We start from the raw sequence: 57671 nt of genomic DNA on the forward strand, positions 1-57671 counted from the left end.
CATGCCAACACTAAGCTACCACCGACTCTCACTGATAGGGTAGCCAGGCAACTCACGCCCGCCTTCTTAGCTATTGCACCCTCAATCGGTAATGAATGCGCTAGGAGCATCATGCTGCCTAAAACCGAGGCTTGAGCAACCGTTAAGGGAGCATCGGAATTAATAAGAATAATCAGTCCCGCATAGATGTTAGTGAGTATGGTCGCCGCCCATACCAAACCCATTTCTTTCGGTAATCCGACGCTTTGCATTATTGGGCTAAGCCATTCGCTAAGAATCACGATGCCGCCAAGCTCTTCAACGACCTTTATCACGATGATGATTGGAATCATGATTCGAAAAAGAGTCGAGGTGACATCGAAAATCTCTCTGAGGAGTTCGTTAAAAAATTGATAGATTGATTTCATAGTTACGACCATGGTTCGATTGTTTGGAATGAGAAGATCTTACCTTTATTATTGTGATGGTTATTTCAAAATCTACATCTATATTCGTATCAAATTTTTTATTTGTCATAGTATTTGAAATTATCATTCACAAAATTTGAGCTTTGAGAAATTATGGAAATTGATCGTATAGATAGAAATATTCTCGTTGAACTGCAGAAGAACAACCGAATCCCAAACCTAGCATTGGCTGAGAAAGTTGGTTTATCGCCTCCGGCTTGCTTAAAGCGAGTGAAACGATTGAGAGAGGAAGGCGTGATTGTGAGTGATGTGTCTATCATCAATCCAGAACTTACAGGCAGTAAGATGACTTTGGTTGTGTCCGTAGAAATGGAACGAGACCGAGGGGATATTTATCAGATTTTTCGCCATTCTATTTCTAAGGCGTCAGAGGTCACGCAGTGTTATCAGATATCGGGCAGCTTTGACTTCATGCTGATTGTGACGGTCAAAGACATTCAAGCTTACGAAGATTTTGTTGAACGAGTACTGCGCAAAGATTTAAACATCCGCAAGTTCCATACCTCTGTTTCAATGAGAACCGTGAAATTTACTACTGCGGTTAACTTAGATGAGTCATAACCGTGAATTTGAGAAGAGAAGAGGCGTGAATCTCTGAGCTTAGTGAGGTGTCGTGTGTGTTTTTGTATAAATAGCAAGCATTTACACAAAATGTGATGTTCACATTTTGTCATAACTTTAATAATTGTATATATTCCTCGGCTAAAACAATAATTAACAAAAGTTAGTATCAATGACTGTCAGCTCATCATTTCAATCACGTGAAACGCTTGTAAGCGAAAACGAACAACTTGTCTCAACTACCGATCTTAAAGGTGTGATTACTTACGGTAATGATGCTTTTTGTCGTATAGCAGAATACAGCCAACAAGAGTTGCTTGGGCAACACCACAATGTTGTCAGGCATGGTGATATGCCTAAAGCCGCTTTTGCCGATATGTGGCTAAGCCTGAAGCAAGGTAAAGCATGGCGCGGTATCGTAAAAAACAAAACTAAATCTGGTGGATATTACTGGGTCGATGCGTACGTCACTCCAATCTATGAGAGCGGCAAGGTGAATGGTTATCAATCTGTTCGCGTCAAACCTAAGAATGAATGGGTTCAAATTGCCGACAAAGCATATCAAGGCTTATTGAAAGCTGAAAAATCCGGTCGTCAATGGTCGTTGCAGATCAGTGATAGCGTTCGTTATGCCGTGTTGTTGGGCTCTCTCGCGGCTCCTGTAGTCTCAAATCTAATGGAAGTCGGGCAGGTATCACAATGGCTCTTAAGCCTGCTTCCGGTATCAGCGTTAGCTCTGCTTTTCCGACAAGAACTGATCGAGACACCGTTACAGTTGAAGAAGCTTCAATCGAAGTTTGATAGTGTCAGCCGACTTGTTTACTCAGGCAATAGTAAGTTCTCAGTCGCTGATTTCCATTTGAAGTTGCTGTCTGCTCGAATTCGTACAGTATTAGGTCGTATGACCGATTCTGCAAAGCCACTACAAGACTTAGCCGATAACCTCAACACCACGTCATTTGAAGTGTCAGAAGCCTTAGACCAACAAACAAAAGACATTCTTCAAGTGCGTGAGGCAACTGAAGAGGTTGAAGTAACCGCGAATGAGGTCTCTTCTCGTACAGAAGAAGCGCACCAGATTGTTGATGTTACTTTGCAAACCTGTGCGGGTGCGAAAGAGAGCATTAATCAAACGCATCGAAATTTAGAAAGCTTAGCTTCACAGGCTGAAAAGGCGACTCTAACGACTTACCAATTGAGCGACCAAGCGCAAAGCGTGAGCAAGATAATGGAAGAGATTGGCGGTATCGCCGAGCAAACCAATTTGTTGGCACTAAACGCTGCAATTGAAGCGGCTAGAGCGGGCGAACAAGGACGAGGCTTTGCCGTTGTTGCCGACGAAGTACGTGCACTATCGGGTCGAACGTCAAAGGCCACAGTTCAGATCAAAGAGAGCATCGATACCATGCTAGCGACGATTGAAGGCTGGCAAAAGGATATTCTGGCTAATCGAGAGCAAACTGATGCGTGTGGTGATGTTGCGAAGGTGAGTGCAGAGCGTTTATCGGAAGTCGAAAACCTCATGCAATCAATGAATGGGTTGATGCAGTCTGTTGAAAGTTCTGCAAATCAACAACGTCAGTTATCGAGTGATGTAAACCTTCATATGCAGTCTATCGCGTCTACTGCAGAGCAAAATTTAGTTGCAACGCATTCCGTGAAAGACCACTCCACTGAGCTAAAAGAGCAAGTTAACGAGTTCTATCACTTGGCGAAGCGCTTCGAAGAGAAGTAGACGTTAAATTTAAACTGAATGAGAAATAAGAAACAGCCTTGCCAAATTAGCAGGGCTTTTTTGTGAGCTAAAAGAACAGATAACAGACAACAGATACAAAGAAGCCCCGCATTTTCATGCGGGGCTTTCAGTATGCATCAACCCATTTAAGGGCGAGACAATTTAATCAAGACTAAGCAAGAATCTCTTTTGCTGTGTTTACTACGTTTTCAGTAGTGAAACCAAACATCTTGAATAGTTCGCCTGCTGGTGCAGATTCGCCGAACGTTGTCATACCGATGATCTTGCCACCGAAGCCAACGTACTTGTACCAGAAGTCAGCGATGCCAGCTTCTACTGCGATACGTGCTGTAACGTCTGACGGAAGTACAGACTCACGGTATTCAGCGTCTTGCTTGTCGAATGCATCAGTTGCAGGCATAGATACTACGCGTACCGCTTTACCTTCAGCTGTTAGTTCAGCAGCAGCGCTAACCGCTAGCTCAACTTCAGAACCCGTTGCAATGATGATTAGCTCTGGCTTGCCAGCACAATCTTTCAGGATGTAACCACCCTTAGCGATGTTTGCTACTTGCTCAGCGTCACGATCTTGTTGTGCAAGATTTTGACGAGAGAAGATAAGTGCAGAAGGACCATCTTTACGCTCGATTGCCAGTTTCCAAGCAACAGCAGACTCAACTTGGTCACATGGACGCCATGTGCTCATGTTTGGAGTCAGACGTAGAGAAGCGATCTGCTCAACCGGTTGGTGAGTTGGGCCATCTTCGCCAAGACCGATAGAGTCATGTGTGTAAACTTGGATGTTCTGAGTTTTCATCAGAGCAGCCATACGCATTGCGTTACGCGCGTATTCCATGAACATTAGGAACGTTGCGCCGTATGGTACGAAACCACCGTGCAGAGCGATACCGTTCATGATAGCCGTCATACCGAATTCACGTACACCGTAGTGGATGTAGTTACCAGAGAAATCATTTGCTTCAAGAGACTTAGAACCAGACCACATAGTCAGGTTAGAAGGCGCAAGGTCAGCAGAACCGCCCATGAATTCAGGTAGCATAGCACCGAACGCTTCTAGTGCATTTTGAGATGCTTTACGTGATGCGATGTTTGCTGGGTTAGCTTGAAGGTCAGCGATGATTGCCGATGCTTTCTCTTCCCATTCAGCAGGAAGATCACCGTTTACGCGGCGTTTGAACTCAGCTGCCAGCTCAGGGTATGCTGCTTCATAAGCTGCAAGTTTCTCGTTCCACGCTGCTTCCTTAGCTGCGCCTGCTTCTTTCGCATCCCACTCTGAGTAAACTTCCGACGGAATTTCAAAAGGACCGTGCTCCCAACCTAGTTGCTTACGAGTTGCTGCGATTTCGTCAGCGCCTAATGGTGCACCATGACAGTCGTGCGTACCTGCTTTGTTTGGAGAACCAAAGCCGATTACAGTTTTAGTACAGATTAGAGTCGGACGAGGATCCGCTTTAGCTGCTTCGATAGCCGCGTTGATAGCGTCAGAGTCGTGACCATTAACTGCTGGGATTACGTGCCAGCCGTAAGCTTCAAAACGCTTAGGTGTATCGTCAGAGAACCAACCTTCAACTTCACCATCGATAGAGATGCCGTTGTCATCCCAGAAAGCAACCAACTTACCAAGACCTAGCGTACCCGCTAGAGAACATGCTTCGTGAGAGATACCTTCCATCAGACAGCCATCACCCATGAATGCATAAGTGTAGTGGTCTACGATGTCGTGGCCTTCTTTGTTGAACTGTGCCGCAAGCGCTTTCTCAGCCATCGCCATACCAACAGCGTTGGTGATGCCTTGACCTAGAGGACCTGTAGTCGTCTCGATACCTGGTGCGTAGCCGTACTCTGGGTGACCTGGAGTCTTAGAGTGCAGTTGACGGAAGTTCTTAAGATCTTCAATTGAAAGCTCGTAACCTGCTAGGTGAAGCAGAGAGTAGATCAGCATTGAGCCGTGGCCGTTAGACAGGATAAAACGGTCGCGGTCAGCCCACTCTGGGTTAGATGGGTTGTGGTTCAGGTGAGAACGCCAAAGTACTTCAGCGATGTCAGCCATACCCATAGGTGCGCCTGGGTGACCAGAGTTTGCTTGTTGTACGCCGTCCATACTTAGAGCACGAATTGCGTTAGCTAGATGTTTGCGGTTCATAGAAACTTCCGAATAAAAATTAAGATAAACAAATTGATAAAAGTAGGGGAACTGAACGTTCCCCTATTTGAAATTGGTAAGAGTGATTACAGCTTAGCTGCGATCATGTCTTCTAGTTTGCCTTGGTCAACTGCGAAGTTGCGGATGCCTTCAGCTAGCTTCTCTACAGCCATTGGGTCTTGGTTGTGATCCCATAGGAACTCAGCGTGAGTCATTGCAGCAGGACGCTCTTTAGTACCGTTAGAGTCGATTAGCTTCTCAACTACTTCGCCTTCAGCTGCTTCTAGGTCTGCTAGAAGTTGAGGAGCGATAGTTAGACGGTCACAGCCAGCAAGTTCAAGGATCTCGCCGATGTTACGGAAGCTTGCGCCCATAACAACAGTCTTGTAGCCGTGCTCTTTGTAGTAGTTGTAGATGTCTGAAACTGAGATTACGCCTGGATCTTCTGAAGCTTCGAAATCGCGACCTTCTTTCGCTTTGTACCAATCCATGATGCGACCAACGAAAGGAGAGATTAGGAATACGCCTGCTTCAGCACAAGCACGAGCTTGAGCGAAAGAGAATAGAAGCGTTAGGTTACAGTTGATGCCTTCTTTTTCTAGGATTTCAGCAGCACGGATGCCTTCCCAAGTAGAAGCCAGTTTGATAAGGATGCGGTCGTTAGTGATGCCAGCGTCGTTGTACATTTTGATAAGTTGACGAGCTTTAGCTACGCTGCCTTCCATGTCGTAAGAAAGACGAGCATCTACTTCAGTAGAGATGCGGCCTGGTACAACGTTAAGGATTTCTTTACCGATGTTCACGTTAAGCATGTCACAAGTATCTTGAACTTGTTGTGCTTTATCAGCGCTTTGCGCTTTAGCGTATTCGATAGAAGCATCGATTAGAGGTGCGTACTCAGCAATTTGAGCGGCTTTAAGAATTAGAGATGGGTTAGTTGTTGCATCTTCCGGAGTGTACTTGCTGATAGCTTCGATATCACCAGTGTCAGCTACAACAGTTGTTAGTTTACGAAGTTGCTCTAATTTATTGCTCATTTTGATCATCCTATGTATCGCAGAACACCCCTTTAATGGGAGAGGTGTGGGCATTTGCAAGCTAACTAATGAAGTTCCTCATGGTTGTACCAGTGAGCCTAACTTACATTAATTTAAATTTTTCTCCGAACGAACATTTGCACAGAACATTTGATCGCTCGATGAGTAAATGATGTAGCCATACTTATCCGATCTAGCACCAAAGTCAACGGTAAATAGTGCTGTATGGTGACTTCAGTCAAATATATTTCGCTCTAGTAATCATGGGGTATGCAAGCAAACGTTTAACGAACAAAGTGAGGTGAATTAATCAACAAAAAAACGATGGTTATGATACTGAGCAAATGTTCCTTGTTGTTACATATGTTCAGGGTGTAAGCTTGTGTATCACTTACTGAGCTCTCCTATATTAGGAAGTACAGCAGGTAAAATAATTGTTAAATATTGGTTGAGTGGTATATGAGTAAGAATATCCAAGATGTTTCCGAAGAAAACACTGATCTCCTCACTGAAGTAGCCGTTGCTTACTATCAAGATGGCGCTACACAAGAAGAGATCTCTAAAAAGTTCTCTATCTCTCGTGCAAAGGTTGGTCGAATGCTCAAGCAAGCCCGCGATGAAGGGATTGTCGAGATCACCGTGAAATACCACCCAGTATTCAGCGCGAAGATCGAACAACGTTTGATCGAACGATTTGGTGTGAAGCGTGCACTGGTTGCATTAGACCAACCGAATGAAGAGAAGCAACGACTGCAAGTGGCTGGTTTAGTCTCTAACTATCTTACGAGCACCTTAAAAAACGGCATGGTAGTCACGGTTGGCCAAGGTCGAAACGTATCGTCTGTTGCTCACCACACTGGCGTAATTACCCCACGTGACTGTAAATTCGTATGTGGTATCGGCGGCATTCACCCAAGAGGCGGTATGTTTAACGCCGACCATATATGCAGACAGTTGGCGAAAAAGTACGGCGGGTCTTCTGAGACTTTATACGCCCCTGCTTATGCTGAAAACAAGGCACAAAAAACTGCATTCATGGAAAACAGTACTGTTAAGCAGACTCTCGATCTCGCCCGCAAGGCAGATGTCGCATTAGTGGGTATCGGTGATATGAGTGAAAACAGCTATATGGTCGACTTAGGTTGGTTTACAGCAGGAGAGGTAGTGCAATCAAGGTTGCTACAAGGTGTAGTAGGTGATTTTGCCGGTTATGATTTTTTTGATGTACACGGTAAAGCGGCCAACACTGTAATGAGCGACCGAGTCATTGGTTTGGCCCTGGAAGAGTTCCGTCCTATCGCTGATGTAATCGCCATCGCTGCCGAGAACAGTAAGCCATTAGCTTTATTAGGTGCACTAAGAACAGGGGTGGTTGATGTAATTGCGACCAGTGTAAGTAATGCTTTGACGGTACTTAACTTAGATGAGCAGATGAAACATGCTGAATCAGAGGGAAACCGTTAGGATATGTAAGCTCTATAAGCTACAGAAAAGGGAGCCTGTTTGGGCTCCCTTTTTTGATTCATCGCGTTATTTGATAACTAGAGAAGATAACCAACCACCTACCCCGTTGGTTCAGGTAGCTCTTTTGTCTCAACCTGAGTCGGTGTCAGATACTCACAAAGATCATCGTAAGGAATGGGACGAGAGAAATAGTAGCCTTGCATTAAGTCACATCTACATGCCTTTAGAATAGAGAAGTGCTCGTTCGATTCTACGCCTTCTGCCAATACCACCATGCCGAAGTTCTTACCTATCGCAATAATGTTTTGAACCATGGTAAGAGATTGTTGATCGACTGCAATGTTCTCAATAAAGCTCTTATCAATTTTAAGCTCATCAATAGGGAGTGCTTTCAACATGCTTAGTGATGAATAGCCTGTACCAAAGTCATCTAAAGATATTTTAATGTTCTTTTCATGTAATGCTTCGAAAATAGGTTTTACTATTTCTACGTCTTCAATGAACAGGCTTTCGGTAATCTCTAATGTTAGACAACTTGCAGAGAGCTGATACTTTTCCAGCGTTGTGAATAAATGCTCAGAGAAAGATCGGTGAGAAAACTGGCGAACAGATATGTTGATCGAAAGTCCGATCGTTTGTTCCGTCGTTCGGTGTAAATGGGCGATCTGCATAATGCTGGACTCGATAATAAAAGTGCCGAGCTTTTGCATCAAACCTGTGCTTTCAGCTACCGGTATAAAGACATCTGGCGGAACGAAACCTAATTCGTCATCAATCCAGCGAACAAGTGCTTCTACACCGTGAATACTCTCATTGGCTCGAACCAATGGTTGAAAAACCATGAACAGAGTTTGTTTCTCGATCGCGATACGTAGCCTTTGTTCTACTCTCATTCTGTAGAGGTGAGCGTCTTGCATTTCCGTTGTAAAAATGCTGTACGAGTTTTGCTGTTGTTTTGCTTTGTACATTGAAATATCAGCAGAGCGAAGCAAGCCATCTAGGTTTTTACCATGCTCCGGGAACTTGGCAATGCCAATGCTGCAGCCCAATAAAAATTGGGATTCATCTATGTCGTAAGGTTTTGATAAAACTTCGATCATTCGTTCAGCGATACGGCTTAGTTCGTTTTCATCAACAGTGGGAATTAAGAATAAAAATTCGTCACTAGAATCACGAACAATTAAGCTAGCTTTCGATTGGAAGCGTATTAGGCGTCGAGATATTTGCTTTAAGACTTTGTCACCAAATTCATGACCGTAAGTATCATTAACACACTTAAAGTTATCGATATCGATAAACAACAGCGAAAAGGGAGCTGTGTCATCTGCCAACCAACCCGCGATGTTTTGGCGTAGATAGGAGCGGTTTGGTAGCGCTGTCAAAGCATCGTGATTTGCTTGATAGATCAAGAGCGTCCGACTTTTGGTTTCGCTTTTGGATATGGACTCTACCAGTATGTAAAAGCAAAGATGCAGTATGAGAAATACCAAAATATAAATACTGAATTCTTTATAAAAAGCATTGTCGACATATTCAAGATCGGTCGCACCGACGACCCATAGGTGGTAGTTCTTTAGATATGTGATTGTGACAATAGAGTTTAAGCTTGGCTTTTTTATGATGGCGGAGTATATCTTGCCGCTGTTTTTTGCTTGCTTGATGTCGATGTTATAGGTGACTTCAAAAATATCGAGAAAGTGTTTAACAAGATCTGAATTTACGGGTGTTGTATAAGTATCTAAGGACGTTAGATCATTGGAGGAGAACTGACGATACAAGTCTTCTCTAACAATGCTAAGGCTGTTGTGATCACTCGTATTTACATTTTCTTTGAACAAAATAGAGTTATTGAGGTTCAATCCTGCTGTCATAACAGCGTCAACTTTTCCGCCATTGATTGAAATAGCTTTCCGAATTGGAATGATCAAGCTGCCGATAGAAGAATGGAAGTATGTACGTCCCAGCACCATTTCTTTGCTGACCATTGCTTCTTTAAATGAATCTCTGGTCAAAGGAGAATGAAGTAAGTTCATTTGCTCACTTAGCATGAGATTCGAACTAACCGCTAGGTATTCGCCCTGAGGGTTAAGTAAGCCAAATGCAGCGATAGCTGGATGCGTGTCTAAAAGCTTGTCTAAAATGGGTCTAATTTGAATAGCGGCCGTTCGTGTGAAATCTGATTGCAGGACCAGTTGGTAGCCAACTATTTCGAGTAGAGCTTCCTGACTGGTTAACAGTGAATTGACTGAATTCGAGAATAATTCGATCTGCATGTGTTGTTGATGAATGGAATCGCTACGGTTGCTCTGCCATTTGACTGACCCAAATGCAGAGAAAAGTATCGTAGTTAAAAGCACAATGAGTGCGTATAACGTCCAGATATTTTTCTTAAATACAGCCATAATTTGCCTTTGGGTTTTAATATCTACTCTGTAACGACTTATTGTTCAAAATCTTGAGTAATAATAGAAGAATGCATTTTGATAATTTGGCCGTATGGTAACAAAATGCATTTAGAGTCAAAATCCTATTGGGTCATTTAAATGACAACTGCTGTGTACAATAGCACCAATATTCTCATTTTTAAGAATAGAGACCAGAACAAAAGCATGGATACTTCTATATTTTTGCAGATGTTCTAGAGATAGGAAGGTTTTCATTTGCTCCCCATTCAGTCCATGATCCATCGTAAACGCCCATTTGATCTGAATATCCGGCCAGTTTAGCGGCCAATAAAATGATGCAAGCCGTCACACCAGAGCCACAGCTAAAGAATATAGGTTGAGAGGGGCTTAAGTTTAGCATCGAGAAAATGTCGACTAACTCTTCTTGAGATTTCAATTTACCTGCATTTAGAACTTGTGCAAATGGTAGGCAAATCGAGTTCGGAATATGGCCGCTGCGTAAGCCTTCACGTGGTTCAGGTACTTCTGAATCGAAACGAGCTTGTGAACGTGCATCTATAATGTTTGCACTGTTGTCAGTTGAGTAACCTTCAACCTGTTGAGCATTTACAAAATAGTTATCTTGAATACTCCCTTCAAAATTTCCGGCTTGGGCTTCTGTTCCATAGTCAGTGTCTGTCACGTAACCAGCTTCTATCCATGCTGGTAAACCGCCGTCTAAGATGTATACGTTGTTGTGTCCCATTGCCATAAACATCCACCACGCACGAGGGGAAGCGAAGGTTCCTGAGTTGTCGTAAACCACTATCGTACTGTCTTGATTGATGCCGATTTTTTGTGCACGTGTGTTGAAGTGTTTTTCGGTCGGGAACATGTGAGGGAGTAGAGTGTGCTTGTTACAAAAGTCTTTATCGTAGTCAAAACGAATAGCGCCAGGAATCATTTGTCCTTCGATTTTTTCTGATTCACTTGGAATTTGAAACTCGATACTGGCGTCGAGGATGATGATGTTTTCTTCTTCTAGCAAACGTTGTTGAAGTTGTTCTGGTGAGATGAGTGGCTGATTCATTATTGTTATATCCATTCTTGTTGTTTTAGCGATTCTTGTTGTTATAGCAAATACAGTGTTATGGCGATTACTGCTGTTTTAGCGAATACAGTTGTTGTATTGATGGTTACTGTGCGGCCCGACAGTGGATGAACTGATAACTGCTTTGTCCGGTTATTTGATTGTTTAATGTATCAAGCGTGACCACAGAATCAATAGGGCATTCTGTGGTTGGAGCAATAGAGATGCGAAATACGTCATTATCTTTTGTCTGAACGGTGAGGTAGCGTCTGTGTCCATCTAAGGACTGAGTGAGCGTGTTCGAAATCACTTTGGCTTGAATGCGTTGCCCTGTCTCAGATGTTAGCGGGAAATAGGTGAGAGCCAAAAGGACACCCAAACCACACATTAAGATAAATAGACCTATTTTTAACTGTTTCATGAGAGTAAGTCTTTGAAGGTTATCTTGAAAAGATAAGTCAGATTGGCAGCAAAGTGAATGTAATCAATCAGAAAGTTTGAGTGGTTCCCTATTCTAATGCGATCAAAAAGCGAGCATTACTGCTCGCTTTGTATTGATACATAATCCGTTTTGTATCAGTTAACCAACAAATTGTATCCGTCGACTACCAAACGATCTGGGAGTCACCGCTAGAAACGACTTGTTGCAATGGAGGTTGACCATCGTAAAACCAAATCTCTATCAAGAGTGCTTCATGGTTTACCGGTGCTGCAAAGTTCGAGGCGAAAACACCATTATCTAAAGAGCCTGCAATCACTTTGCTGGAGTAATCTGGCTTCAAGGTTGCGTCATCTCTTGTGCTAAAACGACTATAAACGGTTACAAAAGAACGATCTGTCGAAATATTGCTGATGTCGATGTCGAGATCAAACTGTTCAACAGAGCTGTAGTCAAACTCGTCAGGTACCACTAAATCACTCATCGTATAGCTTTGCGCTGCTATCGCACTTGTCGCGGGAGACGGCGATGGTGTTGCTGTTACTGGAGTCGACGGTGTTGCAGGTGCAGATGTAGATGGAGTCGATGCACTACTGCCACCACCACCTCCACCACCGCCTCCACAACCTACTAATACCAGTGGAGTGACAGCTAAAATAACGGCTAGTGACTTCTTCATGTTCCAAATGCTTTGTACAGACATACATTTTTCCTCAGAGAGATTGCGACTTGAACCAATGCCATGATTGTCTCGATATTGTTTAGTGTGATTAGTCATAACGTCTCTCCTTATGGTTCGTAGCGTTGGTTGTCTACAGGTGATTGGTACCACGTCTGGTTCGTGTCACCACCGGATTCTGCGTATTGTTTAAACTCAGGGTACGCGGTAACAATATCGACGTACTCTAGAGGCCACTCCCATTCGTCATCTGAAGTCACTATTAGAGCCCAAGGGTGGTTTTCTGCAGTTTTGAAGTATTTACCTGTTGATGGATTACTGTCATCGACGCCTAATCCAGCTTCAAATAGATTAGCGCTATCAAATGCCTCAGTTGGAGCCTGGTCTGGCAGGTGAACTTCCCAGCTTCTCCCTGGATGTAGAGGTAGGTTTTCACCGTGATAATACCCAGGCGTTGCAAAGATGAACGGGTCGTAAGGCATGTCTGTCCAACTGTTTGTACTCACACCGTCCCCCGCTAAGGTAATACCTATTTGGAATGAGAACTGCTCATCCTCTTTACACCCATTACTGGTCCGGTAAAAGGTACAATCGGTACTAATTTTCTCTGTCAGGTCATTGGCGATTACAAATATTGCTTCGCTACGTCCATCTTCTAAGTCGAGGTCAGTGAATACGCCGTTGTGTTTCATGTAAGAGTTACCACTACTTACTAAGCTCGGGTCTAAATTAGGAAGTCGAACAGCAAAGCCATTTCTGTACGATGCCCCGACAGCAGCTAAACGTCCGTCGATAGTGGATTTAACGACTTTTCCATCTTTAAGGATCTCGGTAATACGATACATAAGAACAGCATCGTTCATGTCGTAATCTGCTTTATATGGCCAGTTATCTTCGTACGCGAGCGTTGCGTAGCCAGAAGCACTCGGGAAGTAACGAGCGGTGGCACCATCGTTAAGAACATCGACTTGAATATCGACCACCTCACCAGAGGTTGAACCGCCAAAGTAATTTAGGTTGGTTTGTTGGCTGAACCTAAATCTAGCCCACGTAGTACCGGTCAGTGCGTTGATATCAACATTAAGGAACAGATCGTTTTCACCAGCATCGAGCGCGTAATCTGTAAACACCTGCTCGTTGGCGCCATCGAAGCTGCCATCTTGGTTCCAGTCTATCCAAGCTGAAAGGTAACCGGTTGTTGAAGCTTCAATTACTACTTTTGAATCAAGCCCGGCTTCAAGTGCGGTTACAAAACCGATACCACCGTTGGCCCATTCATCGTCCACTCCAACGGTTTCGTCTGATTGTGGTGTGACATAACCATCCAAATCCGCATCTGGAGGAGTTGTACCTAACCATGTGATGCCATCCAGTTCATGTCGAGGACCATTACTTGCGAGAAGAGTCAGGTAGCTATCTGGCGCGTCACCGAAGTCGATGTTGGAATCTTCGTCAACAACTGGGGCATTAGCACAGCGAGCACCATCGTTTTGGCCAGAAGCAGGACCATTTGATACAAATTCAACGGCAGGAACAATCCCAGCAGCGATATTAGTCGCGTTGTCAGGAGATAAGTTGATGCGGTAGATTTTTCCGTCTTGGTTTCTTGATACGTAGTAGTAACCGTTCACGTCAAAGTACCCCGCACCAAACGTTCCGAGCTCTCCGGTATCACCAATGTAGGTTTCTGAACCTGTGGTTGGGTTGAATTGATATAAACCACCTGATGCATTGTCGATACCATACAGGGAGCCATCACTTGGGTGAAACGCAAAGTCAGTTAGATTAACGGACGCAGGGCTACCCACAATTTTATTGACGATTACCGTTGCGTTTGGATTGTTGTCTAAAGGCGAAAGATCAACTGTGAATAAACCTTTGCTTTTACGATATAGGTAGTAAACGTGTTCATAGACGTCACCAACATAGAAAGTGTGATCGGTTGGTAAGCCACTAGTATTGATGACTTCTGCTTGGAAGTCTTGGCCTAGGCGCACCAAGCGCTTGTTGGTTGTGTCATAGCCGTAAATATATCTATCTTGAAAGTCAAAACCAACACCATTGATATTGGCATTCATACCCGTATCGTCTTCTAACAGAGTGGTTGAGCCGGTCACTAGATTAACACCCCAAACCTCAACGGGTTTCGACTGAAAGAGGTATGCCTGACTAGGGCAGGTATCGAATGGCGCTGCGTTGGCGACTAGAGGGGCACTTAATAGCAAACTTAACGTTGTAATTCTCATATCTACATCCTTGTGATGGAAGGTACCGATACAGTTACAAGTTATGTGCCAAATTTAAGGTGTTGATTTTTAACAATTATATTTTGTGGTGCTGATTTTTTCATTGTATTCTCAAAATGAGAACTCAAATGAAACTAATCTTTTATAGAGTCTTTCAAATTGATAAATCGATTTGCGAAGCTGATGTTGAGCTCTAAAAAAGCCCTGACTTTTAGTCAAGGCTTAGGTTTTTTATAAGAAGGGGATATGAGTTAGTTTACCCACACACCGAACAATTAGACATCTTCATTAAATTCATTTCACGCCAGTTGTGCGACATGGCATCGAGAATTAAAAGCTTGCCTTGTTTGGGTTGTCCAAACTTAGCAATAACTTTGATAGCTTCCAAAGCTTGAGCTGCGCCTACCATACCGACAACGGGCGCCATGACACCCGCTTCAACACAGCTTAGTGCAGCGTTTCCGAATAGGGCACTTAAGCACTGGTAGCACGGTGCATCTGCGTCTTGATAAGTGAACACGCTAATCTGACCTTCCATGCGAATCGCTGCACCTGATACGAGTGGCGTTTTAGAGGCGTAACACAAGCGGTTGAGTTGATTACGCGTTTCAACGTTGTCGCAGGCATCAAGAACAAGAGAGTGTACTTCAATCAACTTCGCAAGCGCTTCGTCATCAAGCCTATGGTCGACGGTTTCAATGGTTAGATAAGGGTTCAACACCTGCAACGACTCAGCGGCTGAATCTACTTTCTTCTTACCAATGTCGGCATCAGTGTGAAGGACTTGTCGCTGTAAATTTGAAAGCTCGACAATATCATCGTCGATCAGTGTCAGCTGACCAATACCCGCCGTAGCAAGGTATTGAGAAGAGGCACAACCCAAGCCGCCGGCACCCAGTACCAAGATTGAGCTCTGTTTCAGAGCTTCTTGGCCTTCAAAATCAAACTGTTTAAGAATGATTTGACGGTTGTAGCGAAGCATCTCAGCATCAGACAGTATTTCCATCATCAAGCCTCGTTAGTAAAGCGTTGAGTTAAACAGTTGAATCTGAACTGTTTCGCCCACTTCCACACGTCCACGTTCACGTTCTAGTACCACAAAACAGTTTGCCAAACTCATTGAGCGGAAAGCGCCTGAACTTTGGTTGCCTGTTGTTTCTACTACAAACTGACCGTTTTCAATGGTGTAAATACCACGCTGGTAATCAGTACGACCTGGGCCTTTTTTGAATGCGGATTTAGTGATCGCAGGAATAGATTCTGGTGCTGTCCATGCTGTGTGACCAGCAAGTTTAGCCAGCATAGGCTGAACCAAAACATACATGGTCATTATTGCTGATACGGGGTTGCCCGGTAGACCGCAGAACCATGCGTTATCAAGTTCACCGAATGCGAAAGGTTTACCCGGTTTGATTGCTAGCTTCCAAAATCCGATTTGACCTAGCTCTTCAAGAATGTCTTTGGTGTAATCTGCTTCACCCACACTCACGCCACCAGAAGTAACCACAACATCTGCTATTTCTTGAGCTTTCTCGAAGGTTTCTTTAAGTGTTGCTGGGCAGTCTGGGATGATGCCTAGGTCAATCGCTTCACAACCGAATGCTTCGATCAGCGGTTTAATACCGTAACGATTACTGTCGTAGATCTGACCGTCTTCAAGCGGTTGACCTAATGGCTTTAGCTCATCGCCAGTAGAGAAGAAAGCGACTTTAGGCTTATGTAACACTGTCACGTGGCTCACACCCAATGAAGCAATCATTGGAATGTCACGAGGTGTTAAACGCTCACCACGGCTAAGTACGATATCGCCTTGCTTGATATCGTCACCAGTAGGGCGAATGTTATTGTTCAGCTTGATTTCTTGTTGTTGGATTTCAACACCAGCGTTTGTTTCGCGTGTGTTTTCTTGCATCACAACAGCATCACAGCCTTCCGGGATCTTTGCACCTGTCATAATGCGGATACAAGTGTTTGCTGGCCATTCGCCTTCAAATGGCTGACCCGCGAAGGATTTGCCGGCTAATGGTAGAGTTTTACCGTTATCTAGGTCTGCTAAGCGCAGTGCATAACCGTCCATTGCTGAGTTATCAAAAGGAGGTACGAAAATAGGGGAAAGAATATCTTCAGCAAGTACGTAACCCAATGCATCCGCTAATGGCAGTGATAAGGTCGTTTGAATCGGTGTAATTGGTGATAGCAGCTTATCTAGTGCTTCTTCAATTGGCATTAAGCCCGGAGCATCGCAACAGCCCATAATTGAAATCCTTTGGTCGTTATTATTTTGATTTGGCGGTTGGCAGTGGTGGTTCAATAATTATCAAATCACGGTTGTTCGCCAACGAAATTGCAGCCACTTTAGCATAGTTTAAGCCCCGTAAATAATGACCTCCCTTAAAATATGGGTGTATTTATTCAAAATTCCGAGTATCCTTGTTTGCCATCCAGAAGGGGTATTAAAAGAGGAAGTTCAATGTCAGGTCTTAGCGAATCAGCGAAGTTGGTTAAAGATGCGCTAGCAAGCCGCGGATTAGAGACACCAATGCGTCCTAATCAGGTTAGCCGAGAAGAGAAAAAGGAACGAATCGAACACCATATGCGTGAGATTCTCACTCTCCTTGAACTTGATCTTGCGGATGACAGTCTGGAAGAAACACCGCAACGTATTGCAAAAATGTACGTCGATGAGATTTTCTCCGGTTTGGATTACGCCAATTTCCCTAAAATCACCGTGATCGAAAACAAGATGGGTGTTCGTGAGATGGTACGCGTGAAAGACATCACCGTAACCAGCACATGTGAGCATCACTTAGTGACCATTGATGGTAAAACGGCCGTCGCTTACATCCCTCAAGGTAAGATCATTGGCCTTTCGAAGATCAACCGAATTGTTCGCTTCTTTGCACAACGCCCGCAAGTTCAAGAACGTATGACTCAGCAGATCCTTGTTGCATTGCAAACGCTACTCGAAACCGATGACGTTGCTGTAACCATGGATGCTGTTCACTACTGCGTGAAATCGCGTGGTGTAATGGACGCAACCAGCGAAACAACAACAACTGCCTTGGGCGGTATTTTTAGATCAAACCCAGCAACGCGCCATGAGTTCTTACACGGCCTGCGTTAATATGTTTCGTTATTTGATAAGCTCGATTTAGCCTTAGAAAATCGACAACCAAGATTCTAAGCCTCGCACTCTGCGGGGCTTTTTTGTACTTGTAATGAAGTTAACTGTAATGGCTGCGAATGTCGTCATTCCCTAGAGTGAAGAATGAGCGTAATAGGGAATCTGTTTGTCTGTGTAGTTTTCTGACTTGGCATGAGATCCCCGACTCAGTCGTTCCTCCTTCTCGAGGATGACGGTCAAGATTGATGACGTTGATTAGGAAATGATCACGCTTTAACTCGAAAGACCTGTCGTCATTCCCTAAAGTGAGGAACGAGCGTAATAGGGAATCTCCATTTTCGATGTGAGTTGGTTGGAACGGAAATTAGATGCGCTCTACAGAATCTATAAAGCGCAAATTTGGGTACAGCCGCTGGTGGAATGCTTAAGTAAGATTAAACAAACGCTTAAAGTAGTGAACAAAACCGGAGGGCTTATTCTCAGCTTGATAGAGGTTCAAACCATCATAAAAACTGGCCATAAACTCTACGCGAATCTCATCATCACTGCTTCTCGATATGCGAGACAACAGCGTAGCGGCTACAGCAGCATGATCATTGGCAAGGCTGTAATCCATTCCTAGTCGTCCTTGAATGAACAACCACAAATGCGTCACTAATTTTAACTGCTGGGCGTTAGAGTTTTGAAACTTGTCGCTGTACTCAGTGCCCACTGTTTTATCGAATACATTTTGCATCGCCTCATTTGCTTCTTTATTGCTTTCAAAGCGATAGCTTGCATCGATATGTACTTTGGTTAACAGGCCAAGCAACGTCTGACGTGCAGAGTTGTCCGGCTTGTTCTCGCAAGCGTGCTTAAACAGAGCATGGTTTTCATCAATAAATGACGATAGCTCTTTTTCATAGTCAGTCGTCAGCGCTTTCACTGAATCGAGACCAGCGAGCTGCAAACACGCTTCGAGCTTAGTTTGGCGCTGAGGTTCAGTCTGAGTGTGGATCTCAGTCATTACTCTGTAGCTCTTCCCACGTCACTTCTGCAGATTGAGTGTCGCTGTTTACGAACGCAGAGTTACCCGACAGCATCACTGAAAGATCCATCGTACGTTGTGTCATTGCCGTTAACTGCTCAATACCATCGTTGTCTAGACGAACGATCTGAGCTTTTAGGTAACCGAACTTACCTTTGTTCTGCTCCCACCAAATGTTCGACTTGGTGTTGAAGCTGAACACGCTCACTGACTTAGATAAGCGAGTCGCTTTCTTAACGCGCTCTGGGTCTGGTTCGCCCACATCAATCCACTCTAGGATTTGGTCATCCAACGACTTCTGCCATAAATCAGGTTCTTCAATGCTAGATAACCCTTTAGTGAACTCAAGTTCAGGAGATGCCTTGATACAGAAAGCAATGATACGAGCCATCATGCGCTGTTCTGTTTCTGAAGGGTGCTGTGCAACCGTTAGATTAAAAGAGTCGTAATAGTCGCGATTCATATCGGTTAATGAGATACGAAACTTGTAGATTGTCGGTTTAAGAGCCATTGATAGGGTGTCTAGGTAGAAATAGTGAGGGGGAATATTACCTTAAATCTCTGAATAGCGGGTAAAAAAATAGCCAGCAGAGGCTGGCTATTTTTAGAAAGCTTTAAAATACTAAATTAAAGTACTTTGATGCTGTCAGCTTGTGGGCCTTTTTGACCTTGAGATACAGTGAACTCAACTTGTTGGCCTTCAGCAAGAGTTTTGAAACCGTCGCCTGTGATTGCAGAGAAATGTGCGAATACGTCTGGACCGTTTTCTTGCTCAATGAAGCCGAAGCCTTTAGTTTCGTTGAACCATTTTACTTTACCAGTAACTGTGTTAGACATGATGATATCCTAAAATTAAATTTTTATTTTGAGCCAATTGTGGCACTGATAGCGCGGAAAAGTTTATTGCTATTGCGTACAACACAACGGGGTTACTAGTAATCCAACGAAATGTTTATATACAAAGAACTTTCTTTCTAGCCGAGATGAAGTCTAAATCAAATCAAGGGATAGTCAATCGAATCCATAGTGAAAGGTTGCAGAAACTTGGGGGTAGTCAAACTTTGCATTCCTTAAATATCATGGAGTTACAGTTGTATGGTGATTTGTTGTCGTTTTTGTGAAAAAGGTGGTCGAAATTGATGACAAATTTGGAGTAATTGCACTGTTTTGGCACATTCATTTTGTAAATTTAAAAGCCGCTAATTGGAGCTTTCCCCCAATCATAACGGCTTGTATTTATATATCTTGTTGTAAGTATCATGTCTTTATTAGATCAATAATTTGCTTACTTTTTCAATCGATATAGGTTGCCATTATCGGTACTGAAAAAAATGTCTCCGCTTGGTGAAGTTTCGATGTCTCTTATCCTCTCGCCTAAGTCTTCTAAAATACGCTCTTCCTTGATTGCTTCACCCTGCTCATTGACTGTCACAATATTAATGTGAGTAAGCTTAAGTGCGCCAGCCAGCAGCTTTCCTTTTAACTCTGGGTATTTATCGCCTTGGTAAACAATCAAACTGCCGGGAGCAATTGAAGGAATGTAGACTTTTCTGGGCGCTTCAATGCCGTCTTTGGTTTCAGACTCACCAGCACTTATTGGGCCCCAATACTCTTTACCGTGAGAGGTTGTTGGCCATCCGTAGTTGCCACCTGCTTTTATTAGGTTGATTTCATCACCACCGCGCGGACCGTGTTCAATCGACCAAAGCTTCTGTGTCGGAAAATCGTAATGCAGACCTTGTGGATTACGATGGCCATAGCTCCAAATCTCATTGAGTAACTTGTTGTTATCAGTGAATGGGTTGTCGCTTGGCGTGCTTCCATCGGTATTTAATCGTAATATTGAGCCAGCATGAGTCATGGTGTCTTGGCCGTTGTCCCTGTCACCACGATCGCCGATTGAAAAATACAGGTGGCTCTCATCAAAGGTGATACGGCTACCAAAGTGACGCCCGGTGTCCGTTCTTGATTTCGACACAAACACGTCTGTCCAATTAGTGATTTCATTATTACTGTAATTAGCAGAAGCCAGTGTCGTTACACCTTCACCATCGACGTCTTTACTATAAGTGACGTAGAACCTTCCGTTTTCAAAAGGGGAGAGTGCGATATCCAATAATCCACCTTGGCCTTTCGCCCAAACATTTGGCAGCCTGAACAATGTGTTTTGATCGCCGGCCTTTAAATCAATGTGTTTAATGACGCCTGATTTTTCTGTTACTAGCATGGAGTTATCGTTGATATAAGCCAACCCCCAAGGGATCACGAGTCCGTCGGTGATCTTCTCTGCCTGCCACGCAAAGGCTGACGTTATAGGAGCAAGGGCAAGCAGCGCCAAAGCACATGGGAAAATACGGTGATGAGTGTTCATTGAAGTCCCTTGATTATGAGCGTCTAGTGTTAGTCTAGCGCCTGTGGTCGATAGGCGGGAAGTTGAGGTTACTGAAAAGTGACTATTCACATATTTAGTTGATCGTCTATTGTATGATTATACAAGCTCACGTATGTTTACTGTGCCTTTCTTTATTTGATCCAGTCGGAGCATTATGAACAACTCGCCAGCAGCGTTTCCGCTATTTTCTCTGTTTTTATGTTGTGAGTTAGATACGCACGTTTTTTCTTCGAACGGACGTATTAAACGATGAGTCGTCGCTTTGATTTTAAATCGATCTTACTTGCGTGTTTGGTTATCAGTATCGGTCAACTCAGTATGGGTTTGGTGTTTCCCTCTTTACCTTGGATCGCCAAAGACTTCGATGTATCACTAGAGCAAGCCCAGCTTTTGGTGAGTGTCTATTTATTAGGTTTTGGGCCTTCTCAGTTTATTTATGGTCCTATTTCTGACGCTTTAGGACGTAAGAAAGTGTTGCTGAGCGGATTATTAATCGCCATGTTGGGACTATTGATGATCATTTTCTTCAGCCACTCGTTTACCAATATGGTGATGGGGCGATTTCTACAAGGCCTAGGGACCGGCTGTTGCGCTGTACTTGCTCGCGCCTCGACGCGTGATAGATTCAACGGCGCAGACTTGCCTTTGGCGATGTCTTATATTGCGATGGTTGCGTCGATTACACCTTTGATTGCGCCCGTAATCGGCGGCTTTATTAACTTCCACTTCGGTTGGAGCATGGTGTTTATCTCACTACTTGGTTATGTCTCATTGGCTTGGGTGGTATTGGCGTTCAAGTTTAAGGAAACCGTCACTCAGGTTTCAGCTATCCCTTCACCGAAGAAAATGGTTTCTCAATATAAAGAGTTACTTACTTCTCGTTATTTTATGAGCTTTGCAAGTATCGGTTGGCTTAACTTTAGCTTGATGATCACCACTGTATCAGTGATGCCATTTATCATGCAAAACCAGATTGGTATGACGTCAGATGAATACGCGATGTGGGCGGTTATTCCTGCATTAGGCATGCTCGGCGGAACAAGCTTATGTAACCGTATTCGCCCTATGCTGGGTAACAAGAAAACTCTGTTATGTACGCCTGTCTTGCACGTTGCTGCGGCGTTGTGGCTTTTCTTTTGTCCACTTGAGCCACTGTATTTAATGCTTGGCCAGTTCTTGATGATTCTTGGTAATGGTATAGCGTTACCTTGTGCTCAGGCGTTGGTGATGTTGCCTTATAAGAAGAACGCTGGCGCGGCGGCTGCGATGTCTGGCGGAGGGCAGATGGTGGTGTCTTCAATGGTGAGTATGGGGCTAGTTCAATTAGGGCTAGGAGAAGCGTGGCATCTATCGCTTGTCATCATGTTGTTCACACTGATTACCCTGTTTAATATTTTACGTGGTTTCAGTAGCCAAGAAGCGAGAGAGTCGCAGCTTGGCTAGTAATACAATGATTTAACAAGTGAAAAATGAAGAAGGCCATTGAAGTTATACGATTTCAATGGCCTTCTTTATGCCTAGAGCCTAGAGCCTAGAGCCTAGAGCCTAGAGCCTAGAGCTTGTACTTAAACTGAAATGCCCTAATTATTCGCAGACGACTGCAACCTTCTCACTTGCGGCTGTCTTGGCAGGAGCAGGATGATCGATCAGTCGGATAGGGGACTCATACAGTGCTGACAAAGCTTGTTCATCGAGTAACTTATCCGCGCTGCCTTCAAATGCAATCTGACCTTTTTTCAGGGCAACAATGTGTGTGGCGTAGCGCAGAGCCAAGTTCAAATCGTGCAAAATGACAATAACTCCGACGTTTTCCTTTTTGTTGAGTTCAGACAATAAACCCATAAGCTGAAATTGGTGATGAACATCTAACGCAGAGGTCGGTTCATCAAGAATCAAGATCGGAGATTGCTGAGCAAGTAACATTGATACCCACGCTCTTTGGCGTTCACCTCCAGATAAATCATCTGCTAACGCCTGTGAAAAATCAGCAATGCCGGTTCTTTCCATAGCTTGTTTAATGATCGACTTATCTTCAGAATTCCAACGGCCTAATGCGCCTCTCCAAGGGAAACGGCCTAAACGAACCAGCTCTTCTACGGTTAAACCTGCAGAAGCAGGTAGCTTTTGCGGTAAATAAGCAATCTTCTTCGCTAGATCTTTGCTTTTGAATGAAGAAAGAGAAGTGTTTTCTAACTCGACGGTGCCGTGATCTGGAGACATTTGTCCTGACAGCAAGTTTACGAGTGTGGATTTACCTGAGCCATTGTGACCAAGAACTACGGTCAGCTCATCGGTCGGAATAGTAAGATCGTCAATTGAGAGGATGGTTCGGTTGTCTCGAACGATGTTGATGTTTGAAAGCTGGAACATGTCGGTCCTGTATAGAGAGCAATAGCGATGCTTAGTGAAAGCAAATTTGTCGCACTGGTCTTTAAAATAGTGGCTGTTATTTGGCGATTTTTTTGTTGTCAGGATGTCTAGGACAATCGTCGCAATACTTACCTGAATCACACTTATAAACAAGGCAGCAGCTCACTCTGATCAGTTTTAACATACCAGAATGGGCATCGACCTTAAGGCTGTTTAAATGAGTTTTAGGTAATTGGCATGCTTCTAACCAAAGTTTAGCTTGTACGGTGATATAATCATTGGTCAGGCTTGGTTCGTGCTGTTGCAGTTTGATCAAACTACTTAATAGTAGATCAGCCAGTAAGTGATTGGTAAACCCTGGGCGAATGCGTGTCCATTCACTGATTTGGCTACGATAAAACTCAGTCAATGCAAGAATGGCTTCCCCAGCGTGTGGGATAAGCTCTTCAGGTGAGCCATGTTGATGATCACCATTAAAAAAGCGATAGCCAGTAATAAACTCTTTGTATCTAAACTGACCGATATTCTTGATATCGGGCAGTGAATGAAGTCCGTAGATAGAAATGAAAGTCACATAGATAGGTTGCCAACACACGAGATCCCAAGTTCGCGTTAACCAATACGCTTTGCCTGATTCTGGGTGGCTTTGGGCAAGGCCATCGTAAACTCGTTTGAGCTCTTTATGGCTATTCTCATTTGTTACCGCAATGCTCTTGCTATTCAGTGCGCCAAAGCTTCCGCTTAAATAAGGGGTAACTTCTTTTGAGTAAGCGAAGATTTTCTGATGTAGAGACGGGGCTTTCCGACGAGTGATAATATTGTGCAGTTGGGGAAGCATCTTAAATCAATAAATGAGAATCAGTTACGTTATCATAACGGACATAATCGAGGATAACCATACAAAATGGAGCATCTACTCGGTGCTTTTAACGTTTTTGAGATTTATAAAGTGTGGATAGGCTGTACTTTTTTAAGTGATAAAAGCCTTTTTAAATGATAAAAGTATTTGTGAAACTAATGTGTCACTGCCAACTATAGAGAATATAAAAGCTTGAATATGAATACACCTGCATTCGATCGTATTAGCCGCGTTTTAGCTTATATTCATGCGAACCTAAGCTCGACATTATCGCTAGAAGATGTTGCTAAACAAAGCTGTTGGTCTCGCTGGCAACTGCAAAGAGTGTTTCAAGCTGAAACCGGGCTTACTGTGGCTAACTATGTGAGAGAGCTAAAGCTGAGTCAGGCTGCCGAAGAGCTACTTGATGGAAGAGAGCGTGTTATTGATGTTGCACTTGGACTTGGATTCAACTCAGAAATCAGTTTTAGTCGCTCCTTTAAGCAGATGTTTGGGGCGAGCCCAAGCCAATATAGAAAAGCGGGTAAAAGAGTTGGGCTAAGAAAGCCGATACAAGTATCTGAAACTGTGAGTACAGAAGAGAAAGGCGCTCTGAGTTTTGTTGAGGTTCGCATTGACGAAAAAGAGTCGTTTCTTGTTAAAGGCATGACATCAGAAATCAGCGGCTTGTTTTCACTAACACAAGACTTTGCAGAGAAAGTCCCTCAGCTTTGGTCTCGCTTGGAACAGGAAGTTACGATTCCAAATGATAATGTGCTTCAGTTTATTGGCGTAGTTGATCTTACTCAGTCTTGTTTCGATGGTACCAACATCCACTATTGGGCTGGTGTTGAGCTTCACGACGGAATTTCCATCCCGCAATTACCAAGCATCATATCCGATAAATTGAAGGTGCTGACCATCCCTAAGCAAACCTACGCTGTGGTTAAGCATTGTGGTCCTATTGAGAATCTACGACACACTCTTAGCTGGTTTGTACTTAACTGGCTGCCGAGTTCTGGTTATCGTGGTATCGATGGTTATGAGCTCGAAGTGTACCCATTTGGCTATCAAGCCCACGCGTCAGATGCTGAAATGGAGTACTGGGTTCCTATTATTAAATCGTAATCATATCCGCATAAAATCTCTTCCTGGAAAGCCTCTCCAAAAATAAGGTCAATTGTGTTTTTAATCAGCAATTGACCGATTTTCATTAAAATTAAGCCAAGTTCTTTTTTAATTTGCACCAAATTGTTAATTATCCCATCTCTAGATACATACAATGCAAATGAGATTTATTATTATTTATATTAAGTATTGGTACCGAGGGAATCATGACCACTCACACTCGTTTTAAGTATTCATCACTTGCAGTAGCGTTGCTCACTGCGTTTTCAGCGCAAGCGTTGGCGGAAGAAACCGTTACAGCGGCAGACTCGAACATCGAGACTGTTACTATTATGGGTAAAGCCTATCGTAATACAGCGACTAAGTCGGCACTTGAGCCAGAAGAGACGCCTCAAGGTATTACCGTTATTGATGAAGAACAGTTAGAGCAACGAGGTGTGAAGTCCCTCAACCAAGCGCTTAGATACGCGCCGGGTGTTGTAACCGAGCAGAAGGGCGCATCCGTAACAATGTACGATACGTTCTCTATTCGTGGCTTTAGCAACAACCAAAGTTACTACGATGGTTTGGTGCTTCCGTTCCTAACCGGTTGGAATCTGCAACCTCAGATAGACCCTATTGCGATTCAGCAAGTAGAAGTGTTTAAAGGCCCTACGTCTGTGTTGTATGGATCGATGCCACCCGGTGGTATGGTCAACATGATCGCGAAGGCACCGCAAGAAGATGGGTCTACAAAAGTTGGTGTATCTACAGGTTCAAGAAATCTGATGGAAGCCTCAATTGATACTTCAGGTCAGTTAGGCGACAGTGATTTTTCATATCGTTTGGTAGCGTTAGCTCGTAAACAAGACAGCCAAGTTGATAACGCAGAAGAAGAGCGTTATGTGATTGCTCCATCGTTAGATTGGCAGGTATCTGATAGAACACTTATTAACTTCAATCTTTACTATCAGAATGATCCGTCAATGGGTACTAACTCAGCAATGCCGCTCGAAGTCTTGAAGGCAAGCGATCCATCTGTGTCTATGGGCGATAAGAACTGGAGCACTTTTGAGCGTGAAGTGTTGATGTTAGGTTATAAGATTAACCACCAAATCAATGACAACTGGACTTTCCTTCAGAATGCTCGTTATTCCGATGCGTCGTTATATCAAGAAAACACCTACCATCGCGGTACGAATTTTGACGCCGCAACTGGTAGCTTAATTCGAAATGTGTACAGCACGGATGAAGACTCTCAAAGCTTTGTTATCGATAACCAAGTGTCAGGTCGTGTCGAAGTCGCTGGTTTAGAGCATAACTTATTGTTTGGTCTCGATTACCTAAAACTAACCGGTGACTCTTTGTATCAAGAGTTCACCGCGAATGCTGGTTTCTACGGCTTTAACGCATACAACCCGAATAATGATCTGCTTGATAAGAGCCAGCTACAAGAGAATTATCGTGAATCACATGACATAACGACTGAACAACTGGGCTTGTATTTCCAAGATCAAGTTCGCTACGACGCGCTGGTTTTACTTGCTGGTGGACGTTACGACATGTTTAAAGCGAGTGACGATAAAACGAGTACTTACCCAACAAGCGATGGCACTGAAAAGGCCGATCACAACCAGTTCTCTTACCGCGTAGGCGCGCTGTATGAGTTAGATAATGGTATCTCTCCATTTATAAGTTACGCGACGAGTTTTGAGCCAGCGGCAGGTACTGATATCAACGGTAACTCGTTGAAACCTCAGTTGGGTGAGCAAGTCGAACTAGGTATGAAATACCTTTCTGCTGATATGGCACAGCAACTTACAGCATCATACTTTTACATCACTAAGAAAGACTCAATTGCTGCAGATCCATCAGATCCAACATATCGCTCTAAGATTCAGTTAGGCGAAGTACGCTCTCAAGGTGTGGAAGTCGAAGGTCGATGGTTTGTAACGGAAGATTGGGATGTGAACGCGAGCTACACTTATGTCGATATGGAAGTGACGGAAGATGCAAACCCTGATCTAGAAGGAACGACACCGATCTACGTACCAACGCACGCAGCGAATCTATGGAGTAATTACTATGTTTACGGTGGTGCTTTATCCGGTACGCGCTGGAGTGCAGGCGCTCGTTACATGGGTGAAATGGAAATGGATGCAACAAACACTCAAGGCAAAGTACCGTCATACACGGTCGTCGATCTATCCGTGGGTTATGACCTAGGTGAGGCAAGCGACACACTATCTGGGGCAACGGCTAACTTGCTGGTTAACAACTTATTTAATGAAGAGTACTACACCTGTTATGACCAATCGAACTGTTGGTTCGGTGTTGAGCAGTCTGTAGAGCTAAGCGTGAACTATGAATTCTAACTAGGTTAGGGTTATCAATTTGAAAGCAGCCTTTACTGGGCTGCTTTTGTCGTTTGAAGAAATATAGAATTTAGATTGAGTAGGCAACAGCATGAATTTACACCGAATAGCTTCCCATTTTTCTAAAGCAAAGAACTTGAACGCAAAGCTTGTGGTATCGGCATTAGCGAGCGCTTTATCGTTTAATGCGATGGCTAATTTTCAAGTTGAAGACAGTGAGGGCGTTAAAACCCTTGAAGCACAACCGGTTAGAGTCGCAGCGCTGAACTGGGACATTGCTGAACAAGTTATCGAACTCGGCGTTACGCCAGTCGCAGTGCCCGATATTGCAGGTTATACCGATTGGGTTGTTCAGCCTGCGATTCCTGTAGGCGTGGCGGATATTGGCACTCGAACTGAGCCCAATTTTTCTGCTTTGAAGAAGCTAAACCCTGATGTGATTCTTATTGCTTCTCCTCAGAAAGATCTTCAGGAGCGTCTGTCTGAAATTGCGCCCGTGCTTTACTACCAAACGTACAGTGAACAACACAGCAATGCTGCGGCTGCTATCGAGAACTTCAAAAAGGTAGGTCAATTGCTTGGCAAAGAAGAGCAAGCGAACAATAAACTGGCTGCGATGGATGAACGTATCGCGGTTCTAAAAGCTGAACTAGATAAAGCGTATCCGGGCGACAAGCCGAAAGTCACTTCTTTCCGTTTTGCGAGCACAACTTCTGTGTTTATCTACGGCGATAACTCGATTCCACAATATGCACTCGAAAAGCTTGGTTTTGAAAACGCGATGGATCTTCCTGCAAGCCAGTGGGGCATCAGTCAAAAACGAATGACTGAACTTAAGAACGTCAAGGGTGGCATTGCGCTTTACTTTGAACCTTTCCCGTATCAAGACAAGTTAGATCGTTCTCCTGTTTGGAAGAGCATGCCTTTCGTACGCAATGGTCAATTTAGTCCAGTAGCGGCAAGTTGGAGCTACGGCGGTGCAATGTCGATTTTGTATAACGCAGAAGCCATGGCGCAATCGTTGTTGATGTTAGCGGAGCAGTAATGAAATCCAGTGGTTTTATGATGGGGGTTGTGCTGTTTTGTGCTGCCCTTGTTCATTTATGGTTAGGGCAGTCGGAGTTTGGCCCTATTAGTGAGTTGTTCCAGCAAGTCTCACAGATCAGTGACATCGCAACATTCAACTCAATGGTCGATGATTCATTCGAGTTGATGGCGTTAGCCTATGTCAACTTGCCTCGCTTGGTGATGGCGATCTTGGTTGGTGGAACACTCGGTACCATAGGTAGTCTGTTTCAACAGTTGACGCAAAATCGCATGATGTCGCCGTTAACTTTAGGTACATCATCAGGTGCATGGCTTGGTCTGGTCATTTTGAATGTGGTAGCGCCTATGTTGGTCGCTCAGTATTCAGTTTGGTTTGCACTAGTTGGTGCGCTGCTTGCGATGGGACTTATTGTTTCGATTGTCGGAATCAAAAACATGAGCGGCTTGCCAATTGTACTGGCGGGTATGGCGGTCAACTTGTTACTAGGGGCATTTGCAACGGCGATTATTCTGCTCAACGATCAGTACGCACAGAACCTGTTTGTATGGGGAGCGGGCGACCTAGGGCAAAATGGTTGGGAACAAGTACTGTGGTTGATGCCAAAGCTACTGCCGATTTTTGCCATATTCTTGTTGGCGCCACGGGTTCTGACTCTGCTTTCAATCGGTACTGAAGGGGCAGCAGCGCGCGGGCTTAATATTGGCACCACCTTCTTTGTGCTAATGGCAATTGGCGTTTGGTTGGTCTCAGTGTCGATTACTTCGGTGGGCGTGATCAGTTTTATCGGCTTGATTGCTCCCAATATCGCAAGGCACTTGGGCTTTTTAAAGGCGAAATCTGAACTCATCGCAAGCTGTGTATTAGGTGCGCTTTTACTTTGTGTCACTGACAGCCTGGCTATCTTCTTGGCACAATGGTCTTTGGACATGATTCCAACAGGGACGGCAACTGCAGTGATTGGTGCTCCAGCTTTGATCATTATTGCTCGCAAGCAAATGTCTGCTCAAGATCAGCTGTTTTTCTCGATGCCGAAAGGGTTAAGGTCTATTTCACCTTTGGCTTACTTCTTATTGGGCACAATGATTTTCGGGTTGCTGGCGTTGAGCACATTGTCTCAGCCTTCTTCTGATATGGGCTACTTTGTTATTCCAGACGCATTTGAATGGTCTATTCGTTGGCCGAGAATGTTAACGGCGATATTCGCTGGTGGCGGCTTAGCGGTTGCTGGTGTGGTTTTACAAAGATTGGTCTACAACCCCCTCGCCAGTCCAGATATTCTTGGTGTGTCGGCAGGTGCGGTTCTAGCTTTGATTTTCAGCAGCTTGTTTATGGGATATTCGATTCACTCTCTAAGCCCATGGGTTGCATTTTTGGGCAGTGCGATTGCACTCTGTTTGTTATTGTTTCTTGGCAAGAAGCATCAGTTTGCTCCGTCTATTCTAATTCTGACGGGTATCTCGCTCACCGCGGTATTGGAAGCTTTGGTGCAATTCTCTCTAACGCGAGTGGGTGAGGGGAAATACACTTTGTTGGCTTGGTTAGCAGGGTCTACCTATCGTGTTGAACCTGAGTCAGCAATGATTATGGCCATAGTGATAACGGTTTGTATTGGTGTGGCTCTGCTGCTGAGTCGTTGGGTGACCTTGATTGCAACTGGACGTCAGTTCGCGATTGCCAGAGGGTTGAATCTCAATATCGCCTACGTGGTATTGTTGTGCATTGTCGCGGTTTTATGTTCGGTCGTGACAACAACCATGGGGCCTGTGGCGTTTGTCGGCTTGTTAGCTCCGCACATCGCTGCAATGGTGGGGGCTCGTTTGGTTCGAGAGCAGATCATCTTGTCGTTTTTAATTGGTGCAGCCTTAATGTTGTTTGCTGATTGGTTAGGGCAAGTGGTGGTATTCCCAGCTCAACTCGCAGCAGGGACGCTAGTTTCCATTATTGGTGGTAGCTACTTCATCTTCTTGTTATTGAAATCTCGAAGAACATAGGTCCTCCCAAAACTCAGAGTCCTTGATTATCAAAGCTACTGGCAATATAAGCTACGAATGAAATGCAGTGAATGGAGCGATCCATCACTGCTTTTTATTGATGTTGTTTGTGTAAGGAGGAGGCGTTAAGTAACACAGGTCTCGCTTCTTAATGTGCAAGTTTGGCATATGTTAATAAAATGTATAATCTAAAGGTCTGACCACTTATAAGGTAGCCACCATGTCAAGCCTCGATCGTATTACTTGTTCTATCGATGAAAACCAAATTGCGACGGTTGTGTTAAACCGACCCGATAAGCTCAACGCTATTGATATGGCGATGTTTGAAGCCGTTAATGAAATGATAAGTGAGCTCAAGAAGAACAGAGATATTCGAGCCGTTATTGTTAAAGGTAGTGGTTCAGATTTTTGTTCTGGTTTAGATGTTAAATCGTTATTGAACAGTAAAGTTGGGGCGATGAAACTGTTGTTCAAATGGTTACCGACATTGCCTAATGCTGCGCAGCGCTTTTCGCTTGGTTGGCGAGAGATCCCATGTCCTGTCATTTTTGCGATTCATGGTCGTTGTTGGGGAGGCGGCCTTCAATTAGCAAGTGGTGGTGATTTTAGGATGGCCAGTCCAGACGCGACCTTCTCTATATTGGAAGCCAAATGGGGCTTGATTCCAGATATGGGAGGCGCCATCGCATTTCGAGAGTTAATGCGTAAAGATCACACCTTAGAAATGGCTATGACAGCTAAAGTGATTGATTGCCAAACCGCCAAAGAGTACGGCTTGGTGACAAAAATTGCTGAAGATCCTTACGCTGAAGCTTATGCGTTGGCACTTGAGTGCGCGAATCGGTCACCAGATGTTGTCGCTGCTAACAAGAAACTCTACAACAAGACTTGGTGGTCAAGCCCTGGCGTTGCTTTATTTTTAGAGACTTGGTATCAAATTAAAGTCGGATCAAGAAAGAACCGAGCGATAGCCGCTCAGCGTGAAATTCATAGTGATAAACCTAGAGAGTATCTACCTAGAACATTTAAATAACACTTGTAAAGGAATAATCATTATTCCCTTTGTTTATCGTGGTTTGCGGTAACCTTAGAACAATTTAATGTCTAAGGCTAAATGAGCAATCTGATGAAAAAAACTTTTACTTACTCTCTAGCTGCCACTGCAATTTTTACTAGCTTAAATGCATTCGCAAGTGGCCTTTTTTTGCAAGAAGCCGTTGTTGCTAATGCTGGTACTGCTGGTGCTGGTGATGGTGTTTATACTCGTTCTGCTGCTGCAATGTGGACGAACCCTGCCACTATGTCTCACATGGGTGAAAGCAAAACCACGATTAATACCATGGCGTTCGATCTTGAGATGAAATATCAAGACAATCAAGATTCCAGCGATGATGGGAAGGGGCATTCAGTTCTTCCTTCATTTGGTGCCTTTCATGCTCATCAAGTCACCGACAAATTGCACCTTGGCATTGCACTTGGTGCTGTTGGCGGATCAAGCCTAGATTACGGCAGTGAATGGGCTGGTCGCTTTTTGCTGGAAGAAATCACGCTGACTGCGATGCAAGTAAATCCATCACTGAGCTACCAGCTGAATGAACAGTGGTCTGTTGGCGCGGGTATTCAATTGAGTTGGGCTGCATTACAACAGTCAACATCTGCGTTGACCATCAAGCAAGACACAGATTGGGCATACGGCTATAACCTTGGCGTGATGTATACCCCGACGGATAAACTTAAGTTAGGTGCGAGCTATCGTTCGAAGCTAGAGCATGAGTTTAACAATGAAGTAAAAGGTCCAACAAATATCGGACTACTGAGCTCTTTATCTACAGATATTGCAGTTCCAGAAATTATTGATGTAAGTGCTAGCTATGCGTTGAATCAGCAGCTTGATCTGTTGGCGAGTATTCAGTTCCACCGTTGGAGTGAGTGGGATACTACTGTTCTCGATTTTGGAACTCAAATCGGCGGGCTCCAGGTCGAACGTGACTGGGATGACGTTTGGAAATTTGCGGTTGGTGCTGACTACCAATTGAACTCAGACTGGCGCTTAAAAGCGGGCTTCTCTTACGAAACTTCACCACAAGACGATCCAACAATGCAGTATGTTGACCTGCCAGTAGGTGAGCAATACCGCTACTCAGTAGGCGCATCTACCTACTGGGATGATATCTTAATTGATGTGTTCTACGAGTATGCAGACTTAGGTTCAGTTGATATGGATCGATTTATGGTAGATGGTTCTTTCGATGGCCGCATTCACTTTATTGGCGTTAGCGCGACCTTCTAATGACATTACGCAATCTATTACTTGTTGCTGTGGCAACGCTCGGTTCGATGGGGGCTTTTGCTGAAGAGAAGCATCCAGATGACCCGACTAAAATCGTGACCAAAGCTGGCGTTGCTTATAACGAAGATTTGCAGTTCTCAGGCTCTATTGGTTTAGATGAAGCGCGAATGATCAATGCTCGTGTCAATGCGGACGGCGAAGAGTGGCGAGTTGGTGGTTCATGGCTGTTGCCGATGGGCATCGTGAACTTCAACTTTAGCCGTTCTGAATATGACAACGATGCTTATAAGAACAACTACAGTATTGGTACATTTATACCACTGAGTTATTTTAATATTGAACCGTTCGGTTGGCAAATCTTCCCAATGGCTGGATACAGCTATAACGATGGTGAAGTGGCAGTATTCGATGATGAGAATGTGGGTTCTGATTATGTACTGATGCCAAGTTCTACACGTGGCGGTTATATCGGTGCGTTTGGCTTAAAAACGATAACCGATGAATGGTCTATTATGGGCTTCGGCGGTGGTTCAATGGGCTCTGATGATTATTCAGGGTATTGGGCTGGGGTAGGCGCTAGCTACAAGTTAAGTGATGCTCAATCATTTAACTTCTTCACTATTTTTGCTGAGGATGATTTCGGCGAAAATAACAGTGTTGGTGCATCTTACACCTATCAGTTCAAATAGTTATTCTCATGTATCGTCCTAGATAAAAAACTGAGTGTAGATCCACCAATTTAGTGAATCTACACTCAGATCTTTTGTATCCTTTCCCACTATTTCCATTCCCTATATATGACTTTCCGACTGGTTAGGCTTCTTCTTCCATGCTTCATTATCAAATAACACAGCTGATAAAACCATAATTAAAATTGAGAATTATTCTCATTTGTTGATCTCGATAAAGGAACGGTTTAGATTGTCTGGCTAGTATCACTACAACATGAATATTATGAGGTTTTTTATGAGTACAGTCGTTGTATGGGGAGCTGGAAGTGGGTTGGGTGCTGCAATTGTTGAGCATTTTCATAAACAAGATTATCAAGTGATAGCGATTGCGAGAAACCCAGAAAAGAACACGCGCTTAACTGAACTTGGTGTCACCACACTTCGCTGTGATGCTAATGATAAAGAACAAGTTGAATCTGTGGTCGCTCAGTTACCTAAATCAGCACTCATTGTTTCTAGCATGGGCAGCTTCAGAGCTGACATTCCCGTTGATTACATTGGACACCGACATCTGACTGATGCGCTTGAAGCCAATGGTATCGCTCGATTTGTGTTGGTAACGTCGTTGGGGTGTGGTGACTCGTGGCAGTATTTGTCAGAGCGTTCTAGAAAAGGGTTTGGTGCCGCGGTTCGTGAAAAGTCGTTGGCTGAAGCTTGGCTAACCTCGAGTACTCTGGATTATACAATCTTACGTCCGGGTGGCTTGTTGGCCGGCGAGGAGACTGGCAACGGTGAGCTGTCCCAACAGGTCGAAGTTCATGGTGTGATCTACCGACAAGAAGTGGCGCGTCTTATCTAAGCCTTGTTATCCAATGGGGCGAGCATTGGGCAGATCTATCAGTGTGTTGATCCTGCGGTTCAATATGGATAACGTCGTTAAATATGATTTTTGGTAAAGTCTTCAATCTATAAAGCCATAAATCTATCAGCCTATTAATCCGTAAAGCCGTTTAGCTAAACTGAGCGGCTTTTGTTTGCTCCCTCAGTTTCCTCTAATTCCTGTTTTTCTCATCCTTAATTATCTCTTTCTATCTTTTTCTCATATTAGAGTGGCGCTCTCTTAATCTAGATTAAGTTTCCCCTAGTTTATTCTCTGTAGTATCCGCCTGAATCAGTACCCATGCTTAATGGGTAACTCGCGTAACACGATTTTGAGAGGAAGACACTTGAGCACTTTGTTTACAGAAACCCACATTGGCAAGATGACACTAAAGAACCGCTTCGTGAGAAGTGCAACGTGGGAAAATATGGCCACTGAAGATGGCCATATGACAGATAAACTTTACGCTATCTATGAAGAATTGGCTCAAGGTGAAGTCGGCCTGATCGTGACAGGTTATGCGAACATCGTTGAAGAAGAAAAGCCTAACGCGGGCATGATGGGGATTTATAACGACTCATTCATTGAAGAGTATCAGAAGCTAACTCAACTGGTTCACGGTAACGACTCTAAAATCGTGATGCAATTGGCTTATGGTGGCACGAAAACCACGCATGATCTTGGCGAACGAGTGATCTACGCACCAAGTGAAGTTCCAGAAAAAGGAACTCAAACACTGGGTAAAGCGATGACCAAAGACGAGATCGACTACATTGTTGATGCCTTTGCTCAAGCGTCATTAAGAGCACAGACGTCAGGCTATGATGGAGTCGAAATTCATGCCGCTCACACCTACCTGATTAACCAATTCTTAAGCCCGTATTACAACCAACGTGAAGATGAATACGGCGGTAGCCTAGAGAATCGCATGAGATTCTTGCTAGAGATCTATACCGCGACTCGTAAGTTAGTTGGCGACGATTTTCCTATCTTGGTTAAGCTCACCGCTTCTGAGTTTTTTGAGGGTGGTGTAACCTTTGATGAAACCCGTTTAGTCTGTAAAAAGCTAGAAGAAGTGGGTGTGGATGGCATTGTCGTGTCAGGTAATATTCACGGCAAAGCCGACACTATGATTGGCGAGTCGCACGATGGATTCACCATTCAAGCTGAAGGCTACTTCCACGAGTATGGTCACGCAATCAGCCAAGACGTTAATATCCCAGTTATCACGGTTGGCGGCTTAACGGATTTTGATGCTATCGAAGCGATTGCAAACAATACGGGTATTGAGTACTTTGCGCTTTCGAGACCTCTGCTTTCTGAACCCCATTTAGTTAAGCGTTGGAAGGAAGGCGATAGAAGTCCTGTAGAATGTGAACGATGCTCTAAGTGTCGTACTAAGCGCGGTAACTTCTGCGTGGTGAATAAAGACAGAAAAGTTCAGCTTGCTCGCATGTAGTCGCTGATCCTAAATCCAAGTGTAAGCCTAAGTTTATAAACGAGTCTGAGCCTGTGTACTACCACAAGTTCAGGCTTGTTTCTTCATTCGACAAAGCGATATATGAAACCCTATTTATCACATTCCTCTGTCAAATTAGTTCGTATCAACGGATACAATATATCAGTGAGTTTTCTAACTGATCTACTGTAAACAAGCCACTGTAAACAAACTATCGTAAACAAACCGAGCATATTGTGAAATTACTTCCTCTCTTAAAGCAACCTAGAATCCACTGACGCCTCTTTAGTTTCAGCGACATTACGATTATTTTAACTGTGACTACACTATTGATGCATCCGAGCACTAAGTGCTACTGCATCAGCGAAGTTGTACGCGTTAGATCTGTATTGTCGAATATATTGATATTTAACTAATTAGATCACTCAGAGGTAAAAATGCAAAAGAAGCATTGGTCCAAATTCGAGTTGCTGCATGAAGTAGTCAGCAACCCCAATATTCATATCAAAGGTCAACACAGTTACTACAGCGATTGCTGGGATAATGGCTTCGAACAATCGGTAGTGCGCTATTTACATGGGGATGAAGTTAGCCGTCAGTGGGAGCCTCGATGGGAAATCGACGAGCTCTATATCGGCGATTATGTCTGTATTGGCGCAGAGGTCGTGATTTTGATGGGCGGCAACCATACACACAGAGTCGACTGGTTTTCGCTGTATCCATTTATGGATGTGATTGAAGACGCCTATATCGGCAAAGGCGATACCCATATTGAAGATGGGGTTTGGCTAGGTATGCGAGCCATGGTGATGCCCGGTGTCACGATCGGAGAAGGTGCGGTGGTTGCAGCGAACAGCGTTGTTACGAAAGACGTCGAACCTTACAGTATTGTTGGTGGCTCTCCGGCGAAAGTTGTTAAGTACCGTTTTGATAAGCCCGTTATTGAAGAATTGGTTTCGATGAAAATCTACGACTGGCCTGAAGAGAAGTTTGAATCGCTAAGACAATACTTGTGCGATTCAGACTTAATGGCGCTTAAAAATGCGCTAGTTGAGTATGATGCGCAAAATCCGATAAACAATTAATAGCATTTAGAATTAGGATCACTCAGTCGCTTGTTGAGTGTTCCTTTTGTCCATCTATTCAGCAACTACCATTAATTGCATCACATCTTTGTACTTTATCGTTGACCTTACCCTAAGGGGAACCTTTATAGTTGCCATATAAATTTAAAGGTTAGCTATGACAAACACACTCCGAACAACTTGGATTACTGTTTTCAGCATCTTCGCGATGTTGGTGTCGAGCTATGCCTCAAGTTCATCGGCTCTGATGGCCGACGTAATGATGGCTCAGATGGGCTCACCCCAGTCAGATTGCCATCATAGTGAATCATCGAATGCGGTATCAGATCTGTCTAACATGACAACGGGTTGCGACATTAGCGTAGTAACTGGCGATGTAGCTGGTGAGCATGCTGCACATGCCACTATGTCTCATCATTCCAGTCAGCAGGGTCATACTGAAATGACCGTTTCTGATGATGAAGTAACAACGGTACATTCTTCTTCAATGAGCTCTCATGATGACAATATGATGGGTACGCACTGCCTAGGCGGTTCGGATTCTATTCATAACTGTTGTATCTCTGTTTGTTCTACTGCTTCCTATCCAATTCAGGCTGTTCAAGCCGTTAATCAATTTTCCTTTTCATTAGCTCGTTTTCAGCCGGTCACTATTGGCCAGAAAGTCGCACGTGCTCAATCTTTGTTACGCCCACCCACCGCATAAATCTATATCTAAAAACATAGCGATATCAGACTCATAAATCAGATGCGCCAATTTTTTATACGCGTTATTTAACGCTAGATATGGACATTCATTGTGAATATAAAACCAACAACCTCTGTGTTTGTAATGAACACGAGCTTAGTGGTCGCTGCTGTCTTGTTTTCAAGCTCTGCATTAGCGACGGCTGAGTTAACTTCTACCGTTCAGCAAAGCTCGTCACAGCAGCTCAATACACTGATTGAGGTAGCTTTAAACCAAGATGGAAATCGCAAGCAGTACTTTGCTCAGTCACAAGCGATGCGAGAAACCGGTATTGCCAGCGCAGCCTTGATGGATCCGAAACTAAAAGTCGGATTTGGCGGTCTGCCAGTCGATAGCTTCCAGTTTGATGAAGACCCGATGACCAATATTTCGGTTGGTCTGATGCAGCAATTTGAACGTGGCGATACGCTGGATCTACAGCAGAAAAAAGCGGGGCAGCAAGCGGATGGTTTGGCTCTTCAAGTGCGGGCTCGCGAACTGACCGTCGCAAATAGTATGACGCAGCTTTGGCTTGAATTGGGTTACCAACAAGTTGCAGAAAGCATCATGAATGAGAACCGACGCTTATTGGTTGAGCTAGAGAACTATGTGCAAACCAATTACTCGATAGGTAAAAGCGAAGCGCAAGACCTACTTAATGCGCAGCTTCAAGTTAGTAAGCTTGATGAGAAACTGCAAGCCAACCAGCAAGTTCAACGCCGTCTGATCTCTCAACTGTCTGAGTGGCTCGGTTCTGATTGGTTAGGGAATCAAGCGATTGACTCTCAGGCTGTTGATCCTCAGGGGAGGCTTCATGCGACCAACCACATTGATTGGTCGTTATTGGAGAGCAAGCTGGCGACTAACCGCGATTCAACCAAGCATTATCAACTGTTGATGGAGCATCCGCTCGTTAAGATCACAGATGCGACTATTTCATCTAATCAAACTCAGGTTGAGTTAGCCGAGCAAGCTTATACCCCGCAGTTTGGGGTAGAAGTGATGTATGCGCACCGCCAAGCCAATAACATGGCGGGTGAACCTGCTTCTGATTTGGTGAGTGCTTATCTGACAGTCGACATTCCGCTGTTTACGGGGAATCGACAAGATAAAAACTTATCGGCTGCTCAGTATCAAGTCGGCGCCGCTAAATCCCAAAAAGACACCTTACTTTCCCAAATGAACGCGCAAGTGAATGCGTTGTTGGTGGAAAAGGTCAACCTCACCCAGCGTTTGGAACGCTACCAAAGTGCCTTGCTTCCTCAAACTGCCGCTCGAATTAGTGCGGTGGAAAGAGGTTATCAAAACAACACCGCGCAATTTAACGACGTTATTGCAGCAACGGCAGACGAGCTTGCTCTGAAACTAGAGCAACAACGTTTGATCACCGACCTCAACATCGTTAACAGCAAGCTAGCCGCGTTAGTCAGTGGTTTTGAATACCAAGTAAACCAAACACAACTCAACTCAATCGCAACTAAACACACAGCCAATCAATAAAGGAATAGACAATGAATACAGTAAAAGTAGCGACTATCGCTTTGTTGGTCGGTGGTGCATTGGGTTTTGGTGTGAATCACTTCGTCATTGGGTCAGCACATAACATGTCAGCGATGGCAGGCATGGAGGGATCAGAATCCAAAGCTGACGAAAGTAATGAACCTTTGTACTGGGTTGCGCCTATGGACCCAAATTATCAGCGAGACAAGCCGGGTCAGTCACCTATGGGGATGGATTTAATCCCTGTTTATGCGGATGACTCAAGTGCGGGAGCAGACAAGGCGGGAACTGTGTTTATCGACCCGTCGGTAGAGAATAATCTCGGTGTCAAAACAGCGAAAGTTAAGTTTGAAGCGCTGTCTCCTCGGATTGAAACCGTGGGTTATGTGGCGTTCGATGAAAGTAAATTGTGGCAAACCAACGTGCGTGTTTCTGGTTGGGTGGAAAAACTCTCCATCAACGCAGTGGGTGAGAAGGTAAACAAAGGTGATGTGCTTTTCACACTCTATTCTCCAGAGCTTGTTAAAGCACAAGAAGAGTTGATCAGTGCTTATAAAACGGGTCGTAAAGGTTTGATCAAGGGCTCGACTGAACGCTTAATTACCTTGGGTGTTGATAAGACTCAAATCCGCGCTATTACGCGCCGAGGTAAAGCCTCGCAAACTATCGAAATCAAAGCGCCAGCCGATGGTGTGATCGCTAGCCTAAATATTCGAGAAGGTGGTTATCTTTCACCTGCACAAGCGGTAATCAGTGCAGGGCCTTTAAATGAAGTGTGGGTTGATGCTGAAGTCTTTGAACGCCAAGCACACTGGATCTCATCAGGCAGCAATGCCGAAATGACACTGGATGCGATTCCCGGTAAGGAGTGGCAGGGCAACGTAGATTATGTGTATCCAATACTTGACCCGAAAACTCGAACCTTACGCGTTCGTTTGAAGTTCTCTAACCCGCATGGCGAGCTTAAGCCGAACATGTTCGCCAATATTGCATTGAAGCCGATCAGTGATGATGCCGTACTTACCATACCAAGATCGTCGGTGATTCATTCAGGCGGTATGACTCGAGTGGTGATGTCAGAAGGTTCTGGCAAGTATCGTTCTGCTCGTATTGAGGTTGGTCGTGAAGCTGGCGAAAAAATAGAGGTGCTCCAAGGGTTGCAGCAAGGTGAGGACATTGTCACTTCGGCACACTTCATGTTGGATTCTGAGTCTAGCCAATCGGCTGATCTTTCGCGCATTAATGGCGTTGAGGAAGAAGCCGAAACGGTTTGGGCAAATGGCGAAATTTCTGACGTTATGCAAGGCAGTCGCATGGTGACGATTAACCATCAGCCTGTTCCTGAATGGGATTGGCCGGGCATGGTGATGAATTTCACCTTTGCGGAAGGCTTAGACATGAGTGACGTGCAACGGGGTAAGGCGATTGATTTTGAGATGAGAAAGACAGAGTCAGGGCAGTACGAGGTTGTTGATTACAAGGTCAACAAACACAAGATCGCCGGCGAAGTTTTGGTGACGGGTGACATCACCATGTTGATGGCAGATTTTGGCATGATCACTGTAAAACATCAGCCAGTGCCTGAGTGGAATTGGAAAGCGGGTGAAATGAATTTCCAAGCCAGTGATGACCTTGATTTATCTGAGTTTTCTGAAGGTCAAACCATTCGGTTTCTAGTCGAAAAGCAAGGCTCTGATTATGTGCTCAAGTCTCTCGAATCGACCAATAGCACAGGTGAGGGCAAACTATGATCAATGCAATCATTCGTTGGTCCATCAGTAACCCATTCTTGGTTCTGGTTGCCACGGTCGCCATCGTATTTGGTGGCTTATACAGTGTTAAAAATACACCTGTTGATGCCATTCCAGATCTGTCTGATGTACAGGTGATCATCAAAACCAGCTATCCGGGTCAAGCGCCACAAGTGGTCGAGGATCAGGTGACTTATCCATTAACCACCGCCATGTTAGCTGTACCGGGTGCTGAAACGGTTCGTGGCTACTCGTTCTTTGGTGATTCCTATGTCTATATCATTTTCAATAACGATACCGATATGTACTGGGCGCGTTCTCGCGTGTTGGAGTACTTAAGCCAAGTGGCGCCTAATTTGCCATCAAGTGCTAAGCCAACATTGGGGCCCGATGCCACTGGTGTGGGCTGGGTTTATAGCTATGTGCTGCAAGATAAAACCGGTCAGCACGACTTAGCGGAGCTTCGTAGCCTGCAAGATTGGTTCTTGAAATACGAGCTTCAAACTGTTGATGGTGTGTCTGAAGTGGCGACCGTTGGCGGCATGGTGAAGCAATATCAGGTTCAGATAGATCCGGTCAAGCTACGTGCTTATGACCTAACACTACAACAAGTCAATAAGGCTATCCAAGATGGCAATCAAGAAACAGGGGCGTCTGTTGTTGAGATTGCGGAAGCCGAGCACATGGTTCGCACCACGGGTTACCTTACAAGTATTGAAGACATCCAATCTCTGCCGCTAAAAGTGACCGACAAAGGTACTCCGCTGCTATTAGGTGACATTGCCGACATTAACCTTGGCCCGCAAATGCGTCGTGGTATCTCTGAACTCAATGGTGAGGGCGAAGCGGTTGGTGGCGTTATCGTGATGCGCTTTGGTGAAAATGCCAGTGAAGTGATCGACTCGGTGAAATCCAAACTCGCTGAGCTGCAAGCCGGCTTACCTGATGGTGTCGAGATTGTCGCGACTTATGACCGCTCTACTTTGATTGATTCAGCGGTTGAAAACCTTTGGAAGAAGCTTGCTGAAGAGTTCATAGTGGTCGCCGTGGTGTGTGCGCTGTTCTTGTTCCATATACGCTCATCATTGGTTATTGCTCTAAGTCTGCCTGTCGGTATCTTGGGTGCATTCATTGTGATGCATTGGCAGGGTATTAACGCCAACATCATGTCTCTTGGCGGAATAGCGATTGCGATTGGCGCCATGGTGGATGGTGCCATAGTGATGATCGAGAACGTTCATAAACACATCGAACGGACTCCGCTCACTGATAAAAACCGTTGGCAAGTGATTGGTAAGGCCGCAGAAGAAGTTGGCGCACCGCTATTTTTCTCTCTAATTATCATTACCTTGAGCTTTGTGCCTGTGTTCGCGCTAGAAGGGCAAGAGGGCAAGATGTTCTCGCCACTTGCGTTTACCAAGACGTATGCGATGGCCGCAGCAGCCGGTTTGGCTATCACGCTTGTGCCTGTGTTAATGGGTTATTTCATTCGCGGCAATGTGTTACCTGAACATAAAAACCCAGTCAACCGCAGCCTAGTGGCGATGTATAAACCGCTTCTAAACCTCAGCCTCAAGTATCCCAAGGTGATGATTGTTATCGCACTTGGCTTAATGGCGTCTGCTTATTACCCAACCAGTAAGCTTGGCAGCGAGTTCATCCCCCCTTTGGACGAAGGGGATTTGATGTACATGCCAACCACGTATCCGGGCATCTCAATTGGTAAAGCGCGTGAGTTGTTGCAACAGACCAACAAGCTAATCAAAACCATTCCAGAAGTCGAAACCACGTGGGGCAAAATTGGTCGAGCAGAGACAGCAACCGATCCTGCGCCACTGACCATGATTGAAACCGTGATTCAGCTTAAACCACGAGATGAATGGCGTGACGGTGTCACTACTGAGTCGCTACGAAAAGAGTTTGATGATCTGATTCAATTCCCCGGTTTGACCAACGCTTGGGTCATGCCAATCAAAACGCGTATTGACATGTTAGCGACCGGTATCAAAACCCCAATTGGTATCAAAATCGCAGGCCCAGATCTGAGCGTGATTGAGGATATTGGCTCTCAACTTGAACCTATCTTGAATGGTGTCAGCGGCACGGCCTCTGTCTATGCCGAGCGTGTTGCGGGTGGTCGTTATGTCACGATAGACATCAAACGTCGCTCTGCTGCGCGATATGGCTTGAGCATTAAAGAAGTGCAACAGGTTATCTCGACTGCGGTTGGTGGCATGAACGTGGGTGAAACCGTTGAGGGGCTAGAGCGTTATCCAATCAATGTCCGTTACCCACAAAGCTATCGTGATTCTGTCGTTAAGTTGCAGAACCTGCCGTTAGTGACACCAAATGGAGCTCGTATCGCTCTATCGGACGTAGCTGATATTCGTTATGAAGATGGCCCTCCGATGATTAAAACGGAGAACGCGCGTCCTAATGGCTGGGTATTTGTCGATATCGAAGGGCGTGACCTTGGTTCTTATGTGGCAGAGGCGCAAAAAGTCGTCACCGATCAAATCGTCTTGCCTGCTGGTTATTCACTGGCATGGTCTGGTCAATACGAATACATGGAGCGTGCGAAAGAGCGTTTGAGTGTCGTAGTGCCAATCACCATCGCCATCATCATGTTGTTGCTCTACCTAAGCTTCCGCCGTGTCGGTGAGGTGATGATGATCATGCTGACATTGCCACTCGCGATGGTTGGCGGCCTATGGCTGATGCATGTCCTCAATTACAACTTCTCCATTGCGGTGGGTGTGGGCTTCATCGCGCTTGCCGGGGTTGCTGTTGAGATAGGTGTGATCATGTTGGTCTACCTAAACCAAGCATGGCACTACAAAATATTGGATGCGGAGCAGAACCAGCAAGCACTTCAGAGTGAAGACTTAACGGATGCGATCCGTGAGGGCGCAGGACTGCGTGTTCGCCCTGTGATGATGACGGTACTTACCGTGATTATCGGCCTTATTCCAATCATGTATGGCGAGGGTACGGGCTCAGAAGTGATGCAACGAATCGCAGCACCAATGATAGGCGGAATGGCGTCTGCGCTATTGCTTACCCTACTAGTGTTGCCTGCAATCTTTAAGCTTTGGAAACAGCGTGAGATTACGCACAGCCAAAACGAGACAAACAAATAACGTATTGATTATTAGCCCTTACTTACCAAAAACAGAGTGGGTAAGGGCGCACCACATGAACATGTGAAACTAACAAATAAATAAATTAATCTAAGGAACGATCATGAAAAAGACACTTGTTGCGATTGCACTGACGTTAACTACTGCAACGGCTTTTGCTGAAATGGACCATTCAGCTGTTGACCATTCAAGTATGGATCATTCAAATATGATGAATATGGAAGTCATGTCTGAAGTGGGTATGCCTGCGACAGGCGCAAAGCCGGATAAAGTGGTTCATGTTCTGCTAAGTGACGATATGAAAATCACATTTAAGAACAAGGTTGATATTGAGCCGAACGACGTGGTGCAGTTTGTTGTGATGAACACGGGCAAGATTGATCACGAATTCTCGATTGGTTCTGCTTCAGAGCAGTTAGAGCATCGTGGAATGATGAAAAATATGGGTAATCACGTTCATGACTCGGGCAGCACAGTTACAGTTAAGCCGGGTAAAGCGAAGCAATTGCTGTGGCATTTCCATGGTGATAATAACGTAGAGTTCGCGTGCAATATTCCTGGTCACGCTGAAGCGGGTATGGCGAAGTCGATGACGCTTTAGGGGTTATCTAATAGAGTTAGAAGTAGCTGCTAGGTAAGTACAAAAAACAGAAAGCTAAAAGATAAGTCTTAGCTCATCGCGCTAGTTGAGACTTATCTTTCTTGGCCACTACTGTAATAGGATCGATGTTTCCAGTAGGTGGTGAGCTTCGCCACTGAGGTGCGGTAGCTCTGCCATGATTTTTTTCAACTTGTCATCGATTGATTCTGCTTCATTCAATGACCGAAACGCAAGCACGGCCTGTTCTGGTTCGCTGCTCACATAACCTTTCAACGTGTTAAGCTGAATTTTGTTCGCATTTTCGACTTTTGACAGTGCGACATTGATTGCTTCGATGTTTATTTTTAACTCATTGCTTTTAAACATTTTTAATTATTCTTGGTTGTTGCTAATGCGCGCACATTAACACAACTGTTTTTTCGGATATTGACCAAGATTATTAAACCCACACTTTTATGAAATCTGAGTTTAATTAAGAAGCACTAACCAAATATCGTTTTGTCTATCCATGCAATTGATTCATGAGTTTGTTCCTTAGTGTTAAACATCACAAGAAATCATAATATTTATTTTTATGAGTCTATTTTTTGCGAATGTTAACGCTCTATTATTGAATCTATTTCGCTAGTTTCCTTGGAGATATGAAACATCTTTAAGGAATAATGATGCAAAAAGGAACGTTATCTCTCGCGGTTGTCATGATTTTATCTTCTGGAGCAACTTATGCAGAAGAGCAGATTAGGAATAGTCACTTTAAAGGCAATATGGATGGTTGGTGGAATGCTGGCGCCAACATAGCTACAGAAAGTAATGAAGCGTGTATTGATATAAAAAACCCAGGAAAGAATTCTTGGGATGTGATTTTAGGTCACAGTGGTATTGGTTTAGAGCAAGGTCAAAAATATCAGGTATCGTTCGATGCATATGCGAATATTGATACTGAGATGAAAGCCTTGATCCAACATGAAGGGCCTCCCTATACGCACTATTTTCTAACCGAAGTAGGAGTATCCGAAGACAAGCAAAACTATACGTTTGATTTTTTACAAGAGCTTGATAGCGATGCCGATACAGAGTTCCAGTTTCAGCTGGGTGCTCAGAAGGAAGGTATCATCTGTGTAGACAATGTTTCTGTCTTAGGCAAACCATTTGTAAAAGTGGCAACTAAGATGCCGACTCGAGCCAATCAAGTAGGTTTCTTACCGAAATCCGATAAATATATCTTTGTTGAAAACACCTCGACGACACCTCTGAAATGGACATTAGTTTCTCAATCAGGGATCAGCCTTGATCTCGGTAAAACAGAAGTATTCGGTTTGAATAAAGCGTCGGGTGAGCACATTCACCGAGTAAACTTTTCAAAATATACAGACACGATGAAAGGTTTAACGGTTAAGGTCGACGACGATGCTAGTTATCCGTTCGATATCCGAAGCGATGTTTATAGTAAGTTGAAGCTCGATGCCTTGTCTTACTTCTATCAAAATCGCAGCGGCATTGAAATAAAGCCAGAGTTCGTTCAACGTGAGGATCTTGCGAGGCCCGGTGGCCACATGTCCGATACTGCAACATGTTTTGATAAAGTCGATAGCTGGGGGAATCAATGGCCTGGCTGCGACCTGACTATTGATGCGACCGGTGGTTGGTACGATGCAGGCGATCATGGCAAATATACAGTGAACAGTGGCATCTCAACATGGACACTCCTGAACCTATTTGAGCGAGGGAGGTTCTTAGAGAACAAATCACTTCCTTTTTCAGAGAGCAAAGTAAAAATCCCTGAAGCAACCAATGGCGTTAACCCGCTGTTGTCTGAAGCTCGCTGGAACATAGAGTTCATGTTAGCGATGCAAGTTGATTCTGACACGCCTATCGCCGTTCCTGTTGGTAATCAGTCTGCGAGAAAAAACCTCAAACTTACCGAAATTAACGCGAGAGGGCTGGCATTCCACAAGATCGCGGATGAGTCTTGGACTGGCATGCCATTACCACCTCACAAAGATACTCAGAAACGCTATGTTGGTTATCCGACGACAGCGGCCTCATTGAATTTGGCCGCCATTGGTGCTCAGTGCGCACGTATTTGGAAAGATATCGACAGCGACTTCTCACAGTTATGTTTGGATTCAGCGACCAAAGCATGGAACGCCGCAAATCAACATCAAGATATCTATGCTTACGACAACTTTACAGGTTCTGGGCCCTATGATGATATCGAATTGAGTGATGAGCGATACTGGGCTGCGGCCGAGCTCTTTATCACAACCAATGATGAGGTTTACAAAAAAGTATTGATTGATTCTCCACACTATCTTGAAGTGCCGAAGGGGAACATCAATGCGGATGGTGACATGTATTGGCAGTATATAGCGCCTGCGGGCACCGTGAGTTTAGCCGTGGTACCTAACTCATTGGACAGCCAAATTATTGAACAAGCACGTAAGAACATCATTAAAACGGCAGAATCCTATACCAAGCAAGTTGCCAATGAAGGCTATAACATTCCTTATACCGTCGAAGAGTATTCGTGGGGCTCAAACTCCAACCTTGTAAACCGAAGTATCTTTTTGATTTACGCTCACGATTTTTCTAATGATGTTCGATACATCAAAGCGGCGGCTAGTGCGATGGATTATATCCTCGGAGGTAACCCGATGAATATCTCTTATGTTACTGGTTATGGAACGAAATCTGCAGAGAATCCTCATCATCGATTCTGGGCTTACGCTGCTGATGAAAGTTCACCAAAACCAGCACCGGGTGCGTTAATTGGAGGCCCCAATTCGGTAAGTTTTAGTGATCCTATTGCCGCTGTGATGAAAGGCAAGTGTGTTGGACAAACGTGTTACAGCGATAATATTGGAGCTTGGACGTTGAACGAGATAACCATCAACTGGAATGCGCCGCTAGTATGGGTTACTTCTGCTTTAGATGAAGGGCAGCTTGATTGAGGTAATCAATTAAATTAAGAATATTCAAAGAGTAATATCATTTGGTATTGCTCTTTTTTAATACAAAAAATCACACAATGAAGTGCGCAGTTTTAATTGTTTTAGGTTTTGAAGCTAAGAGGAGATGGTGAATCTAAAGGGGTATTGTCATCAAAGAGAATTTGTAACTAAACAGAAGTTGGAGCGTGCAGCGGGAATCGAACCCGCATCATCAGCTTGGAAGGCTGAGGTAATAGCCATTATACGATGCACGCACACTGTCTTAAGAGTAAGACTGAGGCATCAAGAAGACTGGAGCGTACAGCGGGAATCGAACCCGCATCATCAGCTTGGAAGGCTGAGGTAATAGCCATTATACGATGTACGCACATCGTCTTAACGAGTTTGATAATGCCACATCTAACTGAAAACGAAACCTTTTTCTTTCATTTTTATTCTAAGTGCTCGCATAACCACCACTCCGCTAGTTTTTCAATCATATCTGGCGTTTCAAGAGTGAATAAAATGTGACTAAACTCTCGTTAAGTTCACGATTCAAAGTAACATTTGATTTATTATTTTGGGATAGGTAAGTCGGGAGAACTTATCAACGAACACCGAGTACTATTACCCTAAAAACGTAAGTAAAATCTAATACTGTAAGTGTTAACACAATCGAGATCTAAGCCGAACATCCAAGTCAAACGATAACAGTATGGATGCATAGATTTAACTTACAAACGGTTCGTATTATTCATTGAACTAATCCCAAATGAGTAGAGTTATACATGCCTTTGAGCATTCGAAGAAAAAAGTAACGAGTTGAGTTGATAATTTACGCAAAAGTCTCGTCATCCCGTCTATCGTTTGGTACATTTGCCGCACATTATGTCTCCGCTAAAATACCCATGCCTTCTCAGTTCCGAATTAACAAAATTGTTGAAATTGGTGACACTCTTCACCGCAGTGGTTGTGCTCCTTACAAGCTAGAGAAATACACCCAATTCTATGCAAAAAAGCATGGTGTTGACGTGATGATCCAAGCAACGCCAACCGCGATTAATTATCAATTTCCAGACGATAACAACGCCGTGATTCTTAAGCGTCTAAAGCCTGCTTCAATTAACCTGAGTTTGTTGGCAAATACCATCATTCGTATTAATCAGCCGAGCAGTGAACCCGTGCCAGAACCAGTGGGCTACTCTAAATTTGTGACTGCACTTGCCAATATGGGTATTCCACCTGCGTATTTGATGCTGGTGGGCAGTACGTTAGAAGCGGTTGGTTTTTCTGCATTACTAGGTTTGATGGTTTGGATATGCCAGCAAGTTCTTCATTCACGTCGCGCTATTGCAGTTGAGTTCATCTCGGCACTGTTAACGGGCATCTTTGTGGCGTTTTTGGCAAGTACAGGTTTGCCGATTCCGGTGTGGGCGTTGTGCATCGCCTCGATCGTCCTGTTTGTCCCCGGGTTATCCATAGCCAATGCATTAGAATGTTTGGCGTTTAATGACTTGGTTTCTGGTACAAGCTTGTTAGGTCAGAGCGCCTTAACCCTGATTAAGCTGTTTGTTGGGATTATCATGGGTCTCAATATTGGCGAAGCCATATGGGGACAAGCGGTCTCTATCGACTACACCAATGCTGTACCGATGTGGATGCACATATCTGGCTTAGTGCTAATCTCCGTGTCTATCGGTGTGATGTTCAATGCGCGTCCTAAAGACATCTTACTTGGCTTACCCGTTGCGGTTCTGGGTATGTGGGGGCCGTTCTATCTCGGTTTTGATAGTGGTTGGGTTGTGGGCACTTGGGTAACCACGGTTCTTATTACTTTGTACGGAACTTGGATTGCCAAGAAGATGGAGCTCACAGGCTCTATTTATATCGTGCAAGGGATCATCATCTTGGTACCCGGTAGCCGAGTATTAGTGAGTGCCAGTCAGTCGGTGTTTGAACAATCGATTCTGCCTATTCCGAGTATTGGTTTGTCGGCATTATTCATGTTCTCTGCAATCGTGGCAGGGCAAATCACCGCTTACTCCATCTACTCACCAAAAGTCGAACGTTAAAACGTTCTGCTTCTCAAATTTTTAAACAAACACAGCTTAACGGCTGTGTTTGTTCGTTTTAGGTGCTGTTCTTTTCTTACTTTAGATTTATCTTCAGACAATCGTTTAGATTTGTGCTCGCTAAGCCTAGCAAGAGTCATTAAAATGGACGCAAATTCTATTTAAATGAAGTATTAACGTATGTCTTTACCTCCTTGTCCTCAATGCCAATCTGAATATGTCTACCCAGATCAAAACAACCTAATCTGCCCTGAGTGTGCCTATGAATGGAACCCAGAAGAAGAACGTTTAGAAAGAGAAGCCGCGCGTGTTAAAGACGTGAATGGCGTTGTATTGGAAAGTGGCGATAAAGTTACCTTCATTAAAGATCTAAAAATTAAAGGCAGTTCTTCTGTACTGAAAATCGGCACTAAAGCGGTAATCAGACGAATTAATGAAGGTAAAGATCATCAGCTAGATTGCAAACTGGATGGTGGCGGTGAAATGCTCGTTACCGCGAAGTACGTTAAGAAACAATAGAAGCCAATGGTATTGATCTATCATTGCCGTAAATCTTCAATAAGTTTAAGTCCCTTTTTAGCATACTGGTTCGCAGTTTAAATAATATTAATTGCCTGAGAATTAAGATGATTAGAGAGTACAACCCAGCTGATATTGAAGCCGTTTTAGGTATTTGGTTAACCGCCTCGATAAAGGCGCATGACTTTGTGGCTCCTGAGTTTTGGGAGTCGCAAGTAGCTAGTATGCGCGACCTATATATTCCGGCATCAACAACTTACGTGTATCAAGTAGACGGTGAGATTCGTGGCTTTTATTCGCTTTATGAAGGGATCTTAGCGGCGATCTTTGTCAGTACAGAACATCAAGGCAGTGGTATTGGTAAACGGCTTATTCATCACGCGAATCTTGAATGCCCGAACTTGTCTTTAAATGTATATAAAGAAAACCAAGCGACGATTCAGTTCTACTTGTCCCAAGGATTTTCTATTGTGAGTGAACAATCTGATGAGCATACCGGACACCAAGAATACAGCATGCACTTAGCCTAGGCTTGATAGCTAACCCCGGAAGAAAAGTAACTAGGAATCGAAACTATATGGACATGGTCAAAGCTGATGTTTCGCACTCAAGTGCCTTTTATCACTATGTGAATGCTTGCTCTGAGGATGGGTTAGATATTTACACAGGTATTTCTGACAGTAGTGATGCGTATTTAAAAAGGCGAGTCGCTTATTCAAAAGGTGAGGAACTGCCAGAAGGTTGGACGCCTGCTTCTACGTATTTTTGTATCGACTCTGGTCAAATCCTTGGTGTGATCAGAGTTCGTCATGGCACCAGTGAATACATTCATGACGTTATCGGCCATATAGGCTACGAGACTCTGCCACAAGCAAGAGGGCGAGGTATCGCTAGTCATATGCTGTCTTGGGTTCAGCGTCACGTACTGACCGAAAACGCTATTATTACCTGTGAGTACCGCAATATTGCTTCGCAAAAAGTGATTGAGAAGTGTGGTGGGCAGTTCTTAAATACCTTTTACTCAGAGCAAGATAAACACGAAGTTCTACGCTATCAACTAAACCCTAAATGAACACTGAAGCATGGCACCCTCCAATTCTCACTTGCTTGTTGTGAGCGATCTTTTGGGAAATGAAGCCACTGTTGTTTCTTATTCATTGGCTATAGCTCATTGATTATTGTTGGAGATATTTTGAAGTATTCGACAAGACCCGCTCTACCAACAGATTATGAATTTCTGTTCGAGCTTAAGAAGGCCGCTGAGTTTGAACCGATCAAAGCTGTATTTGGTTGGGATGAACAAGTTCAGCGAGATATACACGCGGAAGAGTGGGCAGAAGAACGGCCTGAAATCATTGAATATCAAGGTAAAGCGATTGGTAGTGTTTTGCTGCAAGATAAAGGCGACCACTTCTATTTTTGCCGGTTCTTCCTACTGCCCGAACATCATAGCAAAGGTATTGGTAGCCAAGTTTTAACGGATTGCTTAGTCCAAGCAACCAAACTTAATAAACCAGTGGAGTTGTGTTATCTGCAAGGTAACCGAGTTGGGGAGTTGTATTTAAGGTTTGGCTTCGAAGTTACCTCGCAAAATGACCAGTTTGTTTATATGTGGAGATTAACTTGCCAACGAGACTAAGTCTTAAGCGCTATATCTTGCGGCGGCACACCAAAGGTTTTCTTAAAAGCATTGGTGAAGTTGGAGGGATGCTGATAACCCGCTTCATAAGCGGCTTCAGTTATTGAAACCAAGCCACGCTCTAAGTGCTGTCGTGCGATATGAAGGCGTCGGTAGCGAATATAGCCATTGATAGTGAGGTTGTAAGATTGCTTAAATCGACGTTGAAGATTGGAAATGCTCATCGAGAACTTACTCGCGATGCTATCAAGGCTGAGCGGCTGATCCAAATTGATTTCAATATAGCTGATGATGTCCTCAATTTTGGCATCGAATGTCTTTGATGTACTGGGCTTATCAATGTTTTCACTCGAATCTGTACTGTGTGAAGTGAAGCCTAGGTCTGCGCTAGTTGCACTTATGAGGTCATCGTCGGAAGTACACTGCTGACAACATTGAATGGGCATCTGCGACAGGGTTTGAGCAAGCAGCTGCTGGGTGAGTGTTTCTACTACTAACTTGTCTTGAAAGTTGGTTGGTGTCGCTTGGCTGGTTAATCTGTTGGTTAGCTGAATTATGTCAGTGTTGATTTGTAAGTCGTAAAACGCCTTGTGTGAATCGAGGAATGACTTGCTTGTACAGTGCTCACTTAAACGTGGCTCTACCCATTGAGGTTTAACCAATATGTTGATCTTGTTCATCTTATTGTTTTGGATTAGTGAGCGCATGAAGTTGGCGGGTTTAGCTAAATTTACTACCACGCCTTGTGGTCCATTACTGGCATCGAGATCGAACTCAAGATCGTCGTAGCCAAAGGTGAGCTTTCCTTCGAGAAGAATGGTAATCAAGATAGCGGAGTGAGCCGTCGAAACTATGTTGCTGTCGACCAATTCAATACAGCGGCCGCCATGCACAAAAATTTGGTCATTGTATTGATAAGAAAGAAACTTTCCCTCAGCAAGCGAGGTCTGCTTGGTCTGACCTTGAGTGACGATAATCTGCTTTTCCGTCTGTTCGAGCTTTTTGGTCAACGCGACTTTTTTGGTCAATGCTGATCTCTTTACTGGTGCATTCACTTTAGCCACTGCCGTTTCGGCAAGTTTAGTTTGCTTTGATGTTACTTCACCCATTTGACTGTTCCTCATAACACCTGTGCGTTTCTGCATAAGCAAATCATCTGTGCATTTATAAATTACAACTCTATCATATTTGCGAATTATTATCATTTACATCTAGGATTGAATTTATGGAAAGCCCAGTCAACTCAACAATCAAGCTTTCAGCCCTCTGTATTGCAATTGCCAGCGTGTTTAGCAGCCCGGTGATGGCAGAGGAAAACACATCGCACTTTGATGAAGTTGTGGTGTGGGGAACGAGAGTATCGAGCAACACTGAATCGATCATTGCCGATGACATGTCACTCAAGCAAGCTGACCATATGTCAGATCTTCTGCGTGAGATTCCCGGTGTTGATGTTGGGGGAACGCACTCGGTTAACCAACGAATTACCATCCGTGGACTCAGCGAAACTGACTTAGATATTCGGCTTGATGGTGCTTCTCAGCACGCCAATATGTTCCACCATATCGGTAACCTGACTCTTAACCCTGACATTTTGAAATCGGCTGATATCCAAGTGGGTAACAACTCGGTGACGCAAAATGGTTTAGGTGGTTCGGTGCTGTTTGAAACCAAAGATGCGAAAGATCTGCTTCGTTATGACGAGAGTTTTGGTGCTCGTGTTTATGGCGGCTACGCGACTAATGCAAGTCAGCAAGGTTCTTTAACTGTGTATGGTTTGCTGTCGGATAAGATTGATGCGATGCTCTACAGCCATTACATGAGTAGAGATGATTTCGAAGACGGTGACGGCAATGAAACCTTCGGTTCAGAAGGGGACGTGTATAACATTCTCGGTAAGATTGGTTTTGAACCGAGTGACTTACATCGCTTTGAACTCTCTTATGACTTGTATCGTGATAGCGGTGATTATAGCCCGCGTCCAGATATGTCTGGCGGTGCGAACGAAGGCTTGTCTAACGATATTCTCATTCCTACCGATTACGATCGTGACACGATAACGGCTAGCTATGAACTGCGTGGCGAAAGTCACCAAGGTAACGTGACTCTGTACAACACAGAAACTGAGATTCAGCGAGACGAATCTGTGATGGCTCCTCGTTGGCCTTCCAATCGTTTGTCCAAGAATACGGCTAAAAACCAAAACTTTGGCCTAAACGCTAAGTTCCAATCAGATTATCGCTTAATGTCGTTTGATAATCTCACGACCTATGGCTTTGACTATATGGATAAGTCATCAAGCAGCTATTACGGCAGCCGTAAGTTTATGGACGAATCAGCAATTTCTACCGCACTTTTTGTTGAAGATCAGTTCTACTTTACCCAAGCCTTCTCAATCACAGCAGGGCTTCGCTTTGATGATTACCAACGTAAAGCGGAAACAGGTAATGATAATTTTGATGACGTTACTTGGTCTTTGGCGACACAGTGGGATGTGACTCAAGATTGGACGTTGTTTGCGAGTACACGTTCGCTGTTCAAAGGCCCTGAGCTAATGGAGACCTTCATTGCTTACCAAGATGTCGCTTACTTAGACGACGACATTAAGGCTGAGACAGGGCAGAACACACAGGGTGGTGTGCGCTTTGATAAACGTTTAGATAACCATTTTATTGGCGCAAACCTGACAGTGTTCCAAACTAACATTGATGATTACATTACTGAAGAGTATCAGCCCGCAAACCAGAGTTACTTGATATACAACTTGGGTGATGTGGAAATAAAAGGCTTCGAGGCAAGCTTGTCTTACGGTTACGAGATGTTTAACAGCAAGTTGTCTTACGCTCGCTCAGATACAAAAAACAAAGACACAGGCGGCGCTGTTGCGGGTGGAAATGGTCGCAGTATTGATATGGGTGACAGCATCACGCTAACATTGGATTATCAGTCTGAAGTCCTTGAAACTATCTTCGGTTGGAACTCGATGTTTGTTAAAGACGAAGACAACGTATTCGATGGTCAGCCAATCAAAGAAGGCTACGATGTTCACGACCTGTACGCGCAATGGGTGCCTTCGAATGTGGATGGATTATCTGTCACCTTTGGTATCGATAACGTGTTTGATGAACAATACACCTCACACGCGTCTCGTTCGGGTACTGCAAGAGGTTTTACCTTGGATGACTATGAACCAGGTCGTAACTACAAACTTTCCGCTGCGTATCAGTTCTAGATAAGGCTTTAGCTCTTAGGTTTGATTAGAGCGATAAACTCTCGGTCGTAGGGATCCGGAAAGTTTATCGACCAAAACTGGATCTATCCGTTTAAGGCACTCATTTAAGCCATTCATTCTAGTGATTACTTTAAGTGATCAGTGAAAAGAAAAGCGCCTCTCAAGCAAGGAATCGAGAGGCGCTTTAGTTTTATTCGTTATTGTTGGAATTACTCAATAGGTAAAGACAATACACCACAATTGAGGTCGACTTGTTTAAGCCATTCGGTTGGGATTCCGCCATCTTCCTCATAGAAGCAGGCCGCTAGCACTGCGCCAATTATAATGGCACGCCCGCAGCTATCACCACCACATAAGATGTTGTCGCGAATGCCTTGTTTATAACTCTGAGCACCCGCAATGATGCGAATCAGCAATGGAAACGCGGCACTCAATTCACAATGTAATCCAAACTTCTTCGCGGCATCCGTTATTGAAAGTTCAGGCTCAGCCAGTGCTTCATCGATTTGATCGTGTATAAATTTGCTGCAAGTTTGTCGCACCATTTCTACCGACTGTAATGGTGAATTTCCTTGTATCGCAGCTTGAATCAATAGGGTGATCGCTTGTGCCCATTCCACCGCTTTATCATTATTATTGGTGACTCGAACCGCACTCTCTACCATAGCCGGTAAGGTGTGAGAAGTGTAGGTACACGCCACAAGAGGAATAAGTTTTGAAACCGCAGGTAATTGGGTGTCATCTGCGCCACAAGCCGTAATTGGATCATCTGCTAGCTCCAATTGATGTATGTTCAGCAAGCTCATACGAGTCGCCTTATCAATGTAGCCTTGCCAACTGCCACCGAAATCAAACCAATAGCGGAAATGCTGAATATAGCTCTCTTCATCGTATTTTTGATTGTCGATTAGACTATCGACCATCGCCAATAATTGAGCTCCGTATTGCGATTGTTCGCCTGCGGTTTTTCCTTGATGGGCGAAGTAGCCTTTGTCTTGATAGTCGAACCGGTTCGGTGAACGAAATTCTGGCTCAAAGCCAGCTACTTGTAAGATCCTCTCTTGGTCGTACAACCAATGCAGCCCCATGGAAGCGGCGTCGCCAACCAATGCGCCAACAACAGCGTAAAAAGCTCTTTCTTTATGATTGTCCATGTTGGGTGAGGTCCTTGATAAAAATCAACGTAGTTCGGTCTTAAAAGTATAGTGTTTAAACGACAGTTTTGCTGTGTTTTTGATAAGGGAATTGAAGGAGATTAATCCTGATTGGTCAACAACTTAAACCAATCAGATGAAATTGATAAGGGTGATGAATGATCGGGCGAGTAAGTACTTTTGATTAATGGTGTTACTGCTGGTTTAGGTAAGCGCTAGAACGCTGCTCAATCACTTTGAATAAGCGAGAAAGTGCAAAGCATAAAGCAAAATAAACGGCACCCACAATTAGCCATATCTCGAAGATTAAACCTGAAGAGTTTGCCATCTCAGTGCCAACAAAGGTCATCTCTTGGATGGAAATCAGCGAGACAATAGACGTATCTTTAACTAAAGAGATTGTTTGGCCTGCCAATGGTGGCGTGATGGCAGTTAGTACCTGTGGGCCAACCACAAATCGATACTTAGACAACGCAGATAAGCCGAGTGAATCCGCCGCTTCCCATTGGCCTTTAGGAATACCTTCTAAGCCAGCTCTAATCACTTCAGCAATATAAGCAGAAGAGAGCAAGCCAATACAAATAACACCTGAGGCTAAGTTTTCCCAAAGGTTAGCAGGGCCGAAAAGGAACTCTTGAACAGCGTTAATGTCGCCGTTATGTTCACGCAAGATGCTTTCTAAACCAAGCAGTGGGATCAGCTGATTAGAAACAAAAAAGTAAAAGATAAAGACAAACACCAGTGGCGGAATATTGCGGACCAACTGAATGAAAATCAATGCCGGTGTTTTGAAAAAAGCGATCTTTGAATGTCTTGCCACACCTAATAATGTGCCAAAAGAAAGTGCTAACACCATACTCCACAAACTTAAGCGCAGCGTTGCGATCAAGCCTTGAAAAAAGTAGGGAATACTGCCTTGAGAAGGCGGAATAAAAATTAGGGTAAACGCATCTTCCCATCGCCAATGGTAGTTGATACCAACCGCCGAACGATAATAAAGCCAGCCAGCAAATACACAAATAGCAGCGAGTAACACGCCATCTAAAAGAGTAAGGCGTTGATACCAAGGCTTGATATGAATGTTGGGCTTAGGTGTTGTTAATGCGCTAGTACTACTCACGTCATTCCTGTTCAAACAATAATAATTAGTGGATTTTTTGAGTTTTAGATAATCAATAAAACGAATCAAGTTGCCGATGAGAAGGCAGTACATACGCCGCACTGCCTTGATTCAGTAGCAAAAGTTCTGATTACTGACCTTGAGCGATTTGGTCTTGCCAATCTAAAGTAGAGAACCAGTATTCGTAACGCTCTTTAAGCCAACCGTCTTCAGTACGAGCTTTGATCCACTCGTTGAAGAACTCAGCCTTGTCAGTTTCACCCAAACGAACCGCGAATGCTTCGTTACCTTTCGATAAACGCTCTTCAAATGGAATGAATAAGGTGTCTGCGTTTTTGATCGCTTCGTGCTCTGGTTTCGGGC

Annotated in this window: 47 protein-coding genes, 2 tRNA genes and 1 pseudogene (2 of these 50 only partly in view); 27 read left to right on the forward strand and 23 right to left on the reverse strand. The window is 44.2% G+C overall.

Annotated elements, in window-relative coordinates:
- Positions 1–407: the 5' portion of a hypothetical protein gene (locus tag BCU75_RS08330; RefSeq protein WP_102473609.1), read on the reverse strand. 559 nt of this gene lie to the left of the window's left edge; 407 of the gene's 966 nt are visible here — the first part of the coding sequence; the start codon lies at positions 405–407; the stop codon falls past the left edge of the window.
- A 153-nt stretch (positions 408–560) separates the two neighbouring features.
- Between BCU75_RS08330 and BCU75_RS08335 the strand changes: the two genes are divergently transcribed.
- Both BCU75_RS08335 and BCU75_RS08340 read left to right on the forward strand, forming a co-directional pair.
- Positions 561–1028 carry an Lrp/AsnC family transcriptional regulator gene (locus BCU75_RS08335; RefSeq protein ID WP_076677120.1) on the forward strand — a complete coding sequence of 156 codons (468 nt, stop codon included), beginning with the start codon at positions 561–563 and terminating at the stop codon, positions 1026–1028.
- Between the two features lie 172 nt (positions 1029–1200).
- Positions 1201–2763, forward strand: coding sequence for a methyl-accepting chemotaxis protein (locus BCU75_RS08340; RefSeq protein ID WP_102473513.1), 1563 nt, complete (start codon positions 1201–1203; stop codon positions 2761–2763).
- Positions 2764–2935: 172 nt separating this feature from the next.
- Here BCU75_RS08340 and tkt read toward each other — a convergent pair whose 3' ends face one another.
- Positions 2936–4927, reverse strand: coding sequence for a transketolase (tkt, locus tag BCU75_RS08345; protein ID WP_102473514.1), 1992 nt, complete (start codon positions 4925–4927; stop codon positions 2936–2938).
- A gap of 86 nt (positions 4928–5013) precedes the next feature.
- Entirely contained in the window at positions 5014–5964 is a 951-nt protein-coding gene (gene tal, locus BCU75_RS08350; protein WP_029224345.1) for a transaldolase, read from the reverse strand.
- A gap of 459 nt (positions 5965–6423) precedes the next feature.
- Here tal and BCU75_RS08355 point away from each other — a divergent pair, with 459 nt between their 5' ends.
- Positions 6424–7428, forward strand: a complete 1005-nt coding sequence (locus BCU75_RS08355; protein WP_076677115.1) for a sugar-binding transcriptional regulator — start codon at positions 6424–6426, stop codon at positions 7426–7428.
- A gap of 98 nt (positions 7429–7526) precedes the next feature.
- On the opposite strand, the gene BCU75_RS08360 is transcribed toward BCU75_RS08355, so the two are convergent.
- The 7 genes from BCU75_RS08360 to moeA all read right to left on the reverse strand — a co-directional run bounded on the left by BCU75_RS08360 (position 7527) and on the right by moeA (position 16520).
- Entirely contained in the window at positions 7527–9830 is a 2304-nt protein-coding gene (locus BCU75_RS08360; RefSeq protein ID WP_102473515.1) for a bifunctional diguanylate cyclase/phosphodiesterase, read from the reverse strand.
- A 217-nt stretch (positions 9831–10047) separates the two neighbouring features.
- Positions 10048–10902, reverse strand: a complete 855-nt coding sequence (locus BCU75_RS08365) for a sulfurtransferase (protein ID WP_102473516.1) — start codon at positions 10900–10902, stop codon at positions 10048–10050.
- A gap of 106 nt (positions 10903–11008) precedes the next feature.
- Entirely contained in the window at positions 11009–11323 is a 315-nt protein-coding gene (locus BCU75_RS08370) for a hypothetical protein (RefSeq protein WP_076677110.1), read from the reverse strand.
- Between the two features lie 184 nt (positions 11324–11507).
- Entirely contained in the window at positions 11508–12119 is a 612-nt protein-coding gene (locus BCU75_RS08375; RefSeq protein WP_076677108.1) for a hypothetical protein, read from the reverse strand.
- 11 nt (positions 12120–12130) lie between these two features.
- Entirely contained in the window at positions 12131–14266 is a 2136-nt protein-coding gene (locus tag BCU75_RS08380) for an LruC domain-containing protein (protein WP_076677107.1), read from the reverse strand.
- A gap of 256 nt (positions 14267–14522) precedes the next feature.
- Entirely contained in the window at positions 14523–15272 is a 750-nt protein-coding gene (gene moeB / locus BCU75_RS08385) for a molybdopterin-synthase adenylyltransferase MoeB (protein ID WP_076677240.1), read from the reverse strand.
- Between the two features lie 12 nt (positions 15273–15284).
- Positions 15285–16520 carry a molybdopterin molybdotransferase MoeA gene (moeA, locus tag BCU75_RS08390; protein ID WP_102473517.1) on the reverse strand — a complete coding sequence of 412 codons (1236 nt, stop codon included), beginning with the start codon at positions 16518–16520 and terminating at the stop codon, positions 15285–15287.
- Between the two features lie 216 nt (positions 16521–16736).
- Between moeA and folE the strand changes: the two genes are divergently transcribed.
- Positions 16737–17390 (forward strand): GTP cyclohydrolase I FolE, encoded by a 654-nt coding sequence (gene folE, locus BCU75_RS08395; protein WP_004731548.1) that lies wholly within the window; start codon positions 16737–16739, stop codon positions 17388–17390.
- Between the two features lie 424 nt (positions 17391–17814).
- On the opposite strand, the gene BCU75_RS08400 is transcribed toward folE, so the two are convergent.
- The 4 genes from BCU75_RS08400 to BCU75_RS08420 form a co-directional block, all read right to left on the reverse strand.
- Positions 17815–18396, reverse strand: coding sequence for a hypothetical protein (locus BCU75_RS08400; protein ID WP_102473518.1), 582 nt, complete (start codon positions 18394–18396; stop codon positions 17815–17817).
- Positions 18389–18928, reverse strand: a complete 540-nt coding sequence (locus tag BCU75_RS08405; protein ID WP_102473519.1) for a YaeQ family protein — start codon at positions 18926–18928, stop codon at positions 18389–18391. The genes BCU75_RS08400 and BCU75_RS08405 overlap by 8 nt, the downstream gene beginning before the upstream one ends.
- Before the next feature lie 116 nt (positions 18929–19044).
- Complete coding sequence (locus tag BCU75_RS08410; RefSeq protein ID WP_004731543.1) at positions 19045–19254, reverse strand: cold-shock protein; 210 nt, start codon at positions 19252–19254, stop codon at positions 19045–19047.
- A 448-nt stretch (positions 19255–19702) separates the two neighbouring features.
- Positions 19703–20788: a PQQ-dependent sugar dehydrogenase gene (locus BCU75_RS08420; RefSeq protein WP_102473520.1), complete on the reverse strand. Its 1086-nt coding sequence runs from the start codon at positions 20786–20788 to the stop codon at positions 19703–19705.
- Between the two features lie 270 nt (positions 20789–21058).
- Here BCU75_RS08420 and BCU75_RS08425 point away from each other — a divergent pair, with 270 nt between their 5' ends.
- Complete coding sequence (locus tag BCU75_RS08425) at positions 21059–22252, forward strand: multidrug effflux MFS transporter (RefSeq protein WP_102473521.1); 1194 nt, start codon at positions 21059–21061, stop codon at positions 22250–22252.
- A 141-nt stretch (positions 22253–22393) separates the two neighbouring features.
- Here BCU75_RS08425 and BCU75_RS08430 read toward each other — a convergent pair whose 3' ends face one another.
- Complete coding sequence (locus BCU75_RS08430) at positions 22394–23179, reverse strand: ABC transporter ATP-binding protein (RefSeq protein WP_102473522.1); 786 nt, start codon at positions 23177–23179, stop codon at positions 22394–22396.
- Positions 23180–23255: 76 nt separating this feature from the next.
- Complete coding sequence (locus tag BCU75_RS08435) at positions 23256–24017, reverse strand: siderophore ferric iron reductase (RefSeq protein WP_102473523.1); 762 nt, start codon at positions 24015–24017, stop codon at positions 23256–23258.
- Positions 24018–24236: 219 nt separating this feature from the next.
- Between BCU75_RS08435 and BCU75_RS08440 the strand changes: the two genes are divergently transcribed.
- The 15 genes and pseudogenes from BCU75_RS08440 to copI all read left to right on the forward strand — a co-directional run bounded on the left by BCU75_RS08440 (position 24237) and on the right by copI (position 44642).
- Positions 24237–25145: an AraC family transcriptional regulator gene (locus BCU75_RS08440; protein WP_102473524.1), complete on the forward strand. Its 909-nt coding sequence runs from the start codon at positions 24237–24239 to the stop codon at positions 25143–25145.
- 206 nt (positions 25146–25351) lie between these two features.
- Entirely contained in the window at positions 25352–27499 is a 2148-nt protein-coding gene (locus tag BCU75_RS08445; RefSeq protein ID WP_102473525.1) for a TonB-dependent siderophore receptor, read from the forward strand.
- 91 nt (positions 27500–27590) lie between these two features.
- On the forward strand, positions 27591–28544 hold the full coding sequence (locus tag BCU75_RS08450) for an iron-siderophore ABC transporter substrate-binding protein (RefSeq protein ID WP_102473526.1): 954 nt from the start codon (positions 27591–27593) through the stop codon (positions 28542–28544).
- The gene (fhuB, locus tag BCU75_RS08455) at positions 28544–30538 is read left to right on the forward strand and encodes a Fe(3+)-hydroxamate ABC transporter permease FhuB (protein ID WP_102473527.1); all 1995 of its coding nucleotides are present in this window, start codon (positions 28544–28546) and stop codon (positions 30536–30538) included. Before BCU75_RS08450 ends, fhuB begins: the two co-directional genes overlap by 1 nt.
- A gap of 220 nt (positions 30539–30758) precedes the next feature.
- Entirely contained in the window at positions 30759–31571 is an 813-nt protein-coding gene (locus BCU75_RS08460; protein ID WP_102473528.1) for a crotonase/enoyl-CoA hydratase family protein, read from the forward strand.
- Between the two features lie 93 nt (positions 31572–31664).
- On the forward strand, positions 31665–32828 hold the full coding sequence (locus BCU75_RS08465; RefSeq protein ID WP_102473529.1) for an OmpP1/FadL family transporter: 1164 nt from the start codon (positions 31665–31667) through the stop codon (positions 32826–32828).
- Positions 32828–33517 (forward strand): hypothetical protein, encoded by a 690-nt coding sequence (locus BCU75_RS08470; RefSeq protein ID WP_102473530.1) that lies wholly within the window; start codon positions 32828–32830, stop codon positions 33515–33517. Before BCU75_RS08465 ends, BCU75_RS08470 begins: the two co-directional genes overlap by 1 nt.
- A 277-nt stretch (positions 33518–33794) precedes the next feature.
- A pseudogene (locus BCU75_RS08475) lies at positions 33795–34430 on the forward strand (SDR family NAD(P)-dependent oxidoreductase).
- Between the two features lie 295 nt (positions 34431–34725).
- Positions 34726–35838 carry an NADH:flavin oxidoreductase gene (locus BCU75_RS08480; protein WP_102473531.1) on the forward strand — a complete coding sequence of 371 codons (1113 nt, stop codon included), beginning with the start codon at positions 34726–34728 and terminating at the stop codon, positions 35836–35838.
- A gap of 437 nt (positions 35839–36275) precedes the next feature.
- Positions 36276–36923: a CatB-related O-acetyltransferase gene (locus tag BCU75_RS08485; protein WP_102473532.1), complete on the forward strand. Its 648-nt coding sequence runs from the start codon at positions 36276–36278 to the stop codon at positions 36921–36923.
- Between the two features lie 157 nt (positions 36924–37080).
- Positions 37081–37629 carry a hypothetical protein gene (locus BCU75_RS08490; protein ID WP_102473533.1) on the forward strand — a complete coding sequence of 183 codons (549 nt, stop codon included), beginning with the start codon at positions 37081–37083 and terminating at the stop codon, positions 37627–37629.
- A gap of 99 nt (positions 37630–37728) precedes the next feature.
- Positions 37729–39150, forward strand: coding sequence for a TolC family protein (locus BCU75_RS08495; protein WP_102473610.1), 1422 nt, complete (start codon positions 37729–37731; stop codon positions 39148–39150).
- Between the two features lie 11 nt (positions 39151–39161).
- Positions 39162–40901 carry an efflux RND transporter periplasmic adaptor subunit gene (locus tag BCU75_RS08500; RefSeq protein WP_102473534.1) on the forward strand — a complete coding sequence of 580 codons (1740 nt, stop codon included), beginning with the start codon at positions 39162–39164 and terminating at the stop codon, positions 40899–40901.
- Complete coding sequence (locus BCU75_RS08505) at positions 40898–44041, forward strand: efflux RND transporter permease subunit (protein ID WP_102473535.1); 3144 nt, start codon at positions 40898–40900, stop codon at positions 44039–44041. Before BCU75_RS08500 ends, BCU75_RS08505 begins: the two co-directional genes overlap by 4 nt.
- Positions 44042–44144: 103 nt before the next feature.
- Complete coding sequence (gene copI / locus BCU75_RS08510; protein ID WP_102473536.1) at positions 44145–44642, forward strand: copper-resistant cuproprotein CopI; 498 nt, start codon at positions 44145–44147, stop codon at positions 44640–44642.
- A 108-nt stretch (positions 44643–44750) separates the two neighbouring features.
- Here the strand turns inward: copI and BCU75_RS08515 are convergent, their stop codons facing one another.
- Positions 44751–45008: a hypothetical protein gene (locus BCU75_RS08515; RefSeq protein WP_102473537.1), complete on the reverse strand. Its 258-nt coding sequence runs from the start codon at positions 45006–45008 to the stop codon at positions 44751–44753.
- Positions 45009–45307: 299 nt separating this feature from the next.
- Here BCU75_RS08515 and BCU75_RS08520 point away from each other — a divergent pair, with 299 nt between their 5' ends.
- Positions 45308–47593, forward strand: a complete 2286-nt coding sequence (locus tag BCU75_RS08520) for a glycoside hydrolase family 9 protein (RefSeq protein ID WP_102473538.1) — start codon at positions 45308–45310, stop codon at positions 47591–47593.
- A 179-nt stretch (positions 47594–47772) separates the two neighbouring features.
- Here the strand turns inward: BCU75_RS08520 and BCU75_RS08525 are convergent.
- Both BCU75_RS08525 and BCU75_RS08530 read right to left on the reverse strand, forming a co-directional pair.
- Positions 47773–47847 (reverse strand) — tRNA-Gly (locus BCU75_RS08525).
- Between the two features lie 38 nt (positions 47848–47885).
- Positions 47886–47960 (reverse strand) — tRNA-Gly (locus BCU75_RS08530).
- 520 nt (positions 47961–48480) lie between these two features.
- Here BCU75_RS08530 and BCU75_RS08535 point away from each other — a divergent pair.
- The 5 genes from BCU75_RS08535 (at position 48481) to BCU75_RS08555 (ending at position 51802) form a co-directional block, all read left to right on the forward strand.
- Positions 48481–49644, forward strand: a complete 1164-nt coding sequence (locus tag BCU75_RS08535; RefSeq protein WP_048662583.1) for a threonine/serine exporter family protein — start codon at positions 48481–48483, stop codon at positions 49642–49644.
- 180 nt (positions 49645–49824) lie between these two features.
- Positions 49825–50163: a zinc ribbon domain-containing protein YjdM gene (locus tag BCU75_RS08540; protein WP_004731484.1), complete on the forward strand. Its 339-nt coding sequence runs from the start codon at positions 49825–49827 to the stop codon at positions 50161–50163.
- Positions 50164–50270: 107 nt separating this feature from the next.
- Positions 50271–50693 carry an N-acetyltransferase gene (locus BCU75_RS08545; protein ID WP_102473539.1) on the forward strand — a complete coding sequence of 141 codons (423 nt, stop codon included), beginning with the start codon at positions 50271–50273 and terminating at the stop codon, positions 50691–50693.
- Positions 50694–50740: 47 nt separating this feature from the next.
- On the forward strand, positions 50741–51235 hold the full coding sequence (locus tag BCU75_RS08550; protein WP_102473540.1) for a GNAT family N-acetyltransferase: 495 nt from the start codon (positions 50741–50743) through the stop codon (positions 51233–51235).
- A 120-nt stretch (positions 51236–51355) separates the two neighbouring features.
- The gene (locus BCU75_RS08555; protein WP_102473541.1) at positions 51356–51802 is read left to right on the forward strand and encodes a GNAT family N-acetyltransferase; all 447 of its coding nucleotides are present in this window, start codon (positions 51356–51358) and stop codon (positions 51800–51802) included.
- On the opposite strand, the gene BCU75_RS08560 is transcribed toward BCU75_RS08555, so the two are convergent.
- A complete protein-coding gene (locus BCU75_RS08560; RefSeq protein WP_102473542.1) occupies positions 51799–53007 on the reverse strand; it encodes an AraC family transcriptional regulator in 1209 nt (402 codons plus the stop codon). The two genes, BCU75_RS08555 and BCU75_RS08560, sit on opposite strands and share 4 nt — an antisense overlap.
- A 20-nt stretch (positions 53008–53027) precedes the next feature.
- On the opposite strand from BCU75_RS08560, the gene BCU75_RS08565 reads away from it, so the two are divergent.
- The gene (locus BCU75_RS08565; protein ID WP_102473543.1) at positions 53028–55034 is read left to right on the forward strand and encodes a TonB-dependent siderophore receptor; all 2007 of its coding nucleotides are present in this window, start codon (positions 53028–53030) and stop codon (positions 55032–55034) included.
- Positions 55035–55243: 209 nt separating this feature from the next.
- Here the strand turns inward: BCU75_RS08565 and BCU75_RS08570 are convergent, their stop codons facing one another.
- The 3 genes from BCU75_RS08570 to BCU75_RS08580 all read right to left on the reverse strand — a co-directional run.
- A complete protein-coding gene (locus tag BCU75_RS08570) occupies positions 55244–56188 on the reverse strand; it encodes an ADP-ribosylglycohydrolase family protein (RefSeq protein WP_102473544.1) in 945 nt (314 codons plus the stop codon).
- A gap of 193 nt (positions 56189–56381) precedes the next feature.
- Positions 56382–57308 carry an amino acid ABC transporter permease gene (locus BCU75_RS08575; RefSeq protein WP_102473545.1) on the reverse strand — a complete coding sequence of 309 codons (927 nt, stop codon included), beginning with the start codon at positions 57306–57308 and terminating at the stop codon, positions 56382–56384.
- Positions 57309–57438: 130 nt separating this feature from the next.
- Positions 57439–57671 carry the final stretch of a transporter substrate-binding domain-containing protein gene (locus tag BCU75_RS08580; RefSeq protein WP_076677046.1) on the reverse strand. The gene runs 577 nt beyond the window's last position, so the window shows 233 of its 810 coding nt (coding positions 578–810); its start codon lies off the right edge, out of view; its stop codon occupies positions 57439–57441.

The organism is Vibrio splendidus, assembly GCF_002873455.1.
Taxonomy (GTDB): Bacteria; Pseudomonadota; Gammaproteobacteria; order Enterobacterales; family Vibrionaceae; genus Vibrio; species Vibrio splendidus_J.

Excerpts from the sequence above, each read along its gene's own strand:
- BCU75_RS08540 (WP_004731484.1), top strand. The coding sequence starts at position 49,825 with ATGTCTTTACCTCCTTGTCCTCAATGCCAATCTGAATATGTCTACCCA.
- fhuB (WP_102473527.1), top strand. The coding sequence starts at position 28,544 with ATGAAATCCAGTGGTTTTATGATGGGGGTTGTGCTGTTTTGTGCTGCC.
- BCU75_RS08500 (WP_102473534.1), top strand. The coding sequence starts at position 39,162 with ATGAATACAGTAAAAGTAGCGACTATCGCTTTGTTGGTCGGTGGTGCA.
- copI (WP_102473536.1), top strand. The coding sequence starts at position 44,145 with ATGAAAAAGACACTTGTTGCGATTGCACTGACGTTAACTACTGCAACG.
- BCU75_RS08405 (WP_102473519.1), bottom strand. The coding sequence starts at position 18,928 with ATGGCTCTTAAACCGACAATCTACAAGTTTCGTATCTCATTAACCGAT.
- BCU75_RS08515 (WP_102473537.1), bottom strand. The coding sequence starts at position 45,008 with ATGTTTAAAAGCAATGAGTTAAAAATAAACATCGAAGCAATCAATGTC.
- BCU75_RS08560 (WP_102473542.1), bottom strand. The coding sequence starts at position 53,007 with ATGATAATAATTCGCAAATATGATAGAGTTGTAATTTATAAATGCACA.
- tal (WP_029224345.1), bottom strand. The coding sequence starts at position 5,964 with ATGAGCAATAAATTAGAGCAACTTCGTAAACTAACAACTGTTGTAGCT.
- BCU75_RS08400 (WP_102473518.1), bottom strand. The coding sequence starts at position 18,396 with ATGACTGAGATCCACACTCAGACTGAACCTCAGCGCCAAACTAAGCTC.
- BCU75_RS08355 (WP_076677115.1), top strand. The coding sequence starts at position 6,424 with ATGAGTAAGAATATCCAAGATGTTTCCGAAGAAAACACTGATCTCCTC.
- BCU75_RS08420 (WP_102473520.1), bottom strand. The coding sequence starts at position 20,788 with ATGAACACTCATCACCGTATTTTCCCATGTGCTTTGGCGCTGCTTGCC.
- BCU75_RS08470 (WP_102473530.1), top strand. The coding sequence starts at position 32,828 with ATGACATTACGCAATCTATTACTTGTTGCTGTGGCAACGCTCGGTTCG.
- BCU75_RS08365 (WP_102473516.1), bottom strand. The coding sequence starts at position 10,902 with ATGAATCAGCCACTCATCTCACCAGAACAACTTCAACAACGTTTGCTA.
- BCU75_RS08520 (WP_102473538.1), top strand. The coding sequence starts at position 45,308 with ATGCAAAAAGGAACGTTATCTCTCGCGGTTGTCATGATTTTATCTTCT.
- BCU75_RS08340 (WP_102473513.1), top strand. The coding sequence starts at position 1,201 with ATGACTGTCAGCTCATCATTTCAATCACGTGAAACGCTTGTAAGCGAA.
- BCU75_RS08360 (WP_102473515.1), bottom strand. The coding sequence starts at position 9,830 with ATGGCTGTATTTAAGAAAAATATCTGGACGTTATACGCACTCATTGTG.
- BCU75_RS08375 (WP_076677108.1), bottom strand. The coding sequence starts at position 12,119 with ATGACTAATCACACTAAACAATATCGAGACAATCATGGCATTGGTTCA.
- BCU75_RS08505 (WP_102473535.1), top strand. The coding sequence starts at position 40,898 with ATGATCAATGCAATCATTCGTTGGTCCATCAGTAACCCATTCTTGGTT.
- moeB (WP_076677240.1), bottom strand. The coding sequence starts at position 15,272 with ATGGAAATACTGTCTGATGCTGAGATGCTTCGCTACAACCGTCAAATC.
- BCU75_RS08435 (WP_102473523.1), bottom strand. The coding sequence starts at position 24,017 with ATGCTTCCCCAACTGCACAATATTATCACTCGTCGGAAAGCCCCGTCT.
- BCU75_RS08550 (WP_102473540.1), top strand. The coding sequence starts at position 50,741 with ATGGACATGGTCAAAGCTGATGTTTCGCACTCAAGTGCCTTTTATCAC.
- BCU75_RS08465 (WP_102473529.1), top strand. The coding sequence starts at position 31,665 with ATGAAAAAAACTTTTACTTACTCTCTAGCTGCCACTGCAATTTTTACT.
- BCU75_RS08535 (WP_048662583.1), top strand. The coding sequence starts at position 48,481 with ATGCCTTCTCAGTTCCGAATTAACAAAATTGTTGAAATTGGTGACACT.
- BCU75_RS08430 (WP_102473522.1), bottom strand. The coding sequence starts at position 23,179 with ATGTTCCAGCTTTCAAACATCAACATCGTTCGAGACAACCGAACCATC.
- BCU75_RS08545 (WP_102473539.1), top strand. The coding sequence starts at position 50,271 with ATGATTAGAGAGTACAACCCAGCTGATATTGAAGCCGTTTTAGGTATT.
- BCU75_RS08425 (WP_102473521.1), top strand. The coding sequence starts at position 21,059 with ATGAGTCGTCGCTTTGATTTTAAATCGATCTTACTTGCGTGTTTGGTT.
- BCU75_RS08445 (WP_102473525.1), top strand. The coding sequence starts at position 25,352 with ATGACCACTCACACTCGTTTTAAGTATTCATCACTTGCAGTAGCGTTG.
- BCU75_RS08570 (WP_102473544.1), bottom strand. The coding sequence starts at position 56,188 with ATGGACAATCATAAAGAAAGAGCTTTTTACGCTGTTGTTGGCGCATTG.
- BCU75_RS08490 (WP_102473533.1), top strand. The coding sequence starts at position 37,081 with ATGACAAACACACTCCGAACAACTTGGATTACTGTTTTCAGCATCTTC.
- BCU75_RS08410 (WP_004731543.1), bottom strand. The coding sequence starts at position 19,254 with ATGTCTAACACAGTTACTGGTAAAGTAAAATGGTTCAACGAAACTAAA.
- BCU75_RS08380 (WP_076677107.1), bottom strand. The coding sequence starts at position 14,266 with ATGAGAATTACAACGTTAAGTTTGCTATTAAGTGCCCCTCTAGTCGCC.
- BCU75_RS08460 (WP_102473528.1), top strand. The coding sequence starts at position 30,759 with ATGTCAAGCCTCGATCGTATTACTTGTTCTATCGATGAAAACCAAATT.
- BCU75_RS08450 (WP_102473526.1), top strand. The coding sequence starts at position 27,591 with ATGAATTTACACCGAATAGCTTCCCATTTTTCTAAAGCAAAGAACTTG.
- BCU75_RS08440 (WP_102473524.1), top strand. The coding sequence starts at position 24,237 with ATGAATACACCTGCATTCGATCGTATTAGCCGCGTTTTAGCTTATATT.
- tkt (WP_102473514.1), bottom strand. The coding sequence starts at position 4,927 with ATGAACCGCAAACATCTAGCTAACGCAATTCGTGCTCTAAGTATGGAC.
- BCU75_RS08565 (WP_102473543.1), top strand. The coding sequence starts at position 53,028 with ATGGAAAGCCCAGTCAACTCAACAATCAAGCTTTCAGCCCTCTGTATT.
- BCU75_RS08485 (WP_102473532.1), top strand. The coding sequence starts at position 36,276 with ATGCAAAAGAAGCATTGGTCCAAATTCGAGTTGCTGCATGAAGTAGTC.
- moeA (WP_102473517.1), bottom strand. The coding sequence starts at position 16,520 with ATGGGCTGTTGCGATGCTCCGGGCTTAATGCCAATTGAAGAAGCACTA.
- BCU75_RS08335 (WP_076677120.1), top strand. The coding sequence starts at position 561 with ATGGAAATTGATCGTATAGATAGAAATATTCTCGTTGAACTGCAGAAG.
- BCU75_RS08370 (WP_076677110.1), bottom strand. The coding sequence starts at position 11,323 with ATGAAACAGTTAAAAATAGGTCTATTTATCTTAATGTGTGGTTTGGGT.
- folE (WP_004731548.1), top strand. The coding sequence starts at position 16,737 with ATGTCAGGTCTTAGCGAATCAGCGAAGTTGGTTAAAGATGCGCTAGCA.